The following is a 57,671-nucleotide window of genomic DNA, read 5'->3' as shown; positions in this document are numbered from 1 at the left end:
TCGCGAAGTTCCAGTCGTCGTCGTCCCCGCGCGGCAGGATCGCGTCCTTCAGCGCCGGGTGCGACGTGTCGACCCCGGAGTCGATCACGGCGACGATCACGTCCGGCGAGCCCTCGCCGTAGCGCCACGCGTCCGGGGCGCGGAGCAGCGCGAGGTTCCAGGCCGCCGCGGGCCCGCCGCTCGCCGGCGCGCCCGACCCGCCGCCCTCGAGATCGTCGAAGCCGATGAAGTTGGGCTCGGCGAACTTCACCTCGCTCCGGCGGTTCAGGCCCTCGATCGCGCGCGTGAGCCGCGCCGGCTCCCTCTTTCCGTCGACGAGGCGCAGGGTGAACAGCCCCGGGGTGCGGTGGCGCTCCGCGATCTCGAACCCCGCGGCGGCGATGATCTCCGCCTGCCGCGCCTCCGGGACGCCGTCCGCGAACTGCACCGCGCACAGCTCGGGATCCATGTACCGGCGGCTCGCCGACGGATCGCGGAACGCGGGCGTCACCTTCTCCACGTCGGGCGCGCGCTTGAGATCGGCCAGGATCTGCGGCGCCGACTCGGTCTCGGGGACGCGGAAGAGCCGGTGGCTCGCGCGCGGCCCCGAGCGCGCGTCTTCCCGGAGGCCCAGCGCCATGGGGCTCGGCGCGCGCGCGGCGGCCTCGCTCTCCCGGAAGGTCACCACGACCTCGGACGCGTCCGGCGCGAGCGCGACGCGGCTCCCGGTGAGCTTGTCGCGGTAGGCCAGCTCGGGGACGTCGAAGATCGCCGCGACAGCGTCGAACGCGGCGGCGTCGATCTCCGGGAGGCCGCGCAGCTCGGAGAGGAAGTAGAGCGGCCGCGCCGCGAGGATCGCGCGGGCGGACGCCGCCGGGATCCCCGCCTTGCGCGCGAGCTCCTCCTCGCTCGCGGCGTTGATGTCGAGCTTCGGGATCTCGAACGCGCGCACGCCTCGCGCCACCCGGAACGGCAGGGCGCGGCGGAGCTCCGCGAGCCCCGGGAACGGGCGCGCCCGCACGAGCGCCTCGACCTCCTCCGGCCTCAGATCGAGCAGCGCGGCGAGCTGCTCCCTGGACGCCTCATTGACGTGGACCGTTCGCATGGATTGCCTCCTCCTCCAGCACCTGAAACAGCTCGGAGAGACCGCAGCACGAGGGGTCGTGTCCCGGATCGTGGCGCTCGGCGACGTAGCGCTCGTGCGGGCACCAGCCGCGGCAGTACTTGAAATAGCGACACCCCCGCTGCTGCTCCTGCGCGGCGCGGTTATCCGCCGCGAGCGCCTGCGCGCGCGGGCCGGCGCGCATCTCGTCGAAGCTCTGGGTGAGCACGTTGCCGAGCGTGTAATCGGGGTCGCCGACGAACTTGTCGCAATGACCGACGCTGCCGTCGGGCTCTATCGAGAAGAACGCACCGACGCAGCTGCCGAGCAGCTCGCAATGGCCCGCCACCTCCCCGCGCGCGGCGCGCGCGGCGCTGTCGAGCTCGCGCACGTGGATCCACGGCTCGGGCTGCGCCTTGCGCGCCCGGTCGAGCTCCAGCAGGAAGCGCACGTACGTCGCCCGATCGACCCATTCAACGCCCGGCCGCCCCGCGCCATCGCCATTGCCGTTGCCTGGGCGGGTCGGGAGCACGCCGACCCGGGTGAGCCCCTCTTCCTGCAGGAACCGGACGATCCGCGCCGCGCCCGCGGCGAGCGTCGCGCCGCCGATCACGAGGTAGACGTGCTTGAGCAGGCCGGCGTCGCGCAGCAGGCGCAGGCCGCGGCGCACGTCCGCGAACGTCGACCGGCCGCTCACGTGCAGGCGCGTGCGATCGTGGAGCTCGGGCGGCCCGTCGATGCTGACCCCGACGTGCATTCCGTAGCGAAGGAAGAACCGCACCCAGGCGTCATCCATCGTGGTGGCGTTCGTCTGGATGCGATTGAAAATCTGCTGTCCTGGGCGCTGGAACCAGCGCTCCAGCGCGAGCGTCCTCAGGAAAGCCTTCTGGCCGAGCAGCGTCGGCTCCCCGCCGTGCCACACGACCTCGATCGTGCCGTGCTGTCCCGACCCGACGAGCTCCTGGAAGAGCCGGGCCTGCACGGGGAATGTCATGATCTGGTTCGTCTCTGCCCGCCAATCGTGGCAATACGTGCAGCGCAGGTTGCAGAGGCGGGTGATCTTGACGATCGCGCAGGCATAGCCCGCGTAGCTCATGTCCTGCCCCGGAGCCCAGCGGAGCCGCGTTGGCGCCGCCGGCGCCTGGCTCGGCCGGGCGGCCCTGAGCCACGCCGCCTCGTCGGCGGTGAACAGCGTCTCCAGCGGCCAGGTCGCCAGCGCCTCGACCGGATCGAGGGCGCGCCGGAGCAGGACGTCGAGCGCGGCGCGCCCGGCCTCGTCGAGGCCCTCGGCCGCCGCCCACAGCGCGGCCGCGCGCGCCTCCGAGCCGAGCGCCCGCGCGGCGCTCGCCTGGCTCCGGAGCACGACGAGGCGGCCGGCCACCGCGACGTCCTCGGGCAGCCCGGGCGACGCCGCCCGCTCGAGGAGATCGCCAAAGCTCCCGGCCCCGTCCCGCGCCTCGGCGAGGCGCGCGAGGGCGTCGCGGGCGCGGCCGAGCGCCGCGGGCGACAGCGATTCTTCCACGTGCACGCTCATCGTCGGCTCCTCATCTCCCCGGGCTCGCCGGCAGCGCGAGCGCCAGGAAGCTCCGGCCCTCTCGCATCATCAGCCCCCTCGCGCAGAACTCGACCAGCGCGGCCTCGACCTCGTCCGGCGGCGCGGAGATCCCGGCCTTCGCGGCGATGCTCTCGACCGCCAGCGGGCGATCGCTCGCCGCGAGGTACAGCGAGGCCAGCGGCTCCTCGAACGTGTACGTGCCGGCGCGCGCCGGATCGCGCAGGTCCTCGATCTGGAGCAGCTCCGGCGAGGACCAGTAGGTGAGCGACGGCCGCGGCGCCCGCTTCCACGCCTCGATCCAGGCGGTCACCGCCCTCGACAGCCCCTCGTACGCGGGCGCGGCCAGCGTGTTGTCGAGCTGGTAGTCGAAGAAATAAGCCACCCTGTCGAGCGCGACGTGCCGCGGATAGACATACGCGTAGCTCTTCTCCGGCCGCACGTAGGCGGCGGGGAACGACGCGCGATCCGCGTAGATCGGGCTGAACCGCTCCATCCAGATGGGGCCCGCGCCCCCGGGCGGCTCCAGGTGGGTGAGCTGCGCGATGAGCTCCGCCTGCTCCCGGTAGTCCTCCGCGGTCTCGCCCGGGAAACCCCAGATCAGGTTCCAGCCGACCCCGATGCCGTAGTACCTGGACCAGCGCATCGTGTTCACGTTCTGGATCCCGGTCACCCCCTTGCGCATCAGCTTGAGCACGTGGCTGCTCAGCGACTCGATCCCCGGCTGGATGCGCCGCACGCCGGCCTCGCCGAGCGTCTTGATCTGCTCCCGGGTGAGGTTCGACTTCACCTCGTAGAAGAACTCGTAATCGGTCCGCTCCTCGGCGAGGCGGGTGAAGAGCGTCTTCAGGTAGGCGTTCGAGACGATGTTGTCGACCGCCTCGAACTGGAAGCTCCTGTGGCGCCGCGCGAGCTCGGCCAGCTCCTTCGCGACGCGCTCGGGCGATTTGGCGCGGAACGCCATGGTCGAGCCGTTCAGCCCGCAGAACGTGCAATGGTGCTTCTCCCCCCACCAGCAGCCCCTGGCGCTCTCGAAGGGGATGTCGACGACGCGCCGGCCCGCGCGGGGAAGGAGACCGAGCGCCTCGGCCCGCTCGAAATACTCGCCGTACTCGGGCACCGGCAGCTCGTCGAGCCGCTCGAACGGCGGGCGCGGCCGCGGGCTCACCACCTCGCCGCCCCGCCGGCACGCGACGCTCGGCACCCCGGCCGGATCGCGCCCGTCGTGCAGCGCGAGGAGCAGCTCGGGGAAGGCCTGATCGCCCTCGCCGCACACGGCGTAATCGACGCAATCGATCGATCGGCAGAGCTCGACCCCCATGTCGCCCTCGAAGTTCGAGCCCCCGAAGAGCAGCGTCACGCCCGGGTGGCGCTCCTTGATGCGCCTCGCCAGGGCGAACGACGCCGTGTTCTGCTGGAACGTCGACGTGAAGCCGACCACCCGGAAATCCCCCCATGGGATCGCGTCGATCAGGAGATCCAGATAGCGGGGCACCACCTCGCGTCGGATCGCCCGCAGCCGCTCGGGCGACTCGGGCGAGCCCGCGGGCTGGCCGTCGGCGCCGGGCAGGAGGTCCTCGAGGAACCGGTCCTCGAGATCGGGCGCCCGGTCGCCGAAGGCCGCCAGGGAGAACAGCCATTCGCCGACCAGGCGCCCTCGATGCCGGCAGAGGTGCTCGTACACGGCCGGGCCGACCTGGACCGCGAAATCCAGGTTCAGGTGGTGGGTCGTCACCGGGAACCCGTGGGACTCCCCGATGGCCTTGAGGAGCCCGAGCTGGATGGATGGCCTCGTCATCGACACGAACGGCATCGTCACGAGCGCGACCCGAAACGACGCGCGCGATCTCCGTGTCGCTGCGTCCAGCCTGGTCACGTCGCCCCGGACCCCCGGTGACCCGGGCCGGACCTCTCCCTGCCCCGGCTCGGCCGCGTCGAGGAGCGATAGACGTCGCCTGTTGCCAGGCGCCGGTTCGCTCGCGATGTTCCTGGGCGACGAGCTCATGGGCTAGTTAGTCCAGGTGACGGTCGCGCCGCCGACGGAGACCTCCCTGGCGGCAGCCTCGCCCTCGAACTCGTACCTGGCCGCGACGCCCGCCTTGAACGCCGATTTGAAGGCGTCCGACAGCCTGGGCAGGCTCGTCGGGCCGGTCGGCTCCGCCGGCTTCGCCTTCGCCTTCTCCGCGATCGACTGGCCCGCGATGCTGATGATGGCGAGCAGGAGGCCCCGCTCGCTCTCGGTGAGCACCTCCGAGAGCTCATCCAGCTTGGTCGCGAGCTTGTCGATGTCTGCCTGCGTGGGTTTGATTTCCATCTGTTTTCACCTTTCGTGAATGGTTGACTGGGAATCCGGCGGCGCCATTGCGGGCGCCGCCGGAGCTTGCGGGGCTCCGGCGCGAGCGCGCGTGTCGGCGCGCCCTGCGCGCGGCGGGCGGCCGGCGCGCCGACACGCGCACTCGCGCACGCGCGCACTCGCGCGTGCGCCGCGCTGGCTGCTGCGGGAGCTTGCCTTGATCGAGCCCCTGAAACCGTTGCTTCTGTGGTGCGGCCCCTACCGCCCTACCGTCTCCACCGTCGCTCGAAGCGAGGTGCGGTCACGCCGGAAGCACTCGACCGTCCTACAATGATTTCTGGCTCACGCACGGTCAAGGCGCCGACCACGAGGTCGGCTGGCCATCCATGCCGGCGCGCGGGCATATTGGCTCGATGGCTCGCCTCATCCATCGATGTCGGCCGCAATGGCGGCGCGGGCGCTGAGCCCGCCGCCGCGGCGCGGCAATGCCCACGAGCGCCGTCGTCCGGGCATCGCCGCAGCACGGCTCGATCCATCTATCGCGTGCTTTCGCGCGGCTCGCCGCGCCGCGCGCCACGAGCGCCGAGCCCGCCGCCGCGGCGGTCAGCGTGAATTGGAGTCGCGCCCTCGCCCCGCGTGGCTCAGAGGAACTGGCTGCTCCACTTGCGGAACGTCATGATGGTCTTCTCGCCGGCACACAGGACGGGCTGAGGGCGATAGATCTTGTTCTCCCAGATCGGGATATCCTCCTCGATCTGCCGGCAGACCTCCGCGGCCAGGGCCTGGCCCAGGCGCTGCGCGCCGTCCTTGCGCAGCCAGAACGCGACACGCACGTCGACGAGCTCGTCGTCCACCGGGGTGACGGTGTTCACGAAGAGGAGCTCGACGATGCCGGTGAAGCGGATCGTCCCGTAGCCCATGCCGTGGCCCTCCCAGGTGATCGTGCCGTCGACCACCCGCCCGCCCGGGCCTCGCTGCTTCACCGCCGACCGGGATCGAATGATGTGGCCCTCGACCTCGACCTCCGTACGAGGCGGCTCCGGCATGCTGTGTACGGTGACGAAATGGGCCGGATCCACGATGTTCTCGAGCGTCTCCTGGACGTGCGTCCGGATCCTCCAGCGCCGGGTCGTGTCCATCGACCACTCCGTCGAGCGCGCCTCGGCGAGCGGCGGTATCTCGAAGGCAGGGGGCTCGCCGCCGATCGCGTGGTGGACCAGGATCGTGCCGTCGAGCTCCCGCGTCTCCCAGGCGCGGACCCTCGCCTTCGGAGGGATCGTGTCCGCGTACGGGATGTGCACGCACGCGCCCTCGCCGGAGATCACCCATCCGTGGAACGGACACCGGATGCCGTTCTGCTCGACGCGGCCTCCGATCCCGAGGTGGGCGCCCATGTGCGGGCAGTGGGCGTCGAGGACGCGGGCCTGGCCGTCCTGGGTCCGGAACAGCACCAGATCCCGCCCGAAGCAGCGGAGCGGGAGCGGGCCGCCCGTGGACAGCTCCTCCGAGGAGGCCACCTGGAACCAGCCTCTGGGGAAAGGCGGAAGCGGGATGCGAGCGCTCACGTGGGTCTCCTCGGCTCAGCGCCTGTCGGGGTCGGCCGGGCGCTCACGTGGCGCCCGGGGAAGAGGCTACGTCATGCCGGCGGTCGCGGCATCAGCTCACCACCCTACCAGCAGACTGGCAGACGTGGACGCGCCGAGACACGCCACGAAGCCGCAGCGCGTGGCCCTGCCCACGTCGAGCGCGGCGCGCGACACGCGAGCGGGCGGCCGCGCTCCAGCGGACACCGCCGCTGTGCGCCGCCGGGCCTCCCGGCCGCGGCTCCCCGTCAGCGCGCCGCCGCGAGCGCCGCCAGGCCCTCGTCCACGCCGAGGACGGGGGCATACCCGAGCTCGGCGCGGGCGCGGTCGGTCCGCACGGTCACGGTGCGCGACATCATGGCGACGGCGAAGCGGGTCATCGGCGGCGTCCGGCGGACGCCGAGGAGGCGCCACGCCCCCTCGATCGCGGTCGCGAGCGGCAGGGCGACGGCGCTCGGCACGCTGCGCCCGGGCAGCTCCACGCCCTGCGTGCGCGCCAGCGCGCTCAGGAACTCGCGCATCGAGCGCGCGCCGTCGTCCGCGACGAAATACGCGCGCCCGCCCTGGCCGCGCTCCAGCGCGAGCAGCAGCGCGTGCACGAGGTTCGCGACGTGGGTGGTCGACGTCCGCGCGCGGCCGCCGTCGATCCAGGCGAAGCTCCCCTCCCGCGCCATGCGCAGCACCAGGGGCAGCACGGTCGCGTCCCGCGGGCCCCAGACGAGGCGCGGGCGGATGGACACGGTGGTCATGCCGCCGGGGTCGTTCGCGGCGAGCGCGCGCCGCTCCGCCTCGGCCTTCGTCTCCGGGTACAGGAAGCGCTGCCTCTCCGGGTACGGGTGCGCCTCGTCGACCTCGACGAGATCGTGGCCGTCGAAGAGCGCCGCCTCGGTGCCGACGTGGACGAGCCGGCGCACCCCGGCCGCGCGCGCCGCCTCGATCACGCGCGCCGTGCCCTCCACGTTGCCCTCCCAGAACTGCGCGCGCGTCCCCCACTCCTCGACGTACGCGGCGCAATGCACCGCGGCCTCGGCGCCCATCAGGTCCTCGGCCTTGAGCGTCCCGAGGTCGGCCGCGACCGGCGTCGCGCCGTACCGCCGCACCACGTCCGCGCTCTTCGCGGAGCGAGCCAGCGCGCTCACCTCGTGGCCGGCGCGCACGAGCCCCTCGATGAGGTGGCCTCCGATGAACCCCGAACCCCCTGTAACGAAGACCTTCATGGCGGCCACGGTGCCCGCTCTCCTACCGGATGTCCAATGCGGCCGGCGGCGGCGCCGGGCCCGAACGGGCCCACGGTTCGACGCGACCGCCGACGGCGCCGGTCAAGGCACTGGCTCGTACTCGAATGTGGCTGTCGCACCAGCGGTCGCGTCATACGAATCCCCCAGCACCCGGAGCCGGTAGAGCGCAGCGCGCTCGGCGTCCCACACCAAGAGCCCCAATCCGATGCGGTACGACTCGTCGCTCTCATGGATTGTTGTCGCGCTCAGGTAGGCGATCGGGCTCCAGCTCGAGCAGCCAGCCACGTCGGTCGGGATGTCCGCCAGCGCCGCGAAGGACGTCCCTCTCTCGCAGATCGACTCGGCCGCAGCCGACCGGAGAGAGATCACCATCGCCCACTGGACACCGAGGTCTCCGGCATCCGACACGGTCCCGTCGGCAAGGCGCACGTGCTCGCCGGACCCGACAGTCTTCGACGTCAAGGTGACCGTCCTTGGCCACATGCCTGAATCCGAGGACGCTGCTGCGCCCGGGTCGTCCCCTGCAATCACGGGCTCTCCACACCCCACCGCCGCTGCCAGCAGCGTCACGCACGCCCCAGCGCACGTCCACCCAGCGAACGCCCTCGACCCATGTCTCATCGTATCCCTGCGGGTTTCCTGTCCCCCGCCCTCCGCGACCCCTCTGCCTGCGCGGGTCAGCGCACGTCAGCTCACGTCAGTTCACGTCAACGTAGAAATCGAGGCTCTTCAGGTTCGTGATCGGGCCTTCCCAGATCTCGAAGCCGACGGCGACCGCGTTCACCTGGTCGCCGGGCACGCTGAGGCCGCGCGTCTGCGCGTCGCGCACGAAGTCCATCACGTCGAACTCGATCTCGTAGCTGTCGTTCCCCTCGGCGCGCACCCAGTTCACGATCGGCAGGCCGTTCACCATGCCGTTCCAGATGTTCCACGTGCCGGGGACGTTCGCGACCGTCACGCCCTGGTGCGCGGGGTTCGGCTGCCCGGCGGGCTGAAAGCTCGGCGGATCGCGCAGCCACACCATGAGGTAGCCCTGGAGCCGCGTGCCGTTGCCCATCCAGATGTCGTACGCGGCGTTGTACTCGCCCTCGTTGCCATTCTTGGCCCAGCGCCAGCCGGTGCGTAGGCTCGTGATGGATGCGCTCGGCGCCGGCAGGCCGCAGTCTGGCACCTCCATCACCGAGTAGCGGCCACAAAAGACGGTCGGGTACGAGGCGGGCTGCCCCATCGAGCCGGCCGCGCCGCTCATGCTCTCCACCGTGAACGACGTGCCTTCCCACGAGATGGTGTGGCTGTCGAAGCCGGGGCCCCAGCCGTTGGTGATGAGCACGTACGGCGTGTCGTCGCGCGAGACGAGGCCCGTCTCGTACCGCTCGCTCGATCTGCCGGAGCCCTCCATGGTGCCATTGCCGAGCTCGGAGCCCGGGTTCGCGGTCCCGCCGGCGCCGCTGCTGCTGCTCGCGCTGCCGCCGCCCGTTCCTGCCGTGGTGCTGGTGCTGCTGCTCGCGCCGCTGGTGCTGCCGCTGGTCGCGCCGGTGCCGCCCGTTCCTGCCGTGGTGCCGCCGCTGCTGGCCGCGCCGCCGCCCGTCGCGCTGCTCGCGCTCGGCAGACCGCCGGATCCCCCCGAACCGCCGGTGCCAGCGTCGTCGGAAGATCCAGAGCAACCGGCGGCGAGGGTCGCCGTCATCGTGAGCAGTGCCAAAGATCCGGTCAGGGAAAGCGCTCTCATGGGGGGAACATACCACCTGGACACCGGCGCACGGGGGCGCGTGGTGCCGCCGTGCGCGAGAAAACAGCGCGCGACTTGAACAATTGCAGCAACAGCGATGGCGTCACCGCTCGGCTCCAAAAGTGTGGCACGCGTCGAATCGCGAGCTTCACGGACTGGACGTCGCTCGCCAGAGAGGCGCTCGATCGTGGCTCACCGATCTTCATCGATGCCCCGAGCCGCAGACTCCCGGGCTCGCCACCGAGGACGTGACGTGACGGCTACGCCGAGGCGCGGTATGCCCGGATGGCCGCCTCGAGCCCCGGACGTGGGCTGCTGAAGACGGGAACAGGCAGGTCGGGGCACGAGGCGGCGGCGGCGGCCATGGAGGCCTGCGCCAGGACGATCGCGTCGGCCGTCGGCGCCGCGTCGCGCAGCCTCGCGGCGATCGCCTGGCGATAACCCGCGTGATCGCCGCGCTCGAAGTGCGGCCATGCGTCCTCGAAGAGCGCCTCGGTGATCGCGAGGGTCCTCCCGGCCTGGTGGGCCACCTCGAGGAGGAGCTCGCGCGTCGGCGCGATGGTGCTGGCCAGCGTCGCGGCGACGAGGATACGCCCGCCTGCGGCGACGGCGCGCTCCGCCATCGCGCGATCGACGCGGAGGACCGGATGGCCGGCCGACCGGCCGGCGCGCTCGGCGCACCCGCCGATCGTCGAGCAGGTGCAGAGGACCACGGCGGAGCCGCCGGCCATGGCGCTCAGGATCGCCTGGTCGATGCGGCGAGTCACCTCGGGGGTGAGGCCCGAGGCGCGGGCGTCGCGCAGGAGGTCCTCGTCCACCACGTGCCTCGCGGGGATCGTCGGGGCCATCTCGGCCAGCAGCCGATCGAAGGTGGCGATGTGCACGGGCGATGTGTGCAAGAAGGTGAGCGTCTTCGTCACGGGCAGGCTCTCGGCGCGGCGCTCATCCTTCTATTTCCCCTGATTTCCTGGCGCCCCTGGCGTCATGGCGGTCCGCTCACCGGCCTGACTTCCCGCAGCAGGGCTCGTACGCGCCGGCGGGCGGCTGGGGGTGATCACGAGGGGCGGTGGGCCTGAGCGCCGAGGAGGCTCCGGGTGAGCGGCCCCCCGTCGACGAGGAGCTCGTGCAACGCCTCCTTGAGGTCCTCCTCGGCGACCGCGGTGCCGCGCCCCGCGTCGGCCGCGAACAGCGCCGCCCGCCTCAGGAGCTCGCGGATGAACGCCGCGCTCACCCCCTCGGTTCGCGCGATGAGCGGCGCGAGGTCGTCGCCCCTGAGCGAGAGACCGCGGCCGTAGAGCGCGAGCAGCCGCCGCCGGCAGTCGGCGTCCGGCAGCGGGACCTCCACGGCGAGATCGATCCGCCCCGGCCGCGCCGCCAGCGCGGGCTCCAGGGCCTGCGGGCGGTTGGTGGTCAAGAGGAAGATCACGTCGGTGTCCTCGGCGAGGCCGTCCATCTGGTTCAGGAGATCGAAGAGCAGCGGGGAGCGACAGCTCGAGTCCGTGCTCTCGCGGTCCTGGGCGATGATATCGACGTCCTCGAGCACCACGAGCGACGGCTGGAGCGACCGCGCCATCGCGCAGGCCTCCTTGAGGAGCTTCACCCCGAGGCCGGTGAGGAGCAGGGTGGTGCGCTCCTGCATCTGGCTCGCCAGGTACATCGCGGTGAGGGTCTTGCCGGTGCCCGGGGGACCGTAGAGGAGCAGCCCGCGCTTCAGGTGTCGCCCCGAGGCGAGCAGGGACTCTCTGTGCCGGGAGAAGCCGATGGTCGACCGCTCGAGCCGCGCGAGCAGCGCCTCGGGCAGGATGAGCGATTCGCGCGCGATCCGCGGGAGGCTCTGGAGCTCGATCTTGGTCGCGGCCGGGAACACGTCGGTGGCCTCGCTCAGGGTGACCACGCGGCTGCGGTAGACGTTGAGCCGGCGCATCAGGACGCGGAGCTCGGCGAGGAGGCGCTGGGCGCGCTCGTTGTCCCTCGCCATCACCTCGACGGTGAGCTGCTGGCGCCGGAACCCGGCGTCGTTCGGGCCGCGCACCAGCAGCGCGAAGCGCTCGTCCCCGTGGCCGAGGAGGTAGATGCCGCCGGCGACGCAGGCGATGACGCGCTCCTCGTCGAGGCGGACGTTGCGGTACTGCACGGGCCCCAGCGAGGGCGGCGCCCCGCCGACCCCGGGTATCGCCGGAGGCGGCGAGACGAGATCGGGGAGGCTCACCCCGCGGAACATGTCGCCGCCGGAGACGCCGAGCAGCTCGGAGGTGAACCCGCCGTCGCGGAGGTGGGTCTCGATGGCGAGCTGGAAGTTCGGGTGGTCCGAGGGCGGGAACTCCTCGGCGACGACGGGGAGGGCGCGGGGGTCGGCGCCGAAGTGCCCGCGGAGGCGGCCGAGGAAGACCGGCTCCTGCGCGGCCTGGGCCGCCGCCATCGCGCCCACCAGATCCGTGAGGGAAGGAGTGGGGTTCTGGGGCTTGTCGTTGTCCATTGATCTCGTCTCCCGCGTGGGGTGGACAATACCAGACGAGCGGGTGAGCTCGTTGGACTTGTTGGTTCTGATCAGGGATCTGCGGATTGTACTTTGGACGTCATGAAAGCCGCCAGTCGTCTCGACCACCCGCGCGAACAACGCGCAGCCAGGGCGCGTTGACGAACTGGTCGATGAAGTCGACGGGCATGTCGACCCGTGCATCCCAGCCGTCCGTCCAAATGGTAACATCGCTCGTCATGCTGAACGACGTCACACAGTCACCCGAAGGCGAGCCTGGATGACGCGGTCACGAGCCCGATCGACGGACGCGAACGCCAGAGCACGGCTGGCACGGCCGCGCGTGGCCGAGGCGAGGGTCGGCCACGGGTCGCCGCTGCGCGTGAGGCAGACGGAGACGGATCTTCTCTTCGCGGACGTGGAGTGGGGCTCTCCGGCGATCGTGCGCGTCCTGCAGGGCCAGAAGCAGCTCCGCCGCGCGGACGAGTCCCTCGCGGCGCGGCCGGGAGAGCTGCTCTACGTGCCCGCGGGTACCCGGATCGACGTGCGCAATGTACCGGCGCAGGGGGCCTACGAGGCGGAAGGCGTCATCCTGTCTTTCGAGCTCGCGCGCTACCTGCCGCCTCGCGCGGAAGCGCGCGAGCGCCAGGAGGTCCGCAAGCTGCGCGTCGCCGAGCACGAAGAGCTCGACGCGGCGTTGACCCGTTGTCTGGAGGCGTTCGAGCGAGGCCTTCCCGCGGCCGTCCAGCGCTCCCGCCTCCTCGAGCTCGTCGCATGGCTCGGCGAGGCGGGCATCGACCCCTTCGTCGCCGCCACCGATGTTCGTCTCCGGCTGAAGCGAATGCTCGGCGAGCGCCCCGCCCACCCGTGGCGACTGCCGGACGTCGCCCGGCGACTGGGGATGAGCGACGACACGCTACAGCGCCAGTTGCGCCGAGAGGGCACGGGGTTCCAGCAGCTGCTGCTCGAGATCCGGATGGATCATGCGCTCATGCTTCTCTGGACAACCGAGCGACCGCTCGCCATCGTCGCCGAGCAATCCGGCTACGACTCGCCATCTCGGTTCGCGGAGCGCTTCCGAGATCGATTCGGCGTGCTGCCCTCGGAGCTGCGCCGTCGTCGCTAGCGCCCCTTCACCGAGGGGCGTCGCGCCGCGGGTTGCGGCGTCCGAGCGCGCGGTTGCGGTTCCGGGGCGATCCGGCGGCGCTACGATTCAGAGGTCGCGCAGCTCGGCGTCACTCGCCTTCGTCCACCTCTGCTGGACGTCGCTGAGCTGAGTGCGCTTGTCTCCACGCTCCTCGCAAGGAAGGCTCCATGCTGAAGATCCATCACCTCGGTCACTCCCAGTCGGAGCGGATCCTCTGGCTCTGTGAAGAGCTCGGCGTTCCCTACGATCTCGAGAAATACACGCGCGATCCCGTCACGCGCCTGTCGCCGCCGGAGCTGAAGGCGCTGCATCCGCTCGGCGCGGCCCCGCTCATCGAGGTCGACGGGTTGTTGCTGGCCGAGTCGGCCGCGATCGTCGAGTTCATCCTTGCCCGGTACGGTCGCGGCCGTCTGCGACATGGGCCGGATCATCCCGATTTCGCCTCCTACCTCTACTGGTTTCATTTTTCCAACGGCAACCTCCAGCCGGTGATGCTCCGCGCGATGATCGTGGGACGGTGCGGCCTCGGGCCGGATCATCCGGCTCTGACGTCGGTGCAGGGACGACTGGACCAGGTGCTCGCGCTGATCGAAGCGCGCCTCGGGCAGACCGACCATCTGGCAGGGAGCGAGTTCACCGCAGCCGACATCATGAGCGTCTTCTCGCTCACCACGATGCGGCTGTTCCATCCGGTGGATCTCGCGCCTTATCCCAGCATACTCGCCTATCTTCAGCGCATCGGCGCGCGGCCCGCGTATCGGCGGGCGATGGCCAAGGGCGACCCGGACCTGACGCCCGTGCTCACCTGACGCCGGGTCGACGCCCGCGCTGCGCAGCTACGGCGACACCGACGATCCGAATTTCTCGGTGCTGTCGCCGCCCGCGCCAGCGAGGGAGGCCTGCGGGTCGTCGCTGAGGTTTCCGCCGAGGAACACGCGCATGCTCGGGCCCCTGGCGAACCCCACGACGATGTCACCGAGCCCATCGCGGTTGAAGTCGCCGGCGCGCGAGATGCGCGTCCCTGCCTTGTCGCCGGACCGCCCGATGCTCGCGGCGTCCGGCTCCGCGTCGGGGCGCGCGCTGCCGCGGTACACGTACAGCTTGCCGCCTGGATAGATCTCGGGCGCGCCCACGAGCATCTCGGCGAAGCCATCGCCGTCCAGGTCCCCCGCGGACACCGCCTGTCCGAAACGATCGGACGAACCTTCCCCCTGGAGCGTCAGATCGGCCGTCGTCTCGAACGCCGCTCCCGGTCCGCCGAGGAACAGGGAGGCCGTGCTGCTCGTCGGATCGCCCACGAGCAGGTCGGCGAACCCGTCTCCGTCGACATCCCCTGCGCTCACCGATCGTCCGAACTCGCCCTCGCCGACGAGCAGGCCCTCAGGTACTGTATCGATCGGGCCGGACGAGCCGAAATGCACGTAGACGCGGTGGCCGCCGGGCGCTCCGACGGCGATGTCCGAGAATCCGTCACCATTGAAGTCTGCCGACGCGAGCGATGCGCCGAACGCGCTCGAGTCTTGCACCCCCACGAATTTGGCGTCTGCGGCGGGATCGAGGCTCCCGGCTCCGCCCAGGAGCACGTAGGCGCTCCCGGGCTCGCCCCCGTCGTACCCGCTTCCTGGCGTGCCGATCACCAGATCGGCGTAGCCATCTGCATTGATGTCGCCCGAGGTCAGCGCGGCGCCAAACAGGCGCTCTTTCATCCGGACAGGCTCCGTGATCGGCTGGACCGGGGGCCACGTCCCTGGATCGGCCGAGCTCCCGGGCATCACGAGGACCAGGCCCCTGAAATCGGCGTGAGACGACCCCCCGAGCACGGCGTCGGCGAAGCCATCCCCGTTCACGTCGGCGGTCGCAACGGCGCTCCCCACGTGGGCCGTCTCGATGGGCCGACGTTCCATGCTGAGACCGACCAGCACGCCATCCGCCTTCGCGTCGAAGCCGTCGCCCGTTCCACCCAGAAAGACGTAGGCGCCTCCGCAGGGGTAGTAGCCGTCGAACTCCGGGGGCAGGAAATCGCTCGCCCCCACGAGGACGTCGTCGGCCCCGTCGCCGTTCAGGTCGTGGTGACCCCGCCCTACGTTGATCCATCGCACGGCCGACGGCTCGGAGCAGGCGCCCTCCGCGCACGCGCGGACTCGCCAGTAGACGCGGCTGCCCACGGGGGGCGCCGCGGACCCTTCGAGGTCGGCGTCCGGCTGCCAGCGCGTCGCCGCCGTCGTCGCCGCGTCGATGCCCGCGGCGAACGACGGGTCCTGGCTGAGCTCGATGGTGTACTCGATGCTGCCTCCGTCAGGCGCTCTCGAGGGCTCCCAGACGAAGGTGGGTCTCCTGGAGCCGGGCACGAGCATGGATCCGACAGCGCTGTCCTGCACCGGCAACCGCGGCACCGGCGTCGTGGGCGCGCTCGGGTCGCCGGCTCCACCGCTGCCGCCGGCGCCGCCGCTGCCGCCGGCTCCACCGCTACCGCCGCTCCCACCGCTGCCGCCGGCTCCACCGCTACCGCCGGCGCCACCGCTCCCGCCGCTCCCACCGCTCCCGCCGGTGCCCGACCCCGGGTCCAGGGTCACGTCCTCGATCCCCAGGAGATCGGCACATCCGAGAAAGAGCGTCGCGAGCGCCACGGCCGGGACGAGAGAGCTCCGCATTCCATGAGGCTAAGCGAACGGCGAAACGCTCACAAGGCGAGCGCGGCGGGCCGAGCGCGGCGGGCCTGGCAGCGTCACGCGCGAGGCGCCACGGCCCGCCAGCAAGATCGCGCCGCGACTGGCGCGCTTCGCCCTTGCCTGACGCGCGACGCTAGCACTCCGGCAGGTGGACCCCGACCTCGAGCGGCACCTCGACCACGTTCACCGCGAGGCCGCCGCGCGCCGTCTCCTTGTACTTCGACTCCATGTCTGCGCCGGTGTCGCGCATCGTCTTGATCACCTTGTCGAGGCTCACGAAATGCGCCCCGTCCCCGTGCAGCGCCATGCGCGCGGCGCTGATCGCCTTGATCGCCGCCATCGCGTTGCGCTCGATGCACGGCACCTGGACGAGCCCGCCAACCGGATCGCACGTGAGCCCGAGGTTGTGCTCCATCGCGATCTCGGCCGCGTTCTCCACCTGCGCCGGCGTGCCGCCCAGCCCCTCGGCCAGCGCGCCCGCGGCCATCGAGCACGCGGAGCCCACCTCGCCCTGACACCCCACCTCCGCGCCGCTGATCGACGCGTTCTCCTTGTAAAGAATGCCTATCGCGCCCGCCGTCAGCAGGAACCGGAGGACGCCCTCGTCCGTCGACGTCGGCACGAAGCGCCGGTAATAGTGCAGGACCGCCGGGATGATGCCCGCCGCGCCGTTGGTCGGCGCCGTCACGACGCGGCCCCCGGCGGCGTTCTCCTCGCTCACCGCGAGCGCGTAGAGGCTCACCCAGTCGATCGCCGTCAGCGGATCCCGCAGCCCCGCCTCGGGGCTCTCGATGAGCTTGCGATACAGGGCCGGGGCGCGGCGCGTCACCTTGAGGCCGCCGGGCAGCACGCCCTCGGTCCGGAAGCCGCGCCGCACGCACGCCTGCATCACCTCCCAGATCCGCAGGAGCCCCGCCCGGATCTCCGCCTCGGGGCGGAAGACCTTCTCGTTCTCCAGCATGACCTGGCTGATCGACAGGCCGCTCGCCGCGCACACCGCGAGCAGCTCCGCCGCGCTGTGGAACGGATACGGCAGCGGCGTCCTGTCCTCCCCGATCGGACTCTCGCCCTTCGCCGCGGCCTCGTTCACCACGAAGCCGCCGCCTACCGAGTAATACACGCGCACGCGCAGCGGCGCGCCCTCCTCGTCGAGCGCCGTGAAGCGCATGCCGTTCGGATGAAACGGCAGACTCCGGTGCAGGAACGCGAGATGCCCTTTCACCTGGAAGCCGATCTCGCGCCGGGAGAGCAGGGAGAGGCGGCCGCTCCGCCGCACGCCGTCGACGATCTCGCCGGCGCGCTCGACGTCCACGCCGTCCGGCGTCTCGCCCAGGAGCCCGAGGATCACCGCCTTGTCGCTGCCGTGGCCGCGGCCGGTCGCGCCGAGCGAGCCGAACAGCTCCACCTGGACGGCCGCGACGCGGCCGAGCAGCCCCGCCTCGTCGAGATCCACCGCGAACATGCGCGCCGCGCGCATCGGACCGACCGTGTGCGAGCTGCTCGGGCCGATGCCGATCTTGAAGAGATCGAAAATGGTAACCGCCATGTGCCCCGGAGCGCCGTGATTCCCGCGTGATTCCCGCCGGATGACCCCTCGACGCCCGCGGACACTACGGGATCCCGCGCGCGCCCGCCACCGCGGCACGCGTCGCTGTGACGCCGGTCGCCCGGTGGTATACTCGTCCCCGTCTTCCCTCACTTCCCTCCCCCTCCCGCGATGAGGTCCTCCATGCGCCATCTCCCGGCCCTGCTCCTCGCCGCCTCCCTGCTCGCCCCCGCCGCCGCGCGGGGCGACGGCCCCGCGCCCGCGCCGGGCGCCCAGGCCAGGCCCGCGCTGGAGGTGACCATCGATCGCTCCAGGGTCGACCTGAAGGGCCGCCAGATCGAGGTCAAGCTGTCGCGCGCCGCGAGCAAGGTGCGCATCAAGGTCCTCGGCCAGTCGGGCACCGTCCTCGCCGAGGAGGAGAAGCCGTTCGGCGGGGCCGCCGCCGGCACGCCGCTCGTCGTGACGTGGTCGCCCTCGAGCGACGAGACCGTCGGGCGCATCGAGGTGTACGGCCACGACACCGAGGGTTACTGGGCCGGCATCGCGATCATCCCCTGGAACGTGAGCATCCCCCACGAGGAGGTGCAGTTCGAGACCAACTCCGACGTCATCCGCGCCCCCGAGGTGCCCAAGCTGGAGGCGAGCCTCCAGCGCATCTCCGAGGTGGCCGCGAAGGCCCGGGAGCTCGGCAAGATCACGCTGTTCATCGTCGGCCACACGGACACTGTCGGCGGCGTCGAGCACAACCTCGCCCTGTCGCGGAAGCGCGCCCGCGCGATCGCCGCCTGGTTCAAGGGCCGCGGCCTGAAGCTCCCGGTCGCGTACGAGGGGCTCGGCGAGTCGTCGCCGATCGTGAAGACCGCCGACCAGGTGGACGAGCCGCGCAACCGCCGCGTCGATTACATCCTGTCGATCGAGCCGCCGAAGCTGCCGTCGGGCGAGGCGTCCTGGAAATCGCTCTGACCCTCGAACCAGCATGAAGACCACCATCCTCGCCCTGGGCACCCGGGGCGACGTCCAGCCCGCGATCGCGCTCGGCAAGGCGCTCGCGGCCCGCGGTCACGCGGTCCGCGTCCTCGCCGGCAAGAGCTTTCAGCGCTGGATCGAGGGGCACGGGCTCACGGCGATCCCGGGGAGCGTCGACATGGTCGAGGTCATGGAAAGCGACCTCGGGAGGGAGTGGGTGTCGCGCGGCACGGACCCCATGGCCCAGTCGCGGATCCTGCAGCGGCTCATCGATCGCTTCGGCGCGGAGATGGCCGACGACGCCCTGCGCGCGTGCGAGGGCGCCGAGCTCATCCTGAGCAGCTTCACCTCGGACACCTACGCGGCCTCCATCGCCGAGGCCTCCGGCGCGGCGCAGGTCAGCATCCCGTTCCAGCCCTCGATCCTGGCGACGCGCCACGGGCCCACCGCGGTCGCCGCGCCCTTCCCGCGCCGCGACAGCCTGCTCAACCTCCTGTTCGGCAAGCTCCTGATCGAGCCGACGGTGTGGCGCTGGTACGGCGCCGTGACGGCCCGCGTGCGGCAGCGGCTCGGCCTGCCGCCGCAGGATCGTCGGGCATACATGGCCGCGCTGCGCCGCATGCTGGTCGTCCACGGCTACAGCGCCCACGTCGTCCCGCACCCGCCGGACTGGCCGCCCAGCTACCACACGACGGGCTACTGGTTCCTCGACGAGGGCGAAGATTACCGGCCGCCCGAGGCCCTCGAGCGGTTCCTCGCGGCGGGAGAGCCGCCGATCGCCCTCGGCTTCGGCAGCATGACGTCCCACGATCCCGGCGCCACGACAAGGCTCCTCGTCGACGCTGTCGCGCGGAGCGGCCAGCGCGCCGTCCTGCTCTCCGGCTGGGCCGGGCTCGGCGACATGACGCTGCCCGACACCCTCCTCCGGATCGACGCCGCGCCGCACGACTGGCTCTATCCGCGGGTCGCCGCGGCGGTGATCCACGGGGGCGCAGGCACCGTGGCCGCGTGCCTGCGCGCCGGGCGGCCCGCGGTGGTCGTCCCGCACCTCGGGGACCAGCTCTTCTGGGGGCGCCGCGTCGAGGAGCTCGGCGTCGGTCCGCGCGCGATCCCGCGGCCACGCCTCACCGCCGACGCGCTCGCGGCCGCGATCCGGACCGCCGCGACCGACGCCGGCGTCCAGCAGCGCGCCGCGGAGCTCGGGCGCAAGATCCGCGGCGAGGACGGCGTCGCGACGGCGATCGACCACATCGAGCGGCACCTCGCGGCGCGCGCGTAGCCCCGGCGATGCGCTCGTGGAGCACAATGGCGGAAGAGACAGCGTTCGCGCTCTGGCTCGTCCCCGGCGGGGCGCCGCGCGCGCGGCTGCAGGAGCTCATCGAGGCGCTCGCCCGGGAGACCGGCGGGCCGGCGTTCGCGCCGCACCTCACCCTGCTCGGCGGGCTGCGCGGCGACGGCGGCGACCTCGCCGCGAAGCTCCGCAGCCTCGGCGCGCGCCGCCCGATCGCGCTGGAGGCGCGGGGCCCGGCGACCGGGAGCGCCTACCACCAGTGCGTGTTCGTCGACGTCGCGCCGACCGAGCCGCTCGCGGCCCTGCGCCGCGCGGCCGCGACCGCGCTCGGCGCGCGCGAGACCCCCTTCCGCCCGCACGTGAGCCTCGTGTACGGCGACCTGCCGGCCGATCGCCGACAGGCGCTCGCCGCCGACCCGCGGGTCCTCGCGCTCGCAGGCGAGGCGTGGCGCGCAGAGCGGCTCGAGCTGTGGGCCGTGGAGGGCGAGGCCGAGCGCTGGCGCTGCGTCGACGGCATCGCGCTGGTGAGCCCGTGAGCACCCCGCCAGCACCAGCGCCAGGCTCGCCCACGATGTGTCCAGCGACACGGTCTGGTCGCGGCAGAAAAATCCACAGGCCTCTTACGTCCGGATCGCAGGATGCCGCTCTCCGAAGTAGGTGCGCCCCCGGATCTCGGCTAGCCTAGGACCATGGCGGCTCCCGTTGCTGTGGGCGATGTGCTGGCGGGCAAGTACCGCGTGGAGCAGATCGTGGGCGCAGGTGCGATGGGCATGATCGTCGCCGCGTGGCACCTGGAGCTCGATCAGCGCGTCGCGATGAAGTTCCTGCACTCGCCCGGCACCGACAGCGGCGGCGGCGACCCTGCGGAGCGGTTCCGGCGCGAGGCGCGGGCGCTGGCCAGGATCAAGAGCGAGCACGTGGCGCGCGTCCTCGACGTCGGCTCGCTCCAGGCCGGGCTGCCCTACATGGTGATGGAGTTCCTGGACGGGAACAACCTCTCGGACGAGATCCGCGCGCGCGGCCAGCTGCCCGTGATGGAGTCCGTCGGGTACATGCTCCAGGCGATCGAGGCGATGGCCGAGGCGCACGCCGCCGGCATCGTCCACCGCGATCTCAAGCCGGCGAACCTGTTCCTCGCGCGCCGGCCCGACGGGGAGCGGATCATCAAGGTCCTCGATTTCGGGATCTCCAAGGCGCTGCTCGGCATCTCGCGCGAAGAGCTGTCCTTGACCAAGACGGCGACCCTCCTCGGCTCGCCGCTCTACATGTCTCCCGAGCAGGTGCGCTCTGCCCGCGAGGTCGACGCCCGCGCGGACATCTGGTCTCTCGGCGTCATCTTCTACGAGATGCTGACCGGGCGGACTCCGTACAACGGCGACTCCGTCCCTCAGCTCTTCTCCGCGCTGCTCTACGAGTCGCCCTTCACGGTCGCCCAGATTCGCCCCGACGTCCCGCACGACCTCGACGCCGCGGTGATGCACTGCCTCGCCAAGGAGCGCGAGCAGCGGTGGAGGAACGTCGGAGACCTCGCCGCCGCGCTGCTCGCGTTCGGCCCCCCCGGGAGCCACGTGCACGCCGAGCGGGCGCGCCGCGTGCTCGGGCTCCAGGACCCCGGCGGGTCGCGGCCGAGCCTCCAGAGCCAGCCCAGCCTGCCGCCCGGCGCGATGCACGGGAGCGCGCACGCCGCCGGAGCGCGCCTGTCCGCGCCGCACATCCAGTCGCACGGGGGCCCGCACGCCGCCGGAGCGCGCGTGTCCATGGCGCCCGGCGGGACGCAGGGGGGCGCCGGAGCGCGCCTGTCCGTGCCGCACGGCGCGGCGTCGCCCGCTTCGGCCGCGGAGACGGGCCCCACGGTCAACTCGTGGAGCAACACGGGCCAGCCCCCGCGCGCAGGGCGCAAGGGCGCGGCGATCGGGATCGCCCTCGCCGGCAGCGCCACCCTCGCCGCGGTCGCGATCGCCGCCGTGCTCCTCCTGCGCTCCGGGCCGCCGGCCGCCGGCGAACAGCCCGCGGCGCCCGCGGCGGAGCTGCCCCCCGGGACCGCGGCGCCCGGCCCTGCGCGCGAGGCAGCTCCCGAGCCTGCGAAGCCCGCCGCGGCCGAAGCGACCGCGCCCGCGGCGACCGCCGGCGCGAGCGCGCCCGAGGCGACCGCCGGCGCGACCGCAGCCGACGCGACCGCGGCGCCGCCCGCGGCCTCCAGCGCGAGCGCGCGGCCGCCGGCCGCGTCAGCGACCCCGGGCGCGGCGCCCGCGGGCCAGCCGGGCGCGCCGGCGATGCGGCCCGCCGAGCGCCCGCAGCCGGGCCCGGCGGCGCGCCCGGAGCCGCGTCGAGACAACGAGATCAGCGACTTCGGCGGGCGGCGCTGAGCGAGGCGCGCGCGACGCCGATCAACGGCCCTCGGGCCCTGTCGTGGCCAGCTTGGAGGAGAGTACGGGACGAATGAAACGTCATCAGCGATGCATCGCACGCCGCGCCGGCCTGGGGCTGTGCGCGGCGTTGATCTCCGGGGCGATCCCCGCGTGGGCGGAGCCGAGCGCCGCCGAGAAGGCCACGGCAGAGGCGCTCTTCGACGCGGCGCTCGATCTGATGAAGAAAGGGCGCAACGAGGAGGCGTGCCCGAGGCTGGAGCAGAGTCACCGCATCGATCCGGGGATAGGCACGCTCCTTTACCTGGCCGAGTGTTACGAGAAGACCGGCCGCACCGCGAGCGCCTGGGCGACGTTCCGGCAGGCGATGTCGGAGTCGCAGGCCGCCGGGCAGACCGACCGCGCCCGCAAGGCGCAGGCGCGCGCGGCCCGGCTGGAGCCGGGCCTGTCGAAGCTCACCATCGACGTCGCGCCGGAGGCGCTGGCCATCGATGGGCTCACGGTGAGCGTCGCCGGCAAGGCCCTCGAGCGGCCGCTGTTCGGGATCGCGATCCCGCGGGATCCGGGCGAGATCGCGATCGAGGCGAGCGCGCCGGGCCACGAGACATGGAAGACGACCGTGAAGCTCGGGGCCACCAGCGCCGCGGAGAGCGTCAAGGTACCGCCGCTCACGCGGCTCAGCGCGGTGCCGAGCGTGCCCGGCACGCCGGTGCCCAGCGCCGAGGAGGGCCCCGCGCCGGCGCCCGCGCCCGCGCGCAGCGCCGCGGCGCCGGCGGAGTCCGGCGGCGACACGACGCGCCTGATCGGCCTGGTCGTGGGCGGCGCGGGCGTGGTGGGGCTCGGCGTCGGGACGTTCTTCGGGGTGAGGGCGATCTCGAAGAACGGCGAGGCGGAGGACTACTGCAAGGGCGGCGCGACATGCGAGGATCCGCGCGGCGTCACGCTGACCGACGAGGCCAGCAGCGCCGCCACCGCCTCGAACGTCGCGTTCGGGCTCGGGACGGCCGCCGTGATCGGCGGCGCCGTCCTGTATTTCGTCGTCGCGCCCAGGCAGACCTCGCGCGTCCAGGTGGGGCCGATGGTGGACGGGCGCAACGTCGGGCTGCTCGTGGGAGGGACGTTCCAATGAGGCGCATGACAGGGCTCCTGTCGCTGATCCTGCTCGCTCCGCTGGCGGCCGCGACGTGGCTCGGCTGCCACGCGATCGCGGGCATCGAGGACCGCACCTACGTCGATCCGGGGCAGGAGCCGGAGCCCACCGAGGTGAGCGAGCAGTGCGCGGCGTACTGCGCGGCCGTGATGGAGAACTGCACCGCCGAGCACCAGGTCTACTCGACGGTGGACACCTGCCACGGCGTGTGCGCGCTGCTGGAGCCGGGCGACCCGCTGGAGCCCGTGGACAACACGGTCGCCTGCCGCGCCCACCAGGCGGAGCTCGCGGGGCGCACCGGCGAGGTCGCTGTGCACTGCCCGCCGGCGGGCCCGGGCGGCGCCGGCGTCTGCGGGAGCAACTGCGAGAGCTACTGCGCGCTGCGGGCCGGCGCGTGCACGGCCGAGCTCGACTCGCACGAGCAGTGCGTCGCCATGTGCGAGGGGCTCACGGACGCCGACATGTTCGACGTCATCGAGAACCACGAGGGCGACACGCTGCAGTGCCGCCTCGTGCACGTGAGCTCCGCGACCGTGGACCCGGACGAGCACTGCAAGCACTCGAGCCTGATGCCGGTGGAGCCGTGCGTCGAGCCGGCGGGCACCGAGCCGGACTGCGAGGGCTTCTGCCAGGTCGTGATGACCTCGTGCACGGGCGAGCTGGCCGTCTACGAGTCGGAGGCGCAGTGCCTCGCCGTCTGCGGTGCGCTCCCCCCCGGCGGCGTGGAGGACCGGGAAGAGAACACCGTGGGCTGCCGCAAGTACCACGCCTACAGCGCGATGCTGGCGCCGACCGCCCACTGCCCGCACACGGGGCCGGGCGGCGACGGCCATTGCGGCTCCGCCGACGAGCCGGAGACGGGCCTGACGGGCAACTGCGAGTCGTACTGCATGCTGCTCGAGGCGGCCTGCAAGGAGTACTTCGACGAGACGTTCCCGGACCAGCCCGCGTGCGCGCTCGACTGCAGCGCGCTGCCGGGGGCGGCCCGCGACTCCGGCTACTCGGTCGCGAGCGCCGAGGAGGGCGCGCTCTCCTGCCGGCTGCTCCATGTCAGCCGCGCGCTCAGCGATCCCGCCGAGTGCGGCGCGGCGTTCGGCGACAGCGAAAGCCCGTGCCAGTGAAGGTCCGATCCCCCGCCGCGCGCCGCCTCACGGCGGCGTGACGAACGACGCCGGCCCCGCCACGGCGGGGGACGGGTCCTTCCGGTAGCGCTCGACGAGCAGCGCGCGGCGCTCCGCCGTCCAGCCGTTCTTCGGGGACGCCGCCTGCACGAGCGCCTCCAGCGCGAGCCGCCGCAGCCGCGGATCCTTGCTCTCCCGCAGCTCCTGCTCGAGCAGCGACGGGTGCACGCAGGCGTGCACCGCGGCCATCGCCGCGACCATCGCGTCGTGGTGCAGCAGCTCCCGCCGGCCGAGGTCGGTGAGCGCCTGCCCGAGCTCGCGCCACGGGAGCAGGCGCGCCGCGAGCCCGAGGTACTGCGGCACGGCCAGGACGTCCTGCTTCAGCGCGGCGAGCAGCCCCTGGCCGACGGCCAGGTGGTGCTGCGGGGCATAGGCGCCGAGGCGCGCCGTGAGCACGGGCAGGAACGCCACGAGGTGGCGGCGCCTCGGCGCGAGCTCCTCGAGGCGCTGGACGACGCGGCGTACCTCGCCCGGCTGCATCCGGGCGAGCGCGGCGGCGAGCGCCTCGGCCGCCTCCTCCGGCGCGGCCGCGCCCATGTGCCCGAGCAGCCGGTCGAAGAGCGCGCGCTTCTCGTCCCGGAGCGGCAGGTGCGCGGCGCGCCGCAGCAGATCCAGCCGCGCCTCGGGCTCCGCCCGGCCGAGGATCGCGGCGAGCAGCCCGACCACGCGCTGCTCGGCCTCGGCCGACAGCCTGCCGAGCGGGATGTCCGCGAGCTTCGAGGCGACGATCCAGTCGGGATCCTGGACGGCGCGCGCGAAGACGTCCCAGGTCTCGCGCCGGTCGAGGTGGTCCCAGAGCGCGCGGAGCAGCGCGATCCGCACGTCGCGGTGCGCCTTCGGGGTGTCGAGCCGGAGCAGGTCCCGGTAGGCGTCCTCGCCGCCCATCTCGCCGAGCAGGCGCACGACCTCCTTGGCCACGGTCACCTTCGTGGTCGGCACCGCCCGGAGCTCCGCGAGCACCCGCTGCCGCGTCATCTCGGCGAACACCTTCCGGAGCGCGTAGATGGCCCAGCGCGCGCGATCGTCGCCCAGGCACTCGATCAGCACGGGCACGCCCTGGCCGGCGTCGAGCCACGGCAGGCCGCGGACGGCCATCTCGCGCACGGGCTGCCGCGGATCCGAGGCGAACGGGGTGAACGCGGACGCGTCGGCGTAGGCGAGGCGGATCAGCGTCGAGACCGCGAACCGCTGCGTGGGGACGTCGCACGTCTCGTCCGCGAGCAGCGCGCGGAGGCTGGCCGCGTACCGCTCTTGCTGCCTCGCCGTCCAGCGGCCGTGGCCCGCGCCGAAATCGACGACCCAGTGGGTCCGGCCGGTCGCGAACCTGCCGGTCATGGGCTGGGCCTCCAGGAGCGGATCCAGGAGGTCCTGCCGCTTCCGGCTCACGTGCCGGGCGACGACGCCGACCAGGACGAAGCTCCTGTCGTCGCGCAGGAGCGCGGGCACGAGCCGGGCGAACCGCGGCCGATCGTGGAGGCTCAGCAGGCCGAGCGCCGCGATCGCGACGCCGAGGAACGGGAGCTCGCGGGAGAGCCGCTCCAGCGCCTCGAGCAGCGGCGGCACGACCTTGAGGCGGACGCCGAGGCTCTGCGCGAGCAGGAGCACCGCCGCGGCGCGCTCGCGGGTGCACCAGAGATCCGCGAGCTGCGCGAGCGCCGGGGTGAGCCGCTCGGCCTCCGCCCGCGTCAGCCCGTCCCCGAGCCCCGCCGTCGAGACGGCGCCGCGCGCGGCGAGGATCTTCGCGAGCCAGCGCGCCCCCCACGCCCCGTCGAGGCGGAACAGCTTCACCACGAGCCGCTCCACGGCCGAGGCCGTGGCCTGGGACAGGTCCGCGGCGTCGAGCGCGTCCTGCACGACGGCGCCCACGGCCTCGAGGTGCTGCGGCCCGAACCGGGCGACGGGCAGCGCGGCGAGGGCGCCGATCATCGCCCGCCGCACCGGATCCTGCTCGAACTTGCGGGCGCGCACGGCCGCGAGGGCGTCCGGGATCGCGCCCCGATCGTGCGCGACGGTCGCGAGGAGCAGCGCCTGCGCCCGCGCCCGCTCGTCGCCCTCGGGGTGCCCGAGGAACGGCGCGAGCACCTCCCTGGCCTCGGCGAACCCGAGCAGGCGCGCGTAGGTCATCCGCCGCTCCGGCTTGGCGGCGAGCGCGGGGCACTCCGTGAGGTGCCGCCGCGCCTCGCGCTCGCGCAGGTCGCGCGGCAGGACCTCGAGCAGCTCGGGCGCGATGGTGCCGTCGGAGGCCTGGGCGGCGCACGACCAGCGCGCGAAGGCCCGCTCGCGGATCGCGTGCTCCCCGGGCGACTCGGCCTTCACGTAGCGGAACAGGAACGCGCCGAAGCCCCCGCGCCCGCCGTCGAGGAAGGCCCGCAGGACGGCCTTCTGGTCGTCGGCGCGGAGCCGCAGGAACCACCGCGCGCCCCGCTTGCCGTCGCTCAGCGTGCCCCAGGCGTGGCGGATGAGGTAGTCGAGGCGCTCGGCGCCGAGGCCGCGCACCCCCTTGTCGAAGCGCACGACGTGGAAGGCGCCGGGCGGCCGCGCGGGGAGGCCGCTCTCGTGGCGGGCCCGGAGGAGATCGAACGTGGCGGCGGGGCGCGCGCGGGCCAGCACGCGGAGGGGGTCGGCGAGGAACGAGGGCTCCTCGCCGAGCGCGAAGAGGGCCTGGATCAGCGCGACCGCCGCGTCGGGGGCGCGTCGGGCCAGCGAGACGAGCAGCGGGGCGAGGCGGTAGCGCTGCCGGACGTCGAGCGTTCGGGCGCGCGCGATCGCCTCCCCGAACCAGCGCGCCGCGGCCGCGGGGTGCATCGCGGCGAGCCGCGCGAGGCATCGCGGGCCGCCCGCCTCGTCGATGTCGCGCCGGTGCGACGACGCGAGCTTCTCGGTGCCGAAGGGGAGCAGATCGACAATCGCCGGATCGCGCCCCTGCTTCATGCGCGCGGCGAGGAAGGCGTCCACGACCCCGCGGCGCTTCCGCCGCGCGAGCTGGGCCACGGTGCGCACGAGGGTGCGCCGCGAGAGGAGGGCGCCGAGCGCCTCGAGCGCCTGCGCGTCGTCGCAGAAGCGGGCGACCATGCGGCTCGCGCGCTGCCGCACGGCGCGGGACGGGTCCGACAGGGCGGCGACGACGCGCGCGCCGTCCCCGGACCCGCACACGGCCATGAGCGCGAGGAGGCGCTCGTACGGCTGAGCGCCGCGCGAGAGCGCGCCGAGGAGGGCCGCGGCGCCGGCGTCGCCGCCCGCGGCGGCGCGGCCCAGCTCCACGGCGCGGCGGACGCGGTCGTGGTGCGTCAGCGGCTCGATCTGGTCGAGGAAGGAAGCGATGTCCATGGGCGGCGATCATAACGCCCCGGGGCGCGGGGCTCGCAAGGCGGGAGCACCGCGCCAGCGGCGCGCCGGCAGGGTCGCTTGAGCCAGCCGCCGCGGGGCTCTATCGTGGTTGCAGGCGATGCTGCTGGGACACGTGGCGCTGAGGAACCTCTGCCGGGCGCGGGATCTGCTGTCCGATGTGCGCGAATCGAGGCTGTCGATCGAGGAGGTGGCGAGGGAGGTGGCGATCTCGCCCTATCACTTCATCCGGCAGTTCGAGGCCGTGTTCGGCGTGACCCCGCACCAGTATCGCATCCGGCGGCGCCTCGATCTGGCGAAGCAGCTCCTGGCGGCCGGGCACCACTCGGTGACCGACGTGTGCATGGAGGTCGGGTTCTCGAGCCTCGGCAGCTTCAGCGCGCAGTTCGCGCAGCGGATCGGCATGCCGCCGTCGGCGTACCAGCGGCGTGTGCGCGCGCTGGTCCAGGTGCCGGGGAGGCTTCCGTGGGAGCTCGTGCCCGGTTGTCTCACCCTGATGGGCCGGTTGCCGCCCGGTGCGTTTCGCAGTTTTCGAGAAGCGTGAGCCGGGCGGTCCTGGCAGAGTCGGCCTCGAACCATTCACCCAGCGAGGCGATCGTCGATGAGGATCAAGCTCAACAGCATCATGGTCGAGGACCAGGACCGAGCGCTCACGTTCTACACGGAGGTGCTCGGCTTCAAGAAGAAGCACGACATCCCGCTCGGAGAGTACCGCTGGATCACGGTGGTCTCGCCGGAGGGCCCCGACGACGTGGAGCTCGTGCTGGAGCCGAACGCCAACCCGGCGTCGAAGACGTACCAGCAGGCGTTGTTCGCGCAGGGCATCCCGCTCGCCGCGTTCGAGGTCGAGGATCTCAAGGCCGAGTTCGCGCGCCTCAAGGAGCGTCAGGTCGCGTTCACCAAGGAGCCCACGCCGATGGGCCCGGTGATGATCGCGGTGCTCTCGGACACCTGTGGGAACCTGATCCAGCTGTATCAGCCGCTCTGATACCGCCTCTCCCGTCTCCCTTCATATCTGCACCACCTCTAGCTGCTCCACGCCGATACGGATCATCCCGGTCCCCGGTCGCCTCGCGATCACCCCCGCGGCCCCGCGGATCCCCAGCGCCGCGAGCTGCTTGCGCGCCCGGAAGATATCGACGTTGAGCTTCGGCGCGTCGGTCGCCAGCATCCGACAGAGCGCCTCGCTCTCGACCCAGCCCTGCTCGGCCGAGGACGCATCCCGGTCGGCGAGCCGTCTCCTCGCCAGCGTCAGCAGGAGGTAGTGGTACGTGCGCGGCGGCACCTTCGTGAGCTCGCCGCGGTGGAGGACCTCCACCTCGACGTGCTCCTCGTCGCGCGTCACGCCGAAGCGCAGCGCGATCGTCTCCAGCAGCGGACCGGCGCCCTCCACGTCCATCGTCGCGGCCGCGGCGCTCGGTAGATCCAGGACCCAGCCCTCGCCGTCGACGATCACGACCTCGCGATCGAGCACGGGCCGCGCCCCCTCTTCGGTCTCGAGCTGCCAGCCGCCGCACTCGACGACGCTCGCCCGCGGGTGCTCCTCGTCGGGCAGCACCAGCAGCCCGCCCGAGGCGACGCGCACCCGGCCGCTCGTGGCGCTCCGCGCGCTCGCCGCCGGAGGGGCGCCGTCGATCAGCGTGAAGGCGTGCTCCGGGCCGCCGACCGAGAACCCGTCCCCCTCGCCGAGGCGGACGCGCTCGCCCGGCGCGAGCCGCCGGCCGCCCACGAACGTGCCGTTCTTGCTGCCGAGATCGCGGAGCTCCCAGGCGCGATCGACCCAGCGCAGGCCCGCGTGCTCACCCGAGATCCGCGGGTCGTCGAGGCGCAGGTCGCACCCGGCGTGCCGGCCGACGAGGCACCGGGAGCCCAGCGCGATCGTGCCGTCGAATCCGGCCCGCTTCAGTGCCCCCATGGCGCCCGCGTAATTTACCATCGGCGTCGGCCGCGCGACAACGACCGCGAGGACGACGTTGACCCCATCGAACGAGCCCACGGACAAGCCCTCGAGCGACGAGCGCGACGAGCGCGACGAGGAGGAGCGCCCGTCCCGCGCCGACGCGACGCGCACGTTCGTCGAGCTGCCCGCGACGGAGCTCATCGCTCGCGATCGCACGGGCCAGGTGGGCCGCAGGGGCGGGCGGGACGGCGATCCCGCGCCGCCGCGCGCCGGGGCGGGCCCGGCCGCCGCGCCGGAGCCGCCGTTCCCGGCGCGCTACCGCGACCTCGGGCTGATCGCGGGCGGGTCGTTCGGCGAGGTGCGGCGCGTGCGCGACACGGTGCTCGATCGCGTCCTCGCGATGAAGGTCCTCCGGGCGCGCTTCACGGGGGCGCCGGAGAGCCGGGCCCGCTTCCTGGCCGAGGCGAAGCTCACCGCCGACCTCCAGCACCCGGGCATCGTCGCGGTCCACGATCTGGGCGAGTTCGAGGACGGGCGGCTCTGGTTCACGATGCGCGAGGTGCGCGGCCGGACGCTCGGCGAGGTCCTCGACGAGCTGCACGCGTCCGCGGGGCCCGACGGCTTCCGGGAGACCGCCTCGGGCTGGACCTTCCGCCGCCTCATCGACGCCTTCGCGCGCCTCGGCCAGGCGGTCGCGTATGCGCACAGCCGCGGCGTCGTGCACCGCGACCTCAAGCCCGAGAACGTGATGGTGGGCGAGTTCGGCGAGGTGCTGGTGATGGACTGGGGCCTCGGGCGCCGCGCCGGCGGCGCGCCCTCCAGCCAGGGCGGCGCGCCCTCCGGCGGCGGCGCGCCCTCCAGCGGCGGCGCGCCCTCCAGCGGCGGCGCGCCCTCCAGCGGCGGCGCGCCCTCCAGCGGCGGCGCGCCCTCCGGCGGCGGCGCGCCCTCCGGCGGCGGCGCGCCCTCCAGCGGCGGCGCGCCCTCCAGCGGCGGCGCGCTCGACGACGCGGCCCCGCAGCTCACGCAGCACGGCGACGTGCTCGGCACGCCCTCGTTCATGCCGCCCGAGCAGGCCCGCGGGCAGCGCGACCTGCACGGCCCCGAGAGCGACGTCTACGCGCTCGGCGCGATCCTCTACGTGCTGCTCGCCGGCCGCATGCCCTACGACGGGGACAGCGCCCTCGCCGTGGTGCGGCAGGTCCTCGCCGGGCCGCCGCCGCCCGTCCTCGAGGTCGCGCGCGTCCCCGTCCCCGCCGAGCTCGCCGCGATCTGCGAGCGCGCGATGCGGCGCGCGATCGCCGATCGGTACCCGGACGCGGGCGCGCTCACCCGCGACGTCGTGACCTGGCTCGACGGCGCCCGCCGTCGCGAGCAGGCGCTCGCCGTGCTCGACCGGGCGCGCGCGATCGGGCCCGGCATCGAGGCCCTCCGCGCCGCCGCCGGGCGCAAGCGCGCCGAGGCGCAGGCGCTGCTCGCCGGCGTCCGGCCCTTCGACCCCGAGGAGCGGAAGCAGCCGTCGTGGGAGCGCGAGGACGAGGCGGCGCACCTCGAGGTGACCGCGGCGCTGCGCGAGGCCGATTGGCTGGAGGCGGTGCACGGCGCCCTCACCGTGGATCCCGAGCTGCCCGAGGCCCACGCCGCGCTCGCCGATCGCTACCGCGAGCGCCTCATCGCCGCCGAGCTCGCGCACCGCGACGCCGACGCGGCGCGCTTCGAGGCGCAGCTCCGCGCCCACGACCGGGGCCGGTACGCGGCGCTGCTCCGCGGCGAGGGCGCGCTCTCGCTGGTCACCGATCCGCCCGGCGCCGAGGTGCGGGTCGAGCGCTTCGCCCTGAAGAACCGCCGCCTCGTGCCCGAGGACCAGGGCCTCCTCGGCGTGACGCCGCTCCGCGCCGCGCCCCTCCTGCGGGGGCGCTACCGGCTGCGGATCCGCGCCCCGGGCCGGGCCGAGGTGATCTACCCGCTGCTCATCGAGCGCGGCGCGCACTGGGACGGCTGCGCGCCGGGCGAGCGCGATCCGACCCCGATCGCGCTGCCGTCCGCGGGGGAGCTCGACCCCGGCGACGTCTACGTGCCCGCGGGCCTCGCCTGGATTGGCGGTGATCCAGGTGCTGCCGACGGCCTGCCGGCGAGGCGGGTCTGGGTCGATGCGTTCGTGATCCGGCGGTTTCCGGTGACGAACACCGAGTACCTCGTCTTCCTCAACGAGCTTGTCGCCGCGGGCCGGGAGGCCGAGGCGATGGCGGCCTGCCCGGGGGCCCAGCTCGGGATGGCGGACCGGGCCGGCGATCGGCGCGCGTTCACCCGGACCGACGGCGGGCGCTTCGCGCTGGCGGTGGACGACTGGGGTTGCCCGCTCGAGCCGGACCAGCCGGTGGTGCTGGTCGACTGGGCCGCGGCCATGGCGTACGCGCGCTGGTACGCCGCGCGCCGGGGCCAGCCGTGGCGGCTGCCCGACGAGGTCGAGCGCGAGAAGGCGGCGCGGGGCGCGGACGGCCGGTTCTTCCCCTGGGGCGACCACGCCGACGCGACCTTCGCCTGCGCGCTCGAGAGCCACGCGGGGCAGCCGGCGCGGGTGCCGGTGGACAGCTATCCCGCCGACGAGAGCCCTTACGGGGTCCGCGGCCTGGCGGGCAACTCGCGGGACTGGTGCGTCAACGTCTGGCGGAGCGAGGGGCCGGCCATCGTCGGCGGCCGCCTGCGCATCGAGGCGGCGGCCGCGGGCGATCCCGAGTACCGGGCCGTCCGCGGCGGGGCGTGGAGCAGCCCGCTCGATCTGAGCCGGTCGGCGGCGCGCTTCGGCAACCGGCCGGACGTCCCGCGGCTCACCATGGGGATCCGGCTGGTGCGGTCGTTCGGCGCGCCCCCTCAGGTCCAGGTCTTTTCGGCCTTGTAGGTGAGGCCCGCCGGCGGCGCGGTGTTGTTCGTCGCCGTGTAGTTGATGCTGCTCGCGCTGACTCCACCGAACAGGTTCGAGCCGGTGGTGTCGTACCAGCGGATGGATCCTGTCCACTTGCTCGACTGAGGGTCGTACGAGAGGCCCCAGTTGAGCCCGAACGTGGGAGCGCCGCTCGTGCCGGCGTAAATGAAGTTGGTCGCCCCCTGCTGCGGCTTGCGATTCCCGATCCAGGGGGTGATCTGTCCCCAGCTCAGGTTGTAGGACCCCGAGGGCAGCGATCCGCCGTCCACCGCCGTGAGCTGGATGCTCTGCGCGTCGCTGGGGACGCTGTTCGATACCCAGTAATACTCGGTCTGTGCCTTGTAACCGGCGGGCGGGTAATTCCCGGTCACGAGCACCTGGGCGAGGACGACGGGATGTGTGGGATCCTGGCTGCGGATCGCCTTCAGCGTGTAGATACGGTGGTTGTTCATGCCGCCGTCGAGCTGCCCGACCTCGCGTCCGGCGTCCGGCGTATGGCTCGTCTTCTCCGGCCGGCTCCCTGTCTGGAGCACGGCGAGGCGCGCGACGCCCGGCTCCCCGACGATCTGCGGTGTGCCCTCGAGATCGAGCGCGTCGAGCACCAGCCGCGTCCGCCTCACGAGCTCGCCGTAGCTCAGCGTGAGGTACACGCAGCCGCCGTCTTCCGCTGCCGTCCACTGCTCGATGACGGCGCCGATCGCCCAGGTGAACGCGCCCTGGGGGCGGCCGCCGAAGGTGGCCTGCTGGGTGACCTCGCCGGGCCTGCAGGCCGCGAGCACGCGCGCGCCGATGCGCAGGTCGTCGTCGCCGAGCCTGCCGGGCGGCGCTGCCCCGACCAGCGTGAGCGGGCGGCGGCCGCGGGCGTCCGGGGCCGCGCCGTTGCCGTGGCAGCAGTCGAGCACCACGGTGAGGTTCTCGGCGTCCTTCAGCAGCGCGCCGAGCTCCTCGAAGGCGATGGCGCGCTCGAAGCCCGGGCCGCTCACGTCGCTCGGGCAGAGCAGCAGCCCCTTCTCCGGGGTGTGCGCGCCGTGTCCCGAGTAGGTCATGAGCCCCGCGCGGCCGCCGGCGACCTTGTCGGCGAGCCAGCCGAGGGCCTCGCGCACGCCCTTCTCGGTCGCCTCGCCGAGGTTCGCCTCGGTCGCGCCGGGCAGGCGGGCGAGGTCGGCGCGCGGGCTCGTGACGACGCGCAGGTTCTCGGGCCGCATGCCCATCCGGACGCACGCGTGCCAGAAGGTGGCGACGTCGTTGACGCTGCCCTCGAGATCGCTGGTCCCCGCGGCGTTTCCCATCGATCGATCGAAGACCCGGTAGTCGTTGACGCCGATGAAGAGAGCGTAGCCTTCGTTATGGAACATGATCTCCTCCGTCGAGCGCGGCCGGGAGCGTCGGCCGGGCAGAACCTGGGGAAAGGCCATCGCATGGCGCGCGGCCGGGGGCCATTTCTCCGGATAACACCGCGACGAGGAGTGGCCGCGCCGCGGTCGAAGGCCAGCCCGCGGGAGCAAACCGACCCGGGTTGGGCTGAGGAAAGGCGGTCGAACCGCCCCCGGGCACCGGTCTCGGTTGCGGGAGGGCGGTCGAACCGCCCCCGCGGTATCGATCTCGACCGTGGAAGGGCGGTCGAACCGCCCCCGGGGCACCGATCTCGCTCGTGGAAGGGCGGTCGAACCGCCCCCGGGGCACCGATCTCGCTCGTGGAAGGGCGGTCGAACCGCCCCCGGGGCATCGATCTCGGGTGGTGCCCTGATGAGGGCAGACGACTCGCCGACCGTGGGCGGAGAGGAAGATGGGGAGGGAGAGATTCACAGGGAGGCGGGGAGGCGGGGAGGCGAGAACCGGGATCTGTGGCGTACCAGGCAGCGGCGCACCGGCGTGTTGAAGTTGACGAGCTTGCCTGTGCTCTCTCTCTTTCTATCTCTCTCCTCCCCGCCTCCCCGCCTCCCTGTGTACTCTCTCTTTCTCTGTCTCCCGCCCAACAAGCCGCTGCTACCGGCGGTGCTGCGCGCCGCGGCAGATCGGCGCCGGGTCCAGCAGCCGGCCGCGGCGCCCCGCCTTCTCGGGCGCCGCTCCCGGGGAGCGGCGCGCCCGTCACCGCCAGGGGCGGAGGCCGCCCGGCTCGAGGACGGAAGCGATGTCCCCGATCGCGAGCAGCGGCCGCGGCGCCGGCGGCTCGTCCCGCACCGGCGTGCCGAGGTGGATCCAGCCGAGCATCTCCTCGTCGTCGCGGAGGCCGAGCGCCTCCGCGAGCGCGCGCCCCTTCGTGAACGGCACGCTCTTCCACACGGCGCCGACGCCGAGCGCGTGCGCCGCGAGGACGATCGCGTACCCGGCGCAGGCCGCCGTCGCGCTCTGCTCCCAGAGCGCGATCTTGCCGGGCTTCGGCGACGCGATGAGCGCCACGACCGTCGGGGATCGGAACGCCTTCGCGCGGACCGATTCGAGCTTCTTCTCCGGCATCCCCGGCGCGTGCTCGGCGGCGCTCGCGGCCAGCGCGTCGCCGAAGCGCGCGCGGCCGTCCCCCTCGACGACGACGAAGCGGAACGGCCGGAGCAAGCCGTGGTCGGGCACCGCGCCGGCGGCCAGCAAGATCCGCTCGAGCTGCTCGGCGGACGGACCGGGCTCGGCGAGCGCCCCAGCGCTGCGGCGGCCGACGACGAGATCCAGGAGGTCCGGGGATTCGTTCATGAGCGCAGCTTAATCGATCGCCCGGGCGACGGGTACGCCCGCGGACGACGAGACGCGGGGAAGCGCTCCGGTGTTGCACGAGGCCTCCTCGCTCTGCCGCTTTTGCAGATGAGAGAACAGCTCTTCCCGGAGGCCCCTCATCGAAACGGCGGAGAGACAGGCGCTATCCCTACCGGCGCCAGCGGGTTCCTCGCCCTCTCGGCGGCCTGCTCTGCGGCGAGCTGCACCGGCATGGCCGTCTCCAGGAAATTGGCCTGCAACGAGCGAGACATCACCCGATACCCGGCCTTGAACAGGATCTCTTTCTCGAGCGGCGACAGGCGGAACTTGAAGATGGGCACAGCCTCCGTGTTGACCTCGATGACCCTGGCCCACTTGAGCAGATCCACGGCCTTCGACGTGTCGGTGAAGTCGTGCGCCTCGATGGCCGTGGAAATGAGGGCATAGGCAGCGCGGGTCACCATCGGGAAGCCGATACTGTGGTATCGATCGCGCAGGATGCGAACCCCGACGGTCAGCGTATCTCTGCGTGACGTTCCGGTGGCGTCAAAGAGGCGAACAGGGAAGTTGCTCAGCAGCCCTCCGTCGACGATATAACTATCTACCCCGTTGTCTCCCATGAGCCGCACTGGACGGAAGACGAAGGGGACGCTGATGCTCATCCTCACCGCCAAGGCGACGTCGAGGTCGTCCGGATCCACCCCGTATTCTTCGGCGTTGATGTCATCGGGCAGGACGAGCATGCGCCCGCGCGTGATGTCGGAGGCGACCAGGTGCACCCTGTACTTGCGAGATGCCTCCGTCTCCCGCTCGCAGCCGGGCATGATCAGATCTCCGAACGTCCTCACACCCTTGGCGCGCAGCTTGCTCCGGATGAACTCCAGGAAGTAGTCGCCCGTGAACATGCCCAGGTGCGCGAACAGGCCGTAGATCATGCTGATCGGCCGCCCGACGACCGGGACCTTGCTGAGCCCGTTGACATCGGCGAACCGCGCGATCTCGGGCCCGGCGATGATGTCGGCGATCTCGTGAGAGCTGTAGCCAGCGCCGAGGAGGGCAGCGACGATGGATCCCGCGGAGGTTCCGGCCAGGTATGCGATGTAGGTATCCTCGAACCTCTGCTCGGTGGCCAGGGCCTCTTCGAGCGCAGCCACCGCGCCAGCCAGCCCGATGCCTCGGACGCCGCCTCCCTCCAGGACCAGGTTCAACCTCCTGGGCGAGGCAGCGAGACGCTCTCGATCGTGGGGCGCAGCCTCGTTCTCGCAGGCATCGGATGCGCTCAACAGGCGTCGCCGGACCCGGCCTCTCGCACCCGCATGCCCGTCGGGCGGCGCCGGGCTCGAAACAGCATCCAGGGTGTCCGACACGTCACGGTTCGTCATGGCTCCACCTTTTCAGGCAAGAGGTGGCCTCTCCGCACGCGAACGCTGCGGGGGTATACCGAGCACGTAAGGCCGGTCGCCGTTGAGCGTCAACGCCGCTCGACGAGGAGCGACAGCGCGTTGACCCTGATTAGCGGTTGTTCAATGGATCTCACCTCTCCGGGTGTCCGCACCAAAAGGCGACCTGGGAGGAGAAAAAGCAAACCGATGTACAGAGTTCATGGCTGAGCCGCGGCGCCAGGGTCGCGCTGAGCTCTGCTGATCGAGCGTACGAAGGGCTGACGCAGCGACGGCGCGCGCCGGGCCCTGACCCGTCGCCCGCGGTCGCCGAGGCGCGCGGGCGGCTCGAACGCGTCCCCTTGACGTCCCTCTTCGCCGGCCTAAAGTAAACGGTACGGTTTCGTTTACTTCTTGGGGAGCCATGGCGACCATCGAGCAGCGCAAGGCGGCGAAGCGGGCGCAGATCCGGGCGGCGGCGCGGCGGTTGTTCCTCGATCGCGGCCTCGGCGCGACGAGCACCGACGCGGTCGCCGCGGAGGCGGGCGTCTCGAAGCGGACGCTCTACGCCCACTACCCGAGCAAGGAGCTGCTCCTGCAGAGCGTCATCGAGGAGATCCTCGCCGGGCCCGGCCAGCGGGGGCTCGCCATGGCCGCTCCGCTGCCCGAGGACGCGCCGGCGTTCCGCGACGCGCTCGCGGGCTTCCTGCGCGCGGTGCTCGCCACCCTGATGCAGCCCGACTACATCGGCCTGGTCCGGGTGGTCGTCGCCGAGATCCCCCGGATGCCCGGGCTCGGGGAGATGCTCCGCGAGACCGTGCCGAAGCGGATCTTGAGCGGCCTCGGGCGGCTGCTCGAGCACGGGCAGACGCGCGGGCTCGTGTCGTTCTCGAGCCTGGACGCGGCGGCGCGCATGGCGATCGGCGGGCTGCTCACGCACGTCCTGATGGAAGGGCTGCTCGTCGGCGACGGCCCGCCGCGCCCCCCGCCCCCGGAGCGCGTCGACGAGATCGTGGAGCTGCTCCTGCAGGCCGGTCGGCCGAGCCTGGCGCAGCAGCGCTGAGAGGAGGCCCAGCGCTCCAGGGAAGGAATCCTGGACGCATGTCGAGTCCGTGGTCGTGCGCGTGTCTCGTTGTCTGCGTGTCTCGTTGTCTGCGTGTCTCGTTGTCTGCGTGTCTCGCTGTCTGCGTGCCTCGTCGCGCGCGGTCCGCGGTGAACTCGGCGCCGGTGATCGGCGTCAGGAAGGGTGGAGGAGATCATGAATGCAGCGCGTTCGCTTCCGATGGAACCCCCCGCGACGCCCCGCTCCGGCCAGCGCGGCGCCGGCTGGACGATCCCCTTCGAGGAGATACGCGCGCGCGACCTGCCGCGCGTCGGCGGCAAGGGGGCCAACCTCGGCGAGCTGGCGAGCGCCGGATTCCCCGTGCCGGCCGGGTTCTGCGTCACGACCGGCGCCTATGCCCGTTTCCTCGAGGCCTTCAAGGACGCCGCCTGGCTCTGGGAGCAGCTCGAGGGCCTCGATCCGCACGACCTGCCGCGCGTCCAGGCGGCGGGCGCGCGCGTGCGCGGGCGGCTGCTCGAGGTCGCGATCCCGGCCGAGATCGAGGCCGCGATCCTCCGCGCCTGGGAGGCGGCGGGCGCCGCGCACGCCTACGCGGTGCGCTCCTCGGCGACCGCCGAGGATCTGCCCGGAGCCTCCTTCGCCGGCCAGCAGGACACCTTCCTGAACGTGCGCGGCCGCGACGCGCTCCTCCAGGCGGTGCGGGCGTGCTGGGCCTCGCTCTTCACCGACCGCGCCATCCTCTACCGGATCCAGGGCGGCTTCTCGCACCGCGCGGTGATGCTCTCGGTCGTGGTCCAGCGCATGGTGATGCCGGACGTCTCCGGCATCCTGTTCACCGCCGACCCGGTGACAGGACATCGCCACCGGATGGCCATCGAGGCGAGCTTCGGGCTCGGCGAGGCGCTCGTCTCCGGCCTGGTCACCCCCGACCGCTACCGGCTCGACAAGCGGCGCCCGGGCGAGGTCGAGATCGTGGTCGCGGACAAGCAGCGCGCGATCCGGCCGCTCCCGGAGGGGGGCACGCGCGAGGAGCCGCTCGAGGGCCCGGCGCGCCGCGCCCGCGCGCTCAGCGACGCGCAGATCCAGGAGCTCTCGCGCCTCGGGGCGGCGATCGAGCGGCACTACGGCGCGCCCCAGGACATCGAGTGGTGCCTCGAGGGCGGCGCGCTCAGCGTCGTCCAGTCGCGGCCCATCACGTCGCTCTACCCGCTCCCGCGGCCGGGGCGCGGCGACGACCGCGACCGGCTGCGCGTCTACGTCTGCTTCAGCCACCTGCAGGTCATGACCGATCCGATGCCCCCGCTGGCCGCGGCGGTGTGGCGGCGCCTGTTCCCCTTCGGCAAGCAGGGCGACCTCGCCGCCCCGAACCCCCACATGGTCGAGGCGGGCGGGCGGCTCTACGTCGACATGACGCCGCTCCTGCTCCACCCGGCGGCGGGCAAGGTGCTGCCGCGGCTCCTGTCGGCCGCCGACGCCCTCGCCGCCCGCATCGTCCGCGAGGTGGCGGCGCGGCCCGAGCTCCGGGCCTCTGCCCGGGATCCCGGGCTCGCGGCCCGCACCAGCGCCGTGCTGCGCTGGGCAGCGCCCATCGTCGGCAGGATGGCCGGCTGGCTGCTGTTCGGTCGCCCCGAGGCGGCGCGCCCCCGGATGGAGGCGCTGATCGACCGCGCGGTCCAGGACGCGGCCAGCCGGCTCGCCGCGGCCCCCGCGGGGCCGGCGCGGCTGCGGTGCGCCTTCGGCGAGGTGCTGGGGGTCGTGCCGCCGCCGCGCTTCCGGCGGGCCGCGCCGATGGTCGGCGCGGGGGCCGTGGCGTTCCTGGCGCTCGGGCGGCTGCTCCGGGAGCAGGCCCAGCCCGGCGACCTCGAGGCGCTAGGACGCGGCCTCGTGGGCAACGTGACGACCGAGATGGACCTCGCCGTCGGGGACCTCGCGGACGTGGCCCGGCCTCATCCGGCGCTGGTCGAGGCGCTGCGCGCGGCGGCCGCCGGGGCGCCGCTCGACGGGCTGCGCGGGCGGGACGGGGGGCCGGAGTTCCTCCGGGCGCTCGAGGGCTTCCTCGCGCGCTACGGGATGCGCGGGCCCGGGGAGATCGACATCCGCCGCGAGCGCTACCGCGACGATCCGCGCCTCATCCTGCACGCCGTGATCGGGAACCTGGCGCACGGCGAGGTCGGCGAGGAGCGGCGGCGCCACGCGCGGCTCGGCGAGCAGGCCGAGGCGGCGGCGGCGCGGCTCGTCGCGGCGGCGCGGCGGGGGCGCTTCGGGGGGGTGCGCGCGCTCGTGGCGGCGCGGCTGATCCGGGTGGCGCGGCACCAGATGGCGCTGCGGGAGCACCCGAAGTTCCTGATGATGCAGCTCTTCGAGCTGGTCCGGCGCGAGGTGATGGCCGCGGGCGAGGAGCTCGCGCGGGCCGGGCGGCTCGACGCCGCGGAGGACGTGTTCTTCCTCGGCGACGAGGAGCTCGTCCGGGGGCTGGAGGATCCCGCGATGGACCTGAGAGGCCCTGTCGCGAGGGCGCGCGCGGAGATGGCGCGGTTCGAGCGGATGGCCCCGCCCAAGGTGATGACGTCCGAGGGCGAGTGCCCGCCGGCAGCGCACGACGCGGCCGGCTTCCCGGCCGGCGCGATCGTGGGGACCGCGGCGTCGGCGGGCGTCGTGGAGGGGCGCGCGCGCGTGGTGCTGGACCCGACGCGCGAGACGCTCCTGCGCGGGGAGATCCTGGTGGCGCCGTTCACGGATCCGGGGTGGACGCCGCTGTTCATCAACGCCGCGGGGCTCGTCATGGAGGTCGGCGGGATGATGACGCACGGGTCGGTCGTGGCCCGCGAGTACGGGATACCGGCGGTGGTGAGCGCGACCGAGGCGACGAAGCGGATCCGGACCGGGCAGCGGGTGCGGGTCAACGGGGAGCTCGGGGTCGTGGAGATCCTCGCGGAGGATCAGGGGCGGGAGGCGGGCGCGTCGTGACACGGCATCATCGCGCCGTTCGTTCCGGGCGAGGCCGATAGCGGCCGTTCTGCCCCGAGCTCGTCCGCGGGCGACGAGGTGTCAGTCCCACCGCCCGGAGAGGACCGCCCTCATCCGGTCGATCCGCAGCGCCCGATCGAGCGCGCGCCCCTCGAAGGCGCTGAGCAGCGCGGGCAGCGCCTGCCGCGCCAGCGCCAGCAGCGCGCGGCGGCGGACCTCGGCGTCGAGCCTGCCCTCGGTGACGATCTGGCTGAAGGCGAGCGCGAGGATCGCCTCGTCCCGCGTGAGCAGGCTGTACTCGTCCTCCTCGCCGAGGGCCTGGACCTCGGCCGCGTCCACGGCGTTCCAGTGGTCATTGCCCACCTCCCAGCGGGCGAGGAGCTCGTCGAGGAGCTCGAGGGGGCTGCCCTTCGGCTGCTCGTCGCGGAAGTCGCGGAACGCGGTGAGGGTCTCGTGCGCTGTCTCGTTGCCGAACGGGGCGGTCTCGTCGGTGAGCGACCAGAAGAACGGGTCGGTCAGGGCAGCGGCCGCCCGGGGGTGGCAGTCGTCGGGCGAGAGATCGGGGAGCTCGGGCGCTTCGGTCATGAGGTGAGGGCTTTCCGTCGGGTGAGGCGCGGGCGCGCAGCGCCGCTACCTTACCGCGCCCGGGCGCGACGTCAGACCGCGGCGCGCACTCCCCTCGTCACTTTCAGTGCCAGTGCCCCTTGTGCTTGTGCTTGTGCTTGTGCTTGTGCTTGCCCTTGTGGAGGATGATGACCCGGCCGTCGTCGTCATCGTCGTCGTGCACCACCACGGTCGGCTTGACGTCGACCCTCACGGCCCACCCGGTGGCCACCAGGATGCCGATCACGGGCGCCCTCGGGCCGACCACGATCACCGAGCCCGGATGGTAGCCGCAGAGGACCACGTGGGTGTGCCCGCCCTCCTTGACCACCACCGTGATCTTGGTCGGGTTGACCTTCACCTTCAGCTTGCCCGTGAAGAAGAGCCGATCGGGCCCGGGCGCGAGCACGATGACGTCCGGCCCCGACGGCGTGTGGACGGCCAGCTTGATCTCGCGCTCGCCGATCGGGACGGGCTTGAGGTTGAGATCCAGCACGTACACGCGCATCTCGCCCGAGTCCTTGTCGGCGACGATCTCCACGATGTCGTCTCCGACCGGCTGGAGCACGCCCCCGTTCGGGCCCTTCATCCCATCGAGCTTGTGCGCCTCGTTCTCCTTGGCGCTCTCCTGGAGCTCCCGGGTCCCGCCGCGCGGAACGTGCAGCACCCCCTTGAACGGCTCGCCCTTGACCTTGAACTCGTAGTTCACCTCGGTCAGGTCGTCCTCGAGCGGCGGGATCTTGGCGAGCAGGACTCCGCCCGATTTCGGCTCGGGCACGAGCTCCGCCGTCACGGGGGCGCCTTCCTTGCCGGGCACCTTCACCGTGACGTTGCCCGACACGCCCTCCTCGATGGGCTTGCCGTCGCGGTCCTTCACGAGCGCCGTCACCCGCCCGTCCTGCGCCACGGTCACGACGACCGAGCCGGGCTCGTGCTGCTCCGTCAGCGCCCAGTTGTCCTCGATGCTCTCCGCCGTGATCTGCGGCGACTTGCTGCAGGCAGGCGAGACGAGCGCGGTGGAGGCGACCGCGAGCGCGACGAGCATGGATCGGAGACATCCCTGGATTCGCATACATCCCTCTTTGGCAGAGCCTTGAAGCCTCATGGCGAGCGTTCGGGCCACGGGGTCAACTCACGGCGTCCGGCCGAGCCGGCCGCCATCGTAACAGAGCGGCCGCGGCGCGGGGTCGGCCGCGTGCGCGCTCGCGGCGCCGCGGCGCCGCGGCGCCCGTCACCTGTCCTGATGTGTTCACGACCGACATGCTGTGCGCCTCATACCTGCTTGCGGGTCACAGACCAGATGAAGCCGTCGTACCAGAAGTGCATCAGGGCGACGGTCTGCGTGATCGACCACAGCGCCCGGTCGTCCGCCGGCGCGAGCTCCGCCCAGACGCCGTAAGCCAGGACGCCGACGAGGAACACGGCCGCGGCGAGCGGCTTGCCGGCCCGGCGCGCGTCGAGACGCAGCCGGCGGCGGAGGCGGCCGCCCTCCGACCACCAGACGAGCGCCAGGTACTGCACGGCGTGGAACAGGTTCATGATGAAGAAGGCCTGTCCCCAGGGGTTGAACCCCCACGTATAGATGGAGCAGAGCCCCGTGCTCACGAACAGCCACACCTTGGGGAACGACACCCGGTAGCCCTGCCGGTGCATCGCGCGGTAAGCGAGCGCGTAATAGAGCAGGAACAAGGTGCCTGCCGCGATGACGGCCCAGGTGATGGCGCGGTGGTTCGACTCCATCAGCGCCGGGACGGCGGTGAAGAAGGCGGCGTGCACGTCGTCGAAGGCGTCGAAGCTCTGGAAGTGGAGGAGCATCGTCGCGCCGGCCAGGACCGGGCCGGCATAGAGGAGCAGGTTGAGCCAGAGGTCCAGCTTGCGGCCGAGCGCCGGCGCGTTCCCCGCGCGCGCGTCGTAGATGCGCCCGAGCCCGAACGTCTGGAGCGCCGAGTGGTAGACGTCCCAGAACACCACGAGGACCGACACGATGGCGACGGCCCACAGGGAGAGCATCATCGCGGCGAACACGGCGACCGGCGCCACGACGAAGCGGAGCCGGTACTGCCGGAAGATGTCGGCGTTGCCGTGGCTCCGGAGCAGCACCGCGGCGAGGTGGCCGTGGATGAGCGTGCCGATGAAGAGCCCCGCCCACGTGACCTTCTCCCCGTGGAGCCTGAACCTCGAGTCGGTGAACGGCGTCCCGGCGATCAGGGCGCCGACGGCGAGCGCGACGATCGGCGGAAGCAGGAAGAAGGCCCAGTCGTACGAGGGGCTGACGATGTACGCCGCCCTGCCCGCCGCGGCGAGGAGCCCAGGGGGCGCCGTCTCGGCCCGCGCGCTCATGCGGAGCGCTCGACCGCCGCGGGCCGCGGCTCCGGAGCTGCTGGCGAGAAGCCGATCGTCCAACCCTGCGCACCGAGATGGTCGACGAGCGAGAGCAGGAAGAGATTCACGCCGAGCATCTCCATCGACTCCTCGACGAAATCGATGAGCCCGTACACGAGGTTGTCGCTCCCGGCCTGCTCGGTCCAGTACCCGAGCGGCAGCTCGAGGACGAGCGCGCCGGTGACATAGATGCCGCCCGCGAGGAGGAAGCGATTGCGGGTGCCCCGCGGCAGGTGCGCGAGGAACCGGAGGTACGCGAGCGCGAACACGGCCACCACCACGGCCGCCGGGATCACCCAGCTGAAATAGAGGACCCCGCCCAGCTCGATCCAGGAGCTCGCCGCCTCGTGGATCTCGACGACCTCGTCGAGCGAGATGTAGAGAAACGCCGCACAGAGCCCCCACCAGTGCTTCACGAACCCACCCGCACGGCGCGCGCCGGCGGCGATGACCGCCAGGGTGAGCGAGCAGGCGAGGAGCAGCGACGATGTGTACCACGTGGGCACATTCTGCTCGTAGCTCAGCGAGAGCAGCGGGACGACGCCGCTGCGGTTGTCCAGATGCAAGATGGGCTGGAGCACCTCGACGGCGAGCCCGGCGCCCGCGACCACCGCCAGCGCGGCGAACAGCGCGCTCCGCAGCCTGGCTCGCGCGAGGGTGATCTGCATCGAACATGAACAGATACGCGAGGACGTCTCACGCCGTCAATGCGCCCAGCCCCCGGGCCGCGCGGCGCGCCCTGGCGAGCGACCTCAGGAGAGCTCGCGATGCGGTCTCCGAGGCCGCCCGGGGGCGGAATGCGGTGAGAACGAACAGGCACCGTTGGTCGCGTTCACCCCTGCGGTCGCGCGCTCGCGGCCGCGGACGGGGCGCGGGCGCTCAAGGAGCCTTGTAGAACGCGACCTCGCCCTGGTAGCGGTAATCGCCGGCGTTGGACCACAACAGGCCCTCACCTTCGGGTGCAAGGACGCGCCAGGGGACGGGCTGGCCGAACGCGAGCACGACGGTCCTGTTGGTCTGGAGATCGTGCGCATTGATGCTGCGGTTCCCGCCGGTGTCCGTCGAGAACAGCGTCGAGCCCCGGAGGGAGAGCCCCGCCATCGTGACCCCCTGGTAGACCAGGGTCTTCTGCCCTCCGGCGATGGGCGCCTTGAACACGCCGCCGTCGCCGGCATTGGCCCAGTAGACGAACTCCGCGTCCACCGCGATCCCGGTCGGCTCGGCCTCGCCCTCGGCGATGACGGTCACGTCCCCGCCCGCCTTCGCCACCTTGTAGACCTTGTTGGTCGCTGCGCCGCCGGTCCAGTAGATGTTCTCTGCGTCCTGCGCGAGGTGCGCGGCCCTCCCGGCCTCGGGCGCGAGGACGACGGGCTCGCCGCCGTCGAGCGGCATCGTATAGATGCTCTCTCCGAAGCCGTCGCCGAAGTAGAGGGCCGACGCGTCGCCGATGAGGCTCAAGGGGTAGCCGATCTCGACCAGCGTCTCCACCTCCAGGCTCGCCTTGTCGATGCGCCGGATCGCCGCGGGGATCACCGGATCATCGTCGCCGCCGCTCACGTAGTACACGTGGGAGTCGTTGACCCACAGCGCCTTGGGATCGGGATCGGCGGGGATGATCGCCTCCGCCTCGGTGGCGTCCGACTTCGCGCGGAAGACATAGCCGTCGTTGTTGTCCCCGGTCGCGGCGTCCTCGGTGCCGCCGCTCGCGAAGTAGAGGAAGGACCCGTCGGCGGCCAGCGCGCTCGGGTAGCGGTGCTCGCTCGCCAGGAGGGTCGGCAAGATCATCCCGGGGTAGACGCTGGAGAGACGGTCGGTCTCCGTGACGACGCTCTCCCTGGAGACGTCGTGTCGCGCGAGCGGCGCGAACTCGTCCGAGCCCTCCTGTGCGGTGAAGCCATGGGCGCCGAGGACGGTGTTCTCGCCGAGCTCCGCCTTGAGCTGGACGGTGATCGGCAGCGTGAGCGTGATCGGCTTGGCGAACGTCAGGCCCTCCGGGCCGAGGATGTACATGGGCCCCACCGCGCCCTCGGGGGCGTCGTCCACGCGCTCGATGGTGATCTCCGTCTCTTCGCTCACCGCGCCCGGCGGCACCTCGATCGAGAAGCCGTCCTCCGCGGTGAAGGTCCCACCCTGCGCGTCGACCGAGAACTCGCCGGACTTCGACGGCGCGCCGGTCCCCGACGGCTCGCCGCCGCCGCCCGTCCCTCCGCCGCCCGTGCCGCCGTCGCTCGCGCCGCCGCCCTTGTCCGAACCCCCGCACGACGCGCTGCCCAGCGCAGCCGCGGCACACGCCACCATCACCAAGAAGGATCGTTTCATCGTCTTGCTTCTCCGCGGGCGGTCATCGCCGCCCTGTCATCGCAGACCATGGATTGTGTTGAGCTCGCTCGAGGCGAGGCCGCGACGTCTCCGTCGCGCGCAGACGATAGCGAAGCACCAGATTCGCTATCGGCAAGGTCGAGACTGGCCGCAAGATCGAGCCAGATCACGTGAGGACACACACCCTTGCTCACCAGGGTTGCCCCAGGTGTGCAGTTGCACCGTCACGCGACGGCGGCTCATGAATCGTCGCTACAGGCCTCGGCGCCGCGCGCGGAGCGCTCCTGCGGGAAGTCGCGGTGGCGCGCCGCTCGTAGGCCTTACCCTCACCGGGGTTTACGCCTGTTTCCCGTACGATCGATACGGCTGCACCTGACACGACCTCAGGTGGAGCAAGGGATTGTCTACTGGCCTGACACGCACCAAGGCATTACACGCCACAGCGATACCCAGAGAAGACGAACCACAGAGGGCACAGAGGGCACAGAGGGGAGAGAGTTTTTGTTGTTCCTCTGTGCCCTCTGTGCCCTCTGTGGTTCAAATCTCTTCATTCATGGGTGTTTCAGCGGACCGGCGCTCCTGGGTCAGGCGGCCGCGCGCCACACGAGCGTGCGCCACGTGTCGCGCTCGAAGACCTCCGGCCTGCGCCCGCCGAGGAGCGGCGCATAGCGCGCGACGATCTCCGGGACGTCGGTGGACACGAGCCCCGAGAGGATCAACGTCCCCGGCGGGGCCAGCCGATCCACGATCAGGGGGGCCAGCGCCGTGAGCACATCGCGAAGGATGTTGGCCACGACGATGTCGAACACCCCGTCCGGCCACGTCGTGGCGAAGCTCACGTGAGCTTCCACCGCGCTCCGCCGCGCGTTGTCCGCCGCGATCGCGACCGCGGCGGCGTCGATGTCGATCCCGATCGCCTCGCCGCCGAGCTTCGCGGCGCCGATCGAGAGGATCCCCGTGCCGCTCCCGACGTCGAGGAGGCGGAAGCCGCCGCGCGGCGCGAACGACGCGAGCGCCTGGAGGCACATCCGCGTGCTCTCGTGCCGACCGTCGCCGAAAGCGTGGCCTGGACCGAGGACGATGGTGCGCTCGTCGACCTCCGCGTCCCACGGGCCGGTCACCACGCGAAAGCGAGGCGGCACGTCGACGACGGTGGGACGGCCGCTCATGCGCTGCAGGACGCCTGCCACCGCGCGTCGCGGCCCTCAGCGCCCGGAGAGCGGCAGCCCGGCTTGCGAGAGGCGGGCCATCGCGAGCTTCGCGGCGACGAGCGCCTCCTCCGGCGTGCGGCCGGTGGCCGAGAGGTGGCCCATCTTGCGGCCAGGGCGCGCGACCCGCTTGCCGTAGAGGTGGAGCCGGACGCCGGGGATCTCCAGCGCGGCCTCGAAGGCCGGCGTCGCGCCGCCCTCCCAGGCGTCGCCGAGCAGGTTGACGATCGCCGCCGGGCGGACGATCTCGACCGAGCCGAGCGGGAGGTCGCACACGGCGCGCACCGCCTGCTCGAACTGGCTCGTCGCGCAGGCGACCTCGGACGCGTGGTAGCTGTTGTGGGGGCGCGGGGCGAGCTCGTTGATGAGCAGGCGGCCGTCCTTGAGGAGGAAGAGCTCGACCACGAGCAGGCCCTCCACGCGCAGGCCGACCGCGAGATCGAGCGCGATCTGCACCGCCTGCCCCGTCACCGAGGCCGAGAGCGGGCCCGGCAGCAGCGACCAGTCGAGGATCTGGTTCTGGTGGTGGTTCAACGCCGGCGGGTAGACCGCCAGCTTGCCGCTTGGGCTCCGCGCGACGAGGACCGACAGCTCGGCCTCGAGATCGAGCGCCTGCTCGACCACGCAGCGCTGGCCGCCCAGCGACGCGAAGAGCGCCGCGGCCTCGCGCCCGGCGTCGCCGGCGCCGCCCTCGCTCTTCCCCATGTCGCCCGCGCCCCCGGAGAGCCGGAGCTGCCCCCGGCCGTCGTACCCGCCGACGCACGACTTCACGAAGCACGCCCCGCCCATCGCGCGCGTCGCCTCGAGGAGCTGCTCGCTCGTCGCGACCTCGCGGAACGGGCCCACCGGGAAGCCGTTGCGCGACAGCCAGCTCTTCTGGACGCCGCGGTCCTGCACCATGGCCAGCACGTCGGCCGACGGGCGCACCGGCGCGAACCGCGCGGCGGCCGCGAGGCCGTCCGTGGCGATCTTCTCGATCTCGAGGGTCACGACGTCGCACTGCGACGCGAGCTCGGCCGCCTGCGCGACGTCGTCGAACGACGCGACGATGCAGCGATCGAGCACCGAGCGGGCCGGGCAGTCCGGGTCGGGGTCGAGGGCGTGGACCTTGTACCCGAGGGTGCGGGCGGCGAGCGCCGTCATGCGGCCGAGCTGGCCGCCGCCGAGGATTCCGAGGGTGGAGCCGGGAGCGATGGGCATTGCTGGAGGACCTATACGAGGATCGCGTCGCGGAGCACCGCCGCTTCCTGCGCGCTGCGGAAGGCGGCGAGGCGCTCGCGGAGCTCGGGGTGTTTGCCGGACAGGACCGCCGCCGCGAACAGGGCTGCGTTCGCCGCGCCGGGCTTGCCGATCGCCATCGTGGCGACGGGGACGCCCTTCGGCATCTGGACGATCGAGAGCAGCGCGTCCATCCCGTTCAGCGCCGTGGCGGGGATGGGCACGCCGATGACCGGCAGCACCGTCTTCGCCGCGACCATGCCGGGCAGGTGGGCTGCGCCGCCCGCGGCCGCGATGATCACCTCGATCCCGCGGTCAGCGGCCGTGGTCGCGTACTCGAACATCCGGTCGGGCGTGCGGTGCGCCGAGACGACGCGCACCTCGTGCGGGATGCCGAGCTGCATGAGCAGCTCGCTCGTCACCGCGAGGTGCTCGTAGTCGCTCTTGCCGCCCATGATCACGCCGACCCACGGCTTCTCGGTCGAGCTCGCTCCCATCTCCGTCGGGGCCCGGCCCTCGCCGGCCCCTCCCTGCGCCATCGTGCTCATCGTCCTCTACCAGTCTCTTGCGTCACCCGGTCAGTCACCGCGTCGCGTCTTGATTCATCCAGCCGTCGAGCGCACCGCGCCCGGGTCAGCGCGTGAGCTGCTCGAGCAGGCTCAGGCTCTCGCGCTCCTCCTCGCCGACCTCGCCGTCGGACGAGATCATCTCGCGCGCGGCGGCCAGGAAGAGCTGCCGGTGCGCGCGGGGGATCTTCATCGGATCCAGGTCGTCGGCCGTCGGCGGCACCTCGAGCCAGCCGCGCACCTCCTTGGCCTCCTCCTCGTCGAGCTGGAGCCGCAGGATCATCTTGCGCACGAACTCGCGCTCCTGCTCGCGCACCTGGAGGTCGGCCCAGGCGAACGAACAGATGAACCGCATCAGCTGGAGGCGTTCTTGGCGAGAGAGCTTGTCGAGCATGGGAGGGGACTCTAGCCCGGATCAGCCGGCGTTTTGTGTGGAAATTTGCGCGGAAACGAGCGCCGCTCGGCGTAAGGAGATTCCCGGCGCTCCCCGCGCTTGCGCACCTCGCCCCTCTCGCCCCTCCCGCGCTTCCAGCATCTCCCGCGCGTACGGCGCGCCTCGCATCCCATCCAATCCAATCCATCCCGCGCGCGGGGCTCAGCGGTACGGGCCGGCGACGCGCGGGCCGCGCAGGAGCGCCGCCAGGTGGAGCTGCGCGCCGAGCAGGTCGCGCAGGGTCGCGGGGTCCTCGAGCGGCGCCGGCACCGTGACCACGATCGCGTGCGGGGCGATGCGGAGCGCGCGCGCGCGGGCCCGCAGGCGCTTGACCGCCTCGCGCACCCCAGGCGAGGCCGCGCGCAGCAGCTCGGGGTCGTCGTGATCGAGCGCGGCGTCGAGCGGCGGGTCGAGCACCAGCGTGATCTCGGAGCACTCGGGGTGCGGGCCGCGCTCGAAGCACGTGTCGATGTGGAACGTGGCGCCGTCGAGCTGCGCGTCGCGGATGCGCATGCGGCCCACCTCGAAGCGGCCGTGGAGCTCGGCCGCGAACCGCTCCCACGCCGGGCGCATCCCCGCCATCGGCGTGGGCGGCGGGATGCGGCCGGACGCGGCGTTGATCTCGGCCGCCAGCGCGGCCAGGTGCTCGAGGAACGCGCCGAGCCAGGGCTGGTCGTGGCCCGGCGTGCGGGACCGGACCGCCGCGCGCTCGTCGTCGAGCCGGACGTCGTCGAAGGCGAGCAGCGCCCGGCGCAGCGGCCCCGCGATGACGGCGCGGACCTGGCCCGGGTCGCGCCCGCGCACGCGGTAACGGCGGCCGAAGCCCTCCTCGTCCTCGGACGAGAGCGCGAGCAGGAACCGCTTCACGCCGACGTCCAGGTCGAGCCCCCACGACGGCCAGCGCAGCTCGCCCACGAGCGCGCCGCTCGACGAGGAGCCCGCGTCGATCCACACGGACGCCGCGCAGCCGGAGAGCGCGCCCGAGAGGCGCAGCTCCAGCGGGTCGAGCGAGAGCCCGTGGCGCGCGCCGACCGCCTCCCAGACCGCGCGCCACCTCCCCGAGCCGATCTGCCGGCGCATCGCGCCGAGGCCGGGCGGCCGATCGAAGACGCCGAGGACGAGCGGGGTCGTGTGGACGATGCCGCCCCCGCGCGCGAGCTCGACGCGCACCTCGAGCCCCCAGACGAGCGCGACCCAGCCGGCGTCGAACGAGGGCGCGACCGATCGGGGGATCCGGAACCGGAACGGCAGCTCGCGCCCCTCGTCGCGGCTGTCCGCGCGGCGGAAGGCGGTGAAGCGGTGCGCCTCGGTCGCGCGGTTCGACGCGGCGGGGTCGGCGCTCAGGAGGCGCTCGACGCCGACCAGCGAGATCTCGATCCCGCGCACGCCGCGCCCCTGCACGTTGCCGAGCGCCACCGCCCCGGAGATCTCGTCGCCCGGCGCGAAGACCTGGTCGTCGAGCGAGACCTCGATGAAGGGGCTGTCGCCGCGCGCCGTGGTCCCCGCGGTCGGCGCCCGGGCCGGGCGCGTCACGGGGCGCGGCGTGACGAGCACCTCGTACGACTCCTGGACGTCGAGCCACCACGGGATCGCGATGGTGAGCGTGATGCCGTAGCGGATCTCGGCGCGCGTGCCGAGGTACGAGCAGGGCGCGTCGGCGGGGAGCGGGAAGCTCGCGCGGTAGCGCTGCTCGCCGTCCGGGAGCGTCGTCTCCCCGGAGACGCGGGCGACGAGCGAGAGGAAGTGGGGGGGCACGAGCACGCGCTCCTCGACGCGGGCGACCTGCATGCCCTCCAGGTGGAGCTCGATCGAGTCGACCGGCGTCCTGCCGCGGCTGCGGATCACGAGCTCGACCAGGATGACGTCGCCCGGGTGGACGGTCCTGGACATCCGGAGCTCGACGTCGGGGCGGCTGCGCATGGCGAACGGCTCAGCGCGGCGGGCGCGGGCTCACTTCACGAGCGGCGCCGGGACGGCGAGGCGGATCGGCCCGCGGGGCGCGCCGCGCTCGAAGAGCTCGCCGCGGCGGTCGGCGACGCCGAGGCGCATGAGGCCGTCCGCGCGCACGAGCGCGAACGGGGCGCGCGGGGCCGGCGCGTCGCGGGCGACGCCGTCGCGGCCGGCGTCGAAGGGGACGACGAAGACAACGACGTCCTCGGCGCCGGAGGCGGGCGCGCGGGGCGGGACGGCGCGCGCGCAGCGCACGGCCACGGTGGCGTTCCTGTCCTCGCTGGCGCAGCGGGCGAGCGCGCGCCGGTCGTCGTCGGCGCCGCCCTGCGCGAGGTGGTCGGCGGCGGCGAGGCGCACCGCCTCGGCGGGGTCGCGCGCGAGCAGGTCGCGGGCCGCGGCGCCGTCGCAGCGCGCCCGGGCGACGGTGAGGCCCGCGAGCGCGTTGGCGCGCACGTACGGGCGCGCGTCGGAGAGCGCCCCGCAGAGCGCCGCGGCCGCGCGGGCGGGCTGGCCGGCGCGGGCGGCGATGCGGCCGATCGCGCCGGCCGCGTTGCCCGCGACGGCGGCGTCGGGGTCCTCGAGGAGGGGCGGGAGCAGCGGCAGCGCGTCGCCCTCGCCCACGGCGCCCAGCGACCAGATCGCGTTGGCGCGGACGCCCGGATCCGCGTCGCCCGCGAGCTTGCGGAGGGCTGCGGCGGCGCCGGCGTGCGCGGCGTGGCCCGCGAGCGACTCGGCGATCTTGCGGCGGTCGTCGATGGGCGCGGCCGCGGCCATCCCGGCGAGCGCGGCGCCCGCGGCCTGCCCGGGCATGCGGCCGAGCCCCTCGATCAGCGCGTCGCGCGCGGCGTCCGGGGCGCTGGCGATCGCCGCCGCGACGTCCTGCACGAGGCCCTTGTCGCGCCCGTCCTTCGCGTCGTCCGCCACGCGGGAGAGCGCGCCCGAGAGGGCGATGCCGAGCGCGCCGCGGTCCTGCTCGGCGGCGACGGTGAGGCGCTCGAGCAGCGCGCGCGCGCTCCCCGGGCCGGCGACGCGGGAGAGCGAGACCGCCGCCCGGAGGCGCACGTCGGCGGACTCGTCGTCGAGCGCCTCGAGCAGCGCGGCGTCGACGGACGCGCCGAGCTTGCCGGCGGCGCGCGCGGCCCCGAGCGCCTCGATGACCGCGAGGCGGAGCGGCGCGGAGCGCGCCTTCGCGAGCGGCAGCAGCACCTCCTGCGCGCGCGGCGAGCCGGTGCGCCCGAGGAGCTGGACGAGGGCGAGCTTCTCGTCGGGCGGCGTGGCCGGGTCGACCAGCAGGGCGCGCGCGGGGTCGACCGCGCGCCCGTCGGGCCGCGCTGGATCGAGCAGCGCGGTCGCGGCGCGGATCGCCTCGCGGCGGACCGAGGGGTCGACATCGCCGAGCAGCTCGAGCACGCTGGGCAGCGCCGCGGGGTCGCCGAGCGCCCCGAGGGCGCGGAGCCCGTGCCGGAGCGGGACGACGCCGCGCTGCATGCCGCGGACGATCGCGGGGAGCCCTCCGGTGGCCTTGAGCTCCCCGAGCACGAGGGCGGCGCCCGCCGCGGTGTTCGCCGACGGCGCGGCCGCGAGCGCGGCGATGAGCGCCGGGACGGTCGCGCTCTGCTTCCCGGCGCTGACCAGCGCGTCGCGCACCGCCGATCGCGGCGCCGCGGGGTCGTCCTTCGCGAGCGCCGCGAGCAGCACCCTCACCGCGGCGTCGGAGCCGATGCGGCCGAGCGCGCGGAGCGCCGCCTCCCGCACGTCGTTGCTCGAGGTGCCGCTGTCGGCCGGGCGCGCCCCGGGGAACGCGCCCAGGGCCCCCGGCGACGCCGCGACGACATCGGCGATCGCGGACGTCGCGTCGTCCGAGCGCAGCCGGCCGAGCGCGGTCACCGCCTCGACACGGACGTCCTGGGACGCGTCCTGCAGCGCCAGGATGAGCGCGCTGACCGCCCGCGCGTCGCCGAGCTCCCCGAGCGCTCGCGCCGTGGCCTTGCGGACCTCCGGGACCGAGTCCTGCACCTTGCCGATGAGCGGCACGACCGCGCGCGTGTCCCCGATGCGGCCGAGCGCGCGCGCGACCTCCGCGCGCACCTCCGGCGCGGTGTCGTCGAGGTGGCCGAGCAGCGGCGAGACAGCGTCCGGGAGCCCCGCTGCGCCCATCGCGGCCGCCGCGGCGAGGCGGACGTGCGGATCGGGATCGCCGAGCACCCGCCCAAGCGCCACGACGGAGCGATCCGTGGGCGCCGCGCGGATCACGTCGCAGGCCGCGAGCCGCAGGCGCGCGTCGCCCTCGCCGAGCCACTCGATCACGAGGTCCCCCGCGCGCGGCATCCGGAAGCGCACGGCCGCCCCGGCGAGGTGCAGCCGCACCTCGACGTCCGGGTCGCTCATGCCCTTCTGGATGAGCTGGATCGCCGTCTCCGGGGCGAGCTCCCCGACGCGGGTCGCGGCGAGCCGGCGCTCCGACACGTCGCCGGACGTGAGCGCCCGCGCGATCTGCTCCGGCACGTTGGGCCAGAGGAACGCGGCCGCGTCGCCGGGCGGCGCGAGCGCGGCGGCCGAGGCGGCGACGACGACGAGGACCTGCGGGAGGCGGCGCAGCGGCGAGACGGAACGGCGCACTCGAGGAGCGTAGTACAGCGGGCGCGGCCGCGTCATGACCGTTCCAGGCGGCTCGACCGCCGCGGGCCGGGGCGCCGGACGGACGCGAGCGCTGGACGGCGGGGCGTTCACGCCCCCGCTCCCCCCGGCGCTCCCGCGACCGTCCTTGTCGTGCAACAGTCGAGCGAGGTGCCCGACATGATCCCTTTTTCCGTTCTCGACCTCTCTCCGATTGTCCAGGGCGGAGACGCCGCCCAGGCCTTCCGCAACACGCTCGACCTTGCCCGGCACGCCGAGCGGCTCGGCTACCGCCGCTACTGGCTGGCCGAGCACCACAACATGGGCGGCGTGGCCAGCGCGGCGACCTCGATCGTCATCGCGCACGTGGCCAGCGGCACCTCGACGATCCGCGTCGGCGCGGGCGGGATCATGCTGCCGAACCACGCGCCGCTCGTGATCGCCGAGCAGTTCGGCACGCTGGCGTCGCTCTTTCCTGGGCGCATCGATCTCGGCCTCGGGCGCGCGCCCGGCTCCGATCCGGTCACCGCGCGCGCGCTGCGGCGCACCCTGGCCGGCGACGTCGACGGCTTCCCCCAGGACGTCCTCGAGCTGATGGGCTACTTCCGCCCGGCGGAGCCGGATCAGCTCGTGCGGGCCGTGCCCGGGGCCGGCCTGGACGTGCCGATCTGGATCCTCGGCTCCAGCCTCTTCGGCGCGCAGCTCGCGGCGGCGCTGGGCCTCCCGTACGCGTTCGCCTCGCACTTCGCGCCGGGCCAGATGATGCAGGCGATCGCGCTGTACCGCAGGGAGTTCCGCCCGTCGGACCAGCTCGCGCAGCCGTACGTCATGCTCGGCCTCAACGTGTTCGCGGCCGACACCGACGAGGAGGCCCGCCTGTTGTGGACGTCGCTCCTGCAGGCCTTCGTCAACCTGCGCCGTGGCCGTCCGGGGCCCTTGCCGCCGCCTGTCGACGGCTTCGAGCGCGAGCTGGGCCCCCTGGAGCGCGCCGGCATCGAGCAGGCGCTCTCCTGCTCTGTCGTGGGCTCGCCGGAGACGGTGCGGCGCGGCGTGGAGGCCTTCATCGCCCGCACCCGCGCCGACGAGCTCATGGTGACCTCGCAGATCTTCGATCACGCCGCGCGCCTGCGCTCGTTCGAGCTCACGGCGCAGGCCCGCGACGACCTCGCGCGCGCCGGCTGAGGCGCCTCGCCGGGCCGGTCGCCCTGAAGTTCAGCAACTTCGGTCAGGCATGACGGACAGCCCCTCGCTACGTTGCCCCTCGCCGAGGAGGACCCCGCGTTGACCGCAGCCGCCGAGAACGCCTACATCGTCAGGTTCCGCAGGGTGCTCGATCACATCGACGCGCACCTGGACGAGGACCTGACGCTCGATCGGCTGAGCGGCGTCGCCGCGTTCTCGAAGTACCACTTTCAACGACAGTTCTCCGAGCTGTTCGGGATGGGCGTTCACGAGTACGTGAAGCTCGTCCGCCTGCGACGCGCGTCGTACCGGCTCGCCTTGCCGGCGCGGGAACAGGCCAGGATCATCGATATCGCGCTGGCGAGCGGTTACGGGAGCCCCGAGGCGTTCTCTCGCGCCTTCAAGAAGGCTTTCGGTCAGACGCCCTCCGAGTTCCGGGAACAGCCCCGGTGGGATCCCTGGCACGCGACCTATCTGCGCCTGAGAGAGACAAGGACCCTCCCCTTGCAGGCCGTTCATCGCGCCGAGGACGTGAAGATCCTGCGGTTCGAGGAGACGCGCGTCGCCGCCGTCGAGCACCGGGGCGACCCGAAGCGGATCCTCGAATCGGTGCGCCAGCTCATCGCCTGGCGCAAGGACAACGGGCTTCCGCCGCGGGCCAGCGCGACGTTCAACGTCCTGTACGACGACCCGGCCGAGACCCCGCCGGAGGCCTACCGCGCGGACCTCTGCGCGGGCATCCGGCGCCCCGTGTCAGGGAACCCGTTCGGCGTCGTCGAGAAGGCGATCCCCGGCGGCCGCTGCGCCGTCCTGCGGCACGTCGGGTGCGACGACACGCTCTACGGGGCGGTGAAGTACCTCTACGCGACCTGGCTCCCTGCGAGCGGCGAGGAGCTGCGGGATTTCCCGCTCTTTCTGCAGCGGGTGCGCTTCTTCCCGGAGGTGCCCGATCACGAGGCCATCACGGACATCTTCCTCCCGCTCCAGTGAGCTCGAAGCCATTTCCCTGCTCTCCCCGTCATCCTCCGGAGAAACGCGCATGAATCCATTCGTGGGCAGCCGCAGCCTGGTCGTGCGAGACGCGACGAGGGACCTCTCGTTCCCGGTCCTGCTGATGTACCCGACGCACGTCCCCGCCGAGGTCGTCGCGATGGGGCCTTACTCGCTCGAGGTCGCTCCGAACGCCCCCCTGCCCGGTGGCCCTTCGCCCCTCGTCGTCATCTCGCACGGCGGCGGGGGCACGCCCCTCGTTTATCGGACGCTCGCTTCCCACCTCGCGCGGAGCGGGTACATCGTCGCCATGCCGGAGCACCCCGGGGACAATCGCAACGATCGGTCCCTGTCCGAGACGGTCGATAACCTGGAGAATCGACCTCGCCACGTCCGGCTGACGCTGGATGCCCTCTGTTCAGACGCGGAGATCGGGCCTCACCTGCAGCGCGACAACGTCGCGATCGTCGGACACTCCATGGGCGGCTACACCGCGCTCGCCGTGGCGGGCGGGCAGCCCTGGACAGGGCCAGGGCAGAAGGTCACGGTCACGAGAGACCCGCGCGTCAAGGCGCTGGTCCTGATGGCCCCCGCGGCGAGCTGGTTCATCCCCAACGACGCCTTGCAGGACGTCCGGGTGCCCATCCTCCTGCTCGTGGCGGAGCACGACCGCATCACGCCGAGGTGGCAAGGGCAGCTCGTCCTCGACCTCGTCCCCGACCGGACTCAGGTCACCTGCACGATCGTCGAGAACGCGGGCCACTTCTCCTTCCTGAGCCCGTTTCCTCCCCACATGCGCAACCCGGGCTTCCTGCCCGCCGCCGATCCCCCCGGCTTCGATCGCGAGGCGTTTCAGCGACAGCTCCAGCAAGACGTCCTCGACTTCCTCGATACGTCGCTGCGTGACCTCAACCCGGGTCGATCCGATAGATCCGCCCCGTGTTGAACATCACCACATAGATCTCCCCGGCCGCGTCCTCGCCGAACGAGGACGGGAGTCCGTTCGGGCTCAGGGCGGAGGTGAGCTCGACGCGGTCGGTCGCGGCCTTGCCGTCCCATACGAAGGAGAAGAAGCGGCCTGTCACGTAATCGCCGTAGAGATAGCGGCCGCGCAGGCACGGGATCTTCGCGCCGCGATAGACATAGCCGCCGACGATCGAGCCCGCCTCGCTCCGCGGGTGCTCCACCGCGGGCGGGACCCCGCGCGGCTTGCACGTGGAGCCCGGAGGATAGCAATGGCTGCCCTCCATCGCCTCCCAGCCGTAATCGTTCCTCCCCTGGCCAGGGCGCTCCACGAGGATCTCCTCCCAGCTCTTCTGGCCGACATCACCGATGTACAGGTCCCCGGTGAGCCGGTCGAAGCTGAAGCGCCACGGGTTCCGGAGCCCGTAATCCCATATCGTCGGATCGCCGCTCGTCATGTTGCCCGCCGGCGCCTTGCCCGGCTGATCGACGTCGATGCGGAGGATCTTGCCGAGCTTCGAGGTGAGATCCGCCGCCGGGCTCGGCGATCGCGCGGAGTCGCCGATGGCGGCGTAGAGAAAGCCGTCCTTGCCGAAGGCCAGCATGCCGCCGACGTGGTTCCAGGCGCCGTGCTTCACGTCGACGAGGGAGCGGACCGGCTCGGGGTGGGCGGCGTCGCCGCCCTGCGCCCCGCGCTTCCACTCCTCGATCACG

At 72.9% G+C, this 57,671-nt stretch carries 46 protein-coding genes (2 of these 46 cut by a window edge); 16 read left to right on the top strand and 30 right to left on the bottom strand.

The genetic code is table 11. The features are described from left to right. From WME96_RS09515 to WME96_RS09465, 11 genes are all read right to left on the bottom strand, one after another. On the bottom strand, positions 1 to 1,084 hold the 5' portion of the coding sequence (locus WME96_RS09515) for a S8 family peptidase (protein WP_437289826.1). Its footprint begins 1,013 nt before the window's first position; 1,084 of the gene's 2,097 nt are visible here — the first part of the coding sequence; the start codon lies at positions 1,082 to 1,084; the stop codon falls past the left edge of the window. After that, entirely contained in the window at positions 1,062 to 2,615 is a 1,554-nt protein-coding gene (locus tag WME96_RS09510) for a radical SAM protein (RefSeq protein ID WP_437289825.1), read from the bottom strand. The genes WME96_RS09515 and WME96_RS09510 overlap by 23 nt, the downstream gene beginning before the upstream one ends. A 10-nt stretch (positions 2,616 to 2,625) precedes the next feature. After that, positions 2,626 to 4,638: a RiPP maturation radical SAM C-methyltransferase gene (locus WME96_RS09505; RefSeq protein WP_437289824.1), complete on the bottom strand. Its 2,013-nt coding sequence runs from the start codon at positions 4,636 to 4,638 to the stop codon at positions 2,626 to 2,628. A 3-nt stretch (positions 4,639 to 4,641) separates the two neighbouring features. Then, complete coding sequence (locus WME96_RS09500) at positions 4,642 to 4,947, bottom strand: hypothetical protein (protein ID WP_433934926.1); 306 nt, start codon at positions 4,945 to 4,947, stop codon at positions 4,642 to 4,644. 620 nt (positions 4,948 to 5,567) lie between these two features. After that, positions 5,568 to 6,491: a Rieske 2Fe-2S domain-containing protein gene (locus tag WME96_RS09495; protein ID WP_437289823.1), complete on the bottom strand. Its 924-nt coding sequence runs from the start codon at positions 6,489 to 6,491 to the stop codon at positions 5,568 to 5,570. Between the two features lie 266 nt (positions 6,492 to 6,757). Further along, positions 6,758 to 7,726, bottom strand: a complete 969-nt coding sequence (locus WME96_RS09490) for an NAD-dependent epimerase/dehydratase family protein (protein WP_437292295.1) — start codon at positions 7,724 to 7,726, stop codon at positions 6,758 to 6,760. Positions 7,727 to 7,828: 102 nt separating this feature from the next. Beyond that, positions 7,829 to 8,209, bottom strand: coding sequence for a hypothetical protein (locus tag WME96_RS09485; protein ID WP_437289822.1), 381 nt, complete (start codon positions 8,207 to 8,209; stop codon positions 7,829 to 7,831). 235 nt (positions 8,210 to 8,444) lie between these two features. Beyond that, a complete protein-coding gene (locus tag WME96_RS09480) occupies positions 8,445 to 9,476 on the bottom strand; it encodes a GH12 family glycosyl hydrolase domain-containing protein (protein WP_437289821.1) in 1,032 nt (343 codons plus the stop codon). A gap of 260 nt (positions 9,477 to 9,736) precedes the next feature. Continuing rightward, complete coding sequence (locus tag WME96_RS09475; protein ID WP_437289820.1) at positions 9,737 to 10,396, bottom strand: aspartate/glutamate racemase family protein; 660 nt, start codon at positions 10,394 to 10,396, stop codon at positions 9,737 to 9,739. A 134-nt stretch (positions 10,397 to 10,530) separates the two neighbouring features. After that, entirely contained in the window at positions 10,531 to 11,952 is a 1,422-nt protein-coding gene (locus WME96_RS09470) for an AAA family ATPase (protein WP_437289819.1), read from the bottom strand. A gap of 100 nt (positions 11,953 to 12,052) precedes the next feature. Further along, complete coding sequence (locus tag WME96_RS09465; RefSeq protein ID WP_437289818.1) at positions 12,053 to 12,208, bottom strand: hypothetical protein; 156 nt, start codon at positions 12,206 to 12,208, stop codon at positions 12,053 to 12,055. Between the two features lie 264 nt (positions 12,209 to 12,472). Between WME96_RS09465 and WME96_RS09460 the strand changes: the two genes are divergently transcribed. Both WME96_RS09460 and WME96_RS09455 read left to right on the top strand, forming a co-directional pair. After that, entirely contained in the window at positions 12,473 to 13,078 is a 606-nt protein-coding gene (locus WME96_RS09460; protein WP_437289817.1) for a helix-turn-helix transcriptional regulator, read from the top strand. A gap of 188 nt (positions 13,079 to 13,266) precedes the next feature. Beyond that, positions 13,267 to 13,908, top strand: coding sequence for a glutathione S-transferase family protein (locus WME96_RS09455; protein WP_437289816.1), 642 nt, complete (start codon positions 13,267 to 13,269; stop codon positions 13,906 to 13,908). A 27-nt stretch (positions 13,909 to 13,935) separates the two neighbouring features. Here WME96_RS09455 and WME96_RS09450 read toward each other — a convergent pair whose 3' ends face one another. Together WME96_RS09450 and WME96_RS09445 are read right to left on the bottom strand one after the other, a co-directional pair. Beyond that, a complete protein-coding gene (locus WME96_RS09450) occupies positions 13,936 to 15,750 on the bottom strand; it encodes an FG-GAP-like repeat-containing protein (RefSeq protein WP_437289815.1) in 1,815 nt (604 codons plus the stop codon). Between the two features lie 151 nt (positions 15,751 to 15,901). Next, positions 15,902 to 17,314 carry an L-serine ammonia-lyase gene (locus WME96_RS09445; protein ID WP_437289814.1) on the bottom strand — a complete coding sequence of 471 codons (1,413 nt, stop codon included), beginning with the start codon at positions 17,312 to 17,314 and terminating at the stop codon, positions 15,902 to 15,904. Between the two features lie 183 nt (positions 17,315 to 17,497). Between WME96_RS09445 and WME96_RS09440 the strand changes: the two genes are divergently transcribed. The 6 genes from WME96_RS09440 (at position 17,498) to WME96_RS09415 (ending at position 24,208) form a co-directional block, all read left to right on the top strand. Then, the gene (locus WME96_RS09440; RefSeq protein ID WP_437289813.1) at positions 17,498 to 18,277 is read left to right on the top strand and encodes an OmpA family protein; all 780 of its coding nucleotides are present in this window, start codon (positions 17,498 to 17,500) and stop codon (positions 18,275 to 18,277) included. Positions 18,278 to 18,290: 13 nt separating this feature from the next. After that, a complete protein-coding gene (locus WME96_RS09435; RefSeq protein ID WP_437289812.1) occupies positions 18,291 to 19,559 on the top strand; it encodes a glycosyltransferase in 1,269 nt (422 codons plus the stop codon). A gap of 26 nt (positions 19,560 to 19,585) precedes the next feature. Then, positions 19,586 to 20,107 (top strand): 2'-5' RNA ligase family protein, encoded by a 522-nt coding sequence (locus WME96_RS09430; protein WP_437289811.1) that lies wholly within the window; start codon positions 19,586 to 19,588, stop codon positions 20,105 to 20,107. A gap of 153 nt (positions 20,108 to 20,260) precedes the next feature. Further along, on the top strand, positions 20,261 to 21,937 hold the full coding sequence (locus WME96_RS09425) for a protein kinase domain-containing protein (protein WP_437289810.1): 1,677 nt from the start codon (positions 20,261 to 20,263) through the stop codon (positions 21,935 to 21,937). Positions 21,938 to 22,010: 73 nt separating this feature from the next. Continuing rightward, positions 22,011 to 23,066, top strand: coding sequence for a hypothetical protein (locus tag WME96_RS09420; RefSeq protein WP_437289809.1), 1,056 nt, complete (start codon positions 22,011 to 22,013; stop codon positions 23,064 to 23,066). After that, the gene (locus WME96_RS09415; RefSeq protein WP_437289808.1) at positions 23,063 to 24,208 is read left to right on the top strand and encodes a hypothetical protein; all 1,146 of its coding nucleotides are present in this window, start codon (positions 23,063 to 23,065) and stop codon (positions 24,206 to 24,208) included. Before WME96_RS09420 ends, WME96_RS09415 begins: the two co-directional genes overlap by 4 nt. 27 nt (positions 24,209 to 24,235) lie before the next feature. Here the strand turns inward: WME96_RS09415 and WME96_RS09410 are convergent, their stop codons facing one another. Next, positions 24,236 to 27,595, bottom strand: coding sequence for a hypothetical protein (locus tag WME96_RS09410; protein ID WP_437289807.1), 3,360 nt, complete (start codon positions 27,593 to 27,595; stop codon positions 24,236 to 24,238). A 118-nt stretch (positions 27,596 to 27,713) separates the two neighbouring features. Between WME96_RS09410 and WME96_RS09405 the strand changes: the two genes are divergently transcribed. Next, positions 27,714 to 28,157, top strand: coding sequence for a helix-turn-helix transcriptional regulator (locus WME96_RS09405; protein ID WP_437289806.1), 444 nt, complete (start codon positions 27,714 to 27,716; stop codon positions 28,155 to 28,157). Positions 28,158 to 28,214: 57 nt separating this feature from the next. Further along, complete coding sequence (locus WME96_RS09400) at positions 28,215 to 28,601, top strand: VOC family protein (RefSeq protein WP_437289805.1); 387 nt, start codon at positions 28,215 to 28,217, stop codon at positions 28,599 to 28,601. A gap of 21 nt (positions 28,602 to 28,622) precedes the next feature. Here the strand turns inward: WME96_RS09400 and WME96_RS09395 are convergent, their stop codons facing one another. Further along, positions 28,623 to 29,528: an FHA domain-containing protein gene (locus WME96_RS09395; protein ID WP_437289804.1), complete on the bottom strand. Its 906-nt coding sequence runs from the start codon at positions 29,526 to 29,528 to the stop codon at positions 28,623 to 28,625. Positions 29,529 to 29,586: 58 nt separating this feature from the next. Here WME96_RS09395 and WME96_RS09390 point away from each other — a divergent pair, with 58 nt between their 5' ends. Next, positions 29,587 to 32,409, top strand: a complete 2,823-nt coding sequence (locus tag WME96_RS09390; protein WP_437289803.1) for an SUMF1/EgtB/PvdO family nonheme iron enzyme — start codon at positions 29,587 to 29,589, stop codon at positions 32,407 to 32,409. On the opposite strand, the gene WME96_RS09385 is transcribed toward WME96_RS09390, so the two are convergent. The 3 genes from WME96_RS09385 to WME96_RS09375 form a co-directional block, all read right to left on the bottom strand. After that, positions 32,382 to 33,788, bottom strand: a complete 1,407-nt coding sequence (locus WME96_RS09385; protein WP_437289802.1) for a caspase family protein — start codon at positions 33,786 to 33,788, stop codon at positions 32,382 to 32,384. The genes WME96_RS09390 and WME96_RS09385 overlap by 28 nt on opposite strands. A gap of 733 nt (positions 33,789 to 34,521) precedes the next feature. Beyond that, positions 34,522 to 35,118, bottom strand: coding sequence for a nitroreductase family protein (locus tag WME96_RS09380; protein WP_437289801.1), 597 nt, complete (start codon positions 35,116 to 35,118; stop codon positions 34,522 to 34,524). Between the two features lie 137 nt (positions 35,119 to 35,255). Then, a complete protein-coding gene (locus WME96_RS09375; RefSeq protein ID WP_437289800.1) occupies positions 35,256 to 36,500 on the bottom strand; it encodes a patatin-like phospholipase family protein in 1,245 nt (414 codons plus the stop codon). A 421-nt stretch (positions 36,501 to 36,921) separates the two neighbouring features. Here WME96_RS09375 and WME96_RS09370 point away from each other — a divergent pair, with 421 nt between their 5' ends. Together WME96_RS09370 and WME96_RS09365 are read left to right on the top strand one after the other, a co-directional pair. Beyond that, complete coding sequence (locus tag WME96_RS09370; protein ID WP_437289799.1) at positions 36,922 to 37,560, top strand: TetR/AcrR family transcriptional regulator; 639 nt, start codon at positions 36,922 to 36,924, stop codon at positions 37,558 to 37,560. A 219-nt stretch (positions 37,561 to 37,779) separates the two neighbouring features. After that, complete coding sequence (locus WME96_RS09365) at positions 37,780 to 40,527, top strand: phosphoenolpyruvate synthase (RefSeq protein WP_437289798.1); 2,748 nt, start codon at positions 37,780 to 37,782, stop codon at positions 40,525 to 40,527. Positions 40,528 to 40,608: 81 nt separating this feature from the next. Here the strand turns inward: WME96_RS09365 and WME96_RS09360 are convergent, their stop codons facing one another. The 11 genes from WME96_RS09360 to WME96_RS09310 form a co-directional block, all read right to left on the bottom strand. After that, positions 40,609 to 41,112: a hypothetical protein gene (locus WME96_RS09360; RefSeq protein ID WP_437289797.1), complete on the bottom strand. Its 504-nt coding sequence runs from the start codon at positions 41,110 to 41,112 to the stop codon at positions 40,609 to 40,611. Between the two features lie 103 nt (positions 41,113 to 41,215). Next, positions 41,216 to 42,175, bottom strand: a complete 960-nt coding sequence (locus tag WME96_RS09355) for a hypothetical protein (protein ID WP_437289796.1) — start codon at positions 42,173 to 42,175, stop codon at positions 41,216 to 41,218. Between the two features lie 227 nt (positions 42,176 to 42,402). Beyond that, positions 42,403 to 43,470, bottom strand: coding sequence for a hypothetical protein (locus WME96_RS09350; protein WP_437289795.1), 1,068 nt, complete (start codon positions 43,468 to 43,470; stop codon positions 42,403 to 42,405). After that, positions 43,467 to 44,180 (bottom strand): hypothetical protein, encoded by a 714-nt coding sequence (locus WME96_RS09345; protein WP_437289794.1) that lies wholly within the window; start codon positions 44,178 to 44,180, stop codon positions 43,467 to 43,469. The genes WME96_RS09350 and WME96_RS09345 overlap by 4 nt, the downstream gene beginning before the upstream one ends. Before the next feature lie 211 nt (positions 44,181 to 44,391). After that, entirely contained in the window at positions 44,392 to 45,831 is a 1,440-nt protein-coding gene (locus tag WME96_RS09340) for a DUF5050 domain-containing protein (protein ID WP_437289793.1), read from the bottom strand. A gap of 584 nt (positions 45,832 to 46,415) precedes the next feature. Continuing rightward, entirely contained in the window at positions 46,416 to 47,000 is a 585-nt protein-coding gene (locus WME96_RS09335; protein ID WP_437289792.1) for a 50S ribosomal protein L11 methyltransferase, read from the bottom strand. A 36-nt stretch (positions 47,001 to 47,036) separates the two neighbouring features. Further along, positions 47,037 to 48,239 (bottom strand): 5-(carboxyamino)imidazole ribonucleotide synthase, encoded by a 1,203-nt coding sequence (purK, locus tag WME96_RS09330; protein WP_437289791.1) that lies wholly within the window; start codon positions 48,237 to 48,239, stop codon positions 47,037 to 47,039. Positions 48,240 to 48,250: 11 nt separating this feature from the next. Further along, positions 48,251 to 48,754, bottom strand: a complete 504-nt coding sequence (purE, locus tag WME96_RS09325; RefSeq protein WP_437292294.1) for a 5-(carboxyamino)imidazole ribonucleotide mutase — start codon at positions 48,752 to 48,754, stop codon at positions 48,251 to 48,253. 136 nt (positions 48,755 to 48,890) lie between these two features. Then, complete coding sequence (locus WME96_RS09320) at positions 48,891 to 49,178, bottom strand: TerB family tellurite resistance protein (protein WP_433934876.1); 288 nt, start codon at positions 49,176 to 49,178, stop codon at positions 48,891 to 48,893. A 240-nt stretch (positions 49,179 to 49,418) separates the two neighbouring features. Beyond that, on the bottom strand, positions 49,419 to 51,176 hold the full coding sequence (locus WME96_RS09315; RefSeq protein ID WP_437289790.1) for a hypothetical protein: 1,758 nt from the start codon (positions 51,174 to 51,176) through the stop codon (positions 49,419 to 49,421). 30 nt (positions 51,177 to 51,206) lie between these two features. Beyond that, entirely contained in the window at positions 51,207 to 53,825 is a 2,619-nt protein-coding gene (locus WME96_RS09310) for a HEAT repeat domain-containing protein (protein ID WP_437289789.1), read from the bottom strand. Between the two features lie 177 nt (positions 53,826 to 54,002). On the opposite strand from WME96_RS09310, the gene WME96_RS09305 reads away from it, so the two are divergent. From WME96_RS09305 to WME96_RS09295, 3 genes are all read left to right on the top strand, one after another. Then, entirely contained in the window at positions 54,003 to 55,004 is a 1,002-nt protein-coding gene (locus WME96_RS09305) for an LLM class flavin-dependent oxidoreductase (protein WP_437289788.1), read from the top strand. Positions 55,005 to 55,103: 99 nt separating this feature from the next. Next, complete coding sequence (locus WME96_RS09300) at positions 55,104 to 55,994, top strand: AraC family transcriptional regulator (protein ID WP_437289787.1); 891 nt, start codon at positions 55,104 to 55,106, stop codon at positions 55,992 to 55,994. A 49-nt stretch (positions 55,995 to 56,043) separates the two neighbouring features. Next, positions 56,044 to 56,940 carry an alpha/beta hydrolase family protein gene (locus WME96_RS09295; protein ID WP_437289786.1) on the top strand — a complete coding sequence of 299 codons (897 nt, stop codon included), beginning with the start codon at positions 56,044 to 56,046 and terminating at the stop codon, positions 56,938 to 56,940. On the opposite strand, the gene WME96_RS09290 is transcribed toward WME96_RS09295, so the two are convergent. Then, a protein-coding gene (locus tag WME96_RS09290; protein WP_437289785.1) for a PQQ-dependent sugar dehydrogenase crosses the window boundary here: on the bottom strand, positions 56,903 to 57,671 show its 3' portion. The gene runs 596 nt beyond the window's last position; the window shows 769 of its 1,365 coding nt (coding positions 597–1,365); the start codon falls outside the window, past its right edge; its stop codon occupies positions 56,903 to 56,905. The genes WME96_RS09295 and WME96_RS09290 overlap by 38 nt on opposite strands.

It is taken from the genome of Sorangium sp. So ce406, assembly GCF_051474675.1.
GTDB classification, from domain to species: Bacteria; Myxococcota_A; Polyangia; order Polyangiales; family Polyangiaceae; genus Sorangium; species Sorangium cellulosum_G.
The sequence above is the reverse complement of the archived record's forward strand: the minus strand, read 5'-3'. Positions and strand labels throughout refer to the sequence as shown.

Coding starts and splice junctions, on each gene's coding strand:
- WME96_RS09380 (WP_437289801.1), bottom strand. CDS start 35,118: ATGAACGAATCCCCGGACCTCCTGGATCTCGTCGTCGGCCGCCGCAGC.
- WME96_RS09385 (WP_437289802.1), bottom strand. CDS start 33,788: ATGTTCCATAACGAAGGCTACGCTCTCTTCATCGGCGTCAACGACTAC.
- WME96_RS09500 (WP_433934926.1), bottom strand. CDS start 4,947: ATGGAAATCAAACCCACGCAGGCAGACATCGACAAGCTCGCGACCAAG.
- WME96_RS09415 (WP_437289808.1), top strand. CDS start 23,063: ATGAGGCGCATGACAGGGCTCCTGTCGCTGATCCTGCTCGCTCCGCTG.
- WME96_RS09480 (WP_437289821.1), bottom strand. CDS start 9,476: ATGAGAGCGCTTTCCCTGACCGGATCTTTGGCACTGCTCACGATGACG.
- WME96_RS09345 (WP_437289794.1), bottom strand. CDS start 44,180: ATGCAGATCACCCTCGCGCGAGCCAGGCTGCGGAGCGCGCTGTTCGCC.
- WME96_RS09335 (WP_437289792.1), bottom strand. CDS start 47,000: ATGAGCGGCCGTCCCACCGTCGTCGACGTGCCGCCTCGCTTTCGCGTG.
- WME96_RS09445 (WP_437289814.1), bottom strand. CDS start 17,314: ATGGCGGTTACCATTTTCGATCTCTTCAAGATCGGCATCGGCCCGAGC.
- purE (WP_437292294.1), bottom strand. CDS start 48,754: ATGGGAGCGAGCTCGACCGAGAAGCCGTGGGTCGGCGTGATCATGGGC.
- WME96_RS09395 (WP_437289804.1), bottom strand. CDS start 29,528: ATGGGGGCACTGAAGCGGGCCGGATTCGACGGCACGATCGCGCTGGGC.
- WME96_RS09425 (WP_437289810.1), top strand. CDS start 20,261: ATGGCGGCTCCCGTTGCTGTGGGCGATGTGCTGGCGGGCAAGTACCGC.
- WME96_RS09365 (WP_437289798.1), top strand. CDS start 37,780: ATGGAACCCCCCGCGACGCCCCGCTCCGGCCAGCGCGGCGCCGGCTGG.
- WME96_RS09510 (WP_437289825.1), bottom strand. CDS start 2,615: ATGAGCGTGCACGTGGAAGAATCGCTGTCGCCCGCGGCGCTCGGCCGC.
- WME96_RS09350 (WP_437289795.1), bottom strand. CDS start 43,470: ATGAGCGCGCGGGCCGAGACGGCGCCCCCTGGGCTCCTCGCCGCGGCG.
- WME96_RS09420 (WP_437289809.1), top strand. CDS start 22,011: ATGAAACGTCATCAGCGATGCATCGCACGCCGCGCCGGCCTGGGGCTG.
- WME96_RS09410 (WP_437289807.1), bottom strand. CDS start 27,595: ATGGACATCGCTTCCTTCCTCGACCAGATCGAGCCGCTGACGCACCAC.
- WME96_RS09405 (WP_437289806.1), top strand. CDS start 27,714: ATGCTGCTGGGACACGTGGCGCTGAGGAACCTCTGCCGGGCGCGGGAT.
- WME96_RS09455 (WP_437289816.1), top strand. CDS start 13,267: ATGCTGAAGATCCATCACCTCGGTCACTCCCAGTCGGAGCGGATCCTC.
- WME96_RS09340 (WP_437289793.1), bottom strand. CDS start 45,831: ATGAAACGATCCTTCTTGGTGATGGTGGCGTGTGCCGCGGCTGCGCTG.
- WME96_RS09360 (WP_437289797.1), bottom strand. CDS start 41,112: ATGACCGAAGCGCCCGAGCTCCCCGATCTCTCGCCCGACGACTGCCAC.
- WME96_RS09320 (WP_433934876.1), bottom strand. CDS start 49,178: ATGCGGTTCATCTGTTCGTTCGCCTGGGCCGACCTCCAGGTGCGCGAG.
- WME96_RS09450 (WP_437289815.1), bottom strand. CDS start 15,750: ATGCGGAGCTCTCTCGTCCCGGCCGTGGCGCTCGCGACGCTCTTTCTC.
- WME96_RS09470 (WP_437289819.1), bottom strand. CDS start 11,952: ATGGACAACGACAAGCCCCAGAACCCCACTCCTTCCCTCACGGATCTG.
- WME96_RS09370 (WP_437289799.1), top strand. CDS start 36,922: ATGGCGACCATCGAGCAGCGCAAGGCGGCGAAGCGGGCGCAGATCCGG.
- WME96_RS09295 (WP_437289786.1), top strand. CDS start 56,044: ATGAATCCATTCGTGGGCAGCCGCAGCCTGGTCGTGCGAGACGCGACG.
- WME96_RS09430 (WP_437289811.1), top strand. CDS start 19,586: ATGGCGGAAGAGACAGCGTTCGCGCTCTGGCTCGTCCCCGGCGGGGCG.
- WME96_RS09355 (WP_437289796.1), bottom strand. CDS start 42,175: ATGCTCGTCGCGCTCGCGGTCGCCTCCACCGCGCTCGTCTCGCCTGCC.
- WME96_RS09400 (WP_437289805.1), top strand. CDS start 28,215: ATGAGGATCAAGCTCAACAGCATCATGGTCGAGGACCAGGACCGAGCG.
- WME96_RS09440 (WP_437289813.1), top strand. CDS start 17,498: ATGCGCCATCTCCCGGCCCTGCTCCTCGCCGCCTCCCTGCTCGCCCCC.
- WME96_RS09305 (WP_437289788.1), top strand. CDS start 54,003: ATGATCCCTTTTTCCGTTCTCGACCTCTCTCCGATTGTCCAGGGCGGA.
- WME96_RS09490 (WP_437292295.1), bottom strand. CDS start 7,726: ATGAAGGTCTTCGTTACAGGGGGTTCGGGGTTCATCGGAGGCCACCTC.
- WME96_RS09505 (WP_437289824.1), bottom strand. CDS start 4,638: ATGAGCTCGTCGCCCAGGAACATCGCGAGCGAACCGGCGCCTGGCAAC.
- purK (WP_437289791.1), bottom strand. CDS start 48,239: ATGCCCATCGCTCCCGGCTCCACCCTCGGAATCCTCGGCGGCGGCCAG.
- WME96_RS09315 (WP_437289790.1), bottom strand. CDS start 51,176: ATGCGCAGCCGCCCCGACGTCGAGCTCCGGATGTCCAGGACCGTCCAC.
- WME96_RS09375 (WP_437289800.1), bottom strand. CDS start 36,500: ATGACGAACCGTGACGTGTCGGACACCCTGGATGCTGTTTCGAGCCCG.
- WME96_RS09435 (WP_437289812.1), top strand. CDS start 18,291: ATGAAGACCACCATCCTCGCCCTGGGCACCCGGGGCGACGTCCAGCCC.